This is a genomic window from Methanogenium sp. MK-MG, assembly GCF_009914725.1.
Lineage (GTDB): Archaea > Halobacteriota > Methanomicrobia > Methanomicrobiales > Methanomicrobiaceae > Methanogenium.
In genome coordinates this window covers 1-57,671 of record NZ_JAAAWJ010000002.1, presented here as the reverse complement: position 1 = coordinate 57,671, position 57,671 = coordinate 1, and the positions used below count along the sequence as shown (strand labels likewise).

55 protein-coding genes and 2 tRNA genes are annotated in these 57,671 nt (G+C 51.8%); 16 read left to right on the top strand and 41 right to left on the bottom strand.

Translation table 11 applies throughout. The annotated features are described in order from the left end of the window. Positions 1-49: 49 nt before the first annotated feature. Together thsA and MKMG_RS00650 are read right to left on the bottom strand one after the other, a co-directional pair. Positions 50-1,714: a thermosome subunit alpha gene (gene thsA / locus MKMG_RS00655; protein ID WP_165074410.1), complete on the bottom strand. Its 1,665-nt coding sequence runs from the start codon at positions 1,712-1,714 to the stop codon at positions 50-52. Positions 1,715-1,767: 53 nt separating this feature from the next. Then, positions 1,768-2,679, bottom strand: coding sequence for a transcriptional regulator (locus MKMG_RS00650; RefSeq protein ID WP_165074422.1), 912 nt, complete (start codon positions 2,677-2,679; stop codon positions 1,768-1,770). A gap of 49 nt (positions 2,680-2,728) precedes the next feature. On the opposite strand from MKMG_RS00650, the gene MKMG_RS00645 reads away from it, so the two are divergent. The 5 genes from MKMG_RS00645 (at position 2,729) to MKMG_RS00625 (ending at position 7,323) form a co-directional block, all read left to right on the top strand. Continuing rightward, positions 2,729-3,949, top strand: a complete 1,221-nt coding sequence (locus MKMG_RS00645; RefSeq protein ID WP_165074408.1) for a tRNA(Ile)(2)-agmatinylcytidine synthase — start codon at positions 2,729-2,731, stop codon at positions 3,947-3,949. Positions 3,950-4,123: 174 nt separating this feature from the next. Further along, the gene (locus tag MKMG_RS00640; RefSeq protein ID WP_165074406.1) at positions 4,124-5,077 is read left to right on the top strand and encodes a deoxyhypusine synthase; all 954 of its coding nucleotides are present in this window, start codon (positions 4,124-4,126) and stop codon (positions 5,075-5,077) included. Next, on the top strand, positions 5,070-5,705 hold the full coding sequence (gene pyrF / locus MKMG_RS00635) for an orotidine-5'-phosphate decarboxylase (RefSeq protein WP_165074404.1): 636 nt from the start codon (positions 5,070-5,072) through the stop codon (positions 5,703-5,705). The genes MKMG_RS00640 and pyrF overlap by 8 nt, the downstream gene beginning before the upstream one ends. Before the next feature lie 281 nt (positions 5,706-5,986). After that, positions 5,987-6,349 (top strand): anaerobic ribonucleoside-triphosphate reductase, encoded by a 363-nt coding sequence (gene nrdD / locus MKMG_RS00630; RefSeq protein ID WP_165074402.1) that lies wholly within the window; start codon positions 5,987-5,989, stop codon positions 6,347-6,349. 68 nt (positions 6,350-6,417) lie between these two features. Further along, on the top strand, positions 6,418-7,323 hold the full coding sequence (locus MKMG_RS00625) for a cysteine-rich small domain-containing protein (protein WP_165074399.1): 906 nt from the start codon (positions 6,418-6,420) through the stop codon (positions 7,321-7,323). 7 nt (positions 7,324-7,330) lie between these two features. Here MKMG_RS00625 and MKMG_RS00620 read toward each other — a convergent pair whose 3' ends face one another. Beyond that, positions 7,331-7,522: a DUF1858 domain-containing protein gene (locus MKMG_RS00620; RefSeq protein ID WP_165074397.1), complete on the bottom strand. Its 192-nt coding sequence runs from the start codon at positions 7,520-7,522 to the stop codon at positions 7,331-7,333. A 182-nt stretch (positions 7,523-7,704) separates the two neighbouring features. Between MKMG_RS00620 and MKMG_RS00615 the strand changes: the two genes are divergently transcribed. Further along, positions 7,705-9,669, top strand: a complete 1,965-nt coding sequence (locus MKMG_RS00615; protein ID WP_165074395.1) for a hypothetical protein — start codon at positions 7,705-7,707, stop codon at positions 9,667-9,669. After that, entirely contained in the window at positions 9,666-10,244 is a 579-nt protein-coding gene (locus MKMG_RS00610) for a nucleic acid-binding protein (protein ID WP_165074393.1), read from the top strand. The genes MKMG_RS00615 and MKMG_RS00610 overlap by 4 nt, the downstream gene beginning before the upstream one ends. Before the next feature lie 127 nt (positions 10,245-10,371). Here the strand turns inward: MKMG_RS00610 and MKMG_RS00605 are convergent, their stop codons facing one another. The 4 genes from MKMG_RS00605 to MKMG_RS00590 all read right to left on the bottom strand — a co-directional run bounded on the left by MKMG_RS00605 (position 10,372) and on the right by MKMG_RS00590 (position 14,015). After that, positions 10,372-10,767, bottom strand: coding sequence for a helix-turn-helix domain-containing protein (locus tag MKMG_RS00605; protein WP_165074391.1), 396 nt, complete (start codon positions 10,765-10,767; stop codon positions 10,372-10,374). A gap of 395 nt (positions 10,768-11,162) precedes the next feature. Then, positions 11,163-12,275 carry an IS200/IS605 family element RNA-guided endonuclease TnpB gene (tnpB, locus tag MKMG_RS00600; protein WP_165074389.1) on the bottom strand — a complete coding sequence of 371 codons (1,113 nt, stop codon included), beginning with the start codon at positions 12,273-12,275 and terminating at the stop codon, positions 11,163-11,165. Between the two features lie 139 nt (positions 12,276-12,414). Next, positions 12,415-13,527: a cation:proton antiporter gene (locus tag MKMG_RS00595; protein WP_165074387.1), complete on the bottom strand. Its 1,113-nt coding sequence runs from the start codon at positions 13,525-13,527 to the stop codon at positions 12,415-12,417. A gap of 5 nt (positions 13,528-13,532) precedes the next feature. Next, a complete protein-coding gene (locus MKMG_RS00590) occupies positions 13,533-14,015 on the bottom strand; it encodes a cation:proton antiporter regulatory subunit (RefSeq protein ID WP_165074385.1) in 483 nt (160 codons plus the stop codon). A 101-nt stretch (positions 14,016-14,116) separates the two neighbouring features. On the opposite strand from MKMG_RS00590, the gene MKMG_RS00585 reads away from it, so the two are divergent. Continuing rightward, positions 14,117-14,800, top strand: a complete 684-nt coding sequence (locus MKMG_RS00585; RefSeq protein WP_165074383.1) for a hypothetical protein — start codon at positions 14,117-14,119, stop codon at positions 14,798-14,800. A gap of 98 nt (positions 14,801-14,898) precedes the next feature. Here MKMG_RS00585 and MKMG_RS00580 read toward each other — a convergent pair whose 3' ends face one another. From MKMG_RS00580 to htpX, 5 genes are all read right to left on the bottom strand, one after another. After that, entirely contained in the window at positions 14,899-20,658 is a 5,760-nt protein-coding gene (locus tag MKMG_RS00580; protein ID WP_165074381.1) for a hypothetical protein, read from the bottom strand. A gap of 419 nt (positions 20,659-21,077) precedes the next feature. Further along, positions 21,078-21,151, bottom strand: a tRNA-Val gene (locus MKMG_RS00575). A gap of 122 nt (positions 21,152-21,273) precedes the next feature. Then, positions 21,274-22,239: a cache domain-containing protein gene (locus MKMG_RS00570; protein WP_165074379.1), complete on the bottom strand. Its 966-nt coding sequence runs from the start codon at positions 22,237-22,239 to the stop codon at positions 21,274-21,276. Between the two features lie 141 nt (positions 22,240-22,380). After that, positions 22,381-22,451, bottom strand: a tRNA-Gly gene (locus tag MKMG_RS00565). A 74-nt stretch (positions 22,452-22,525) separates the two neighbouring features. After that, positions 22,526-23,410 carry a zinc metalloprotease HtpX gene (gene htpX, locus MKMG_RS00560; RefSeq protein ID WP_165074377.1) on the bottom strand — a complete coding sequence of 295 codons (885 nt, stop codon included), beginning with the start codon at positions 23,408-23,410 and terminating at the stop codon, positions 22,526-22,528. 114 nt (positions 23,411-23,524) lie between these two features. On the opposite strand from htpX, the gene MKMG_RS00555 reads away from it, so the two are divergent. After that, entirely contained in the window at positions 23,525-24,295 is a 771-nt protein-coding gene (locus MKMG_RS00555; RefSeq protein ID WP_165074375.1) for a sulfide-dependent adenosine diphosphate thiazole synthase, read from the top strand. A 63-nt stretch (positions 24,296-24,358) separates the two neighbouring features. Further along, positions 24,359-25,006 carry a putative phosphothreonine lyase domain-containg protein gene (locus tag MKMG_RS00550; protein WP_165074373.1) on the top strand — a complete coding sequence of 216 codons (648 nt, stop codon included), beginning with the start codon at positions 24,359-24,361 and terminating at the stop codon, positions 25,004-25,006. A gap of 44 nt (positions 25,007-25,050) precedes the next feature. On the opposite strand, the gene MKMG_RS00545 is transcribed toward MKMG_RS00550, so the two are convergent. The 10 genes from MKMG_RS00545 to MKMG_RS00500 form a co-directional block, all read right to left on the bottom strand. Further along, positions 25,051-25,197: a 50S ribosomal protein L40e gene (locus tag MKMG_RS00545; protein WP_165074371.1), complete on the bottom strand. Its 147-nt coding sequence runs from the start codon at positions 25,195-25,197 to the stop codon at positions 25,051-25,053. Positions 25,198-25,283: 86 nt separating this feature from the next. After that, a complete protein-coding gene (gene rdgB / locus MKMG_RS00540) occupies positions 25,284-25,829 on the bottom strand; it encodes an RdgB/HAM1 family non-canonical purine NTP pyrophosphatase (RefSeq protein ID WP_165074369.1) in 546 nt (181 codons plus the stop codon). After that, a complete protein-coding gene (locus MKMG_RS00535; protein WP_165074367.1) occupies positions 25,826-27,406 on the bottom strand; it encodes a bifunctional N(6)-L-threonylcarbamoyladenine synthase/serine/threonine protein kinase in 1,581 nt (526 codons plus the stop codon). The genes rdgB and MKMG_RS00535 overlap by 4 nt, the downstream gene beginning before the upstream one ends. A gap of 3 nt (positions 27,407-27,409) precedes the next feature. Further along, positions 27,410-27,565, bottom strand: coding sequence for a 30S ribosomal protein S27ae (locus MKMG_RS00530; RefSeq protein WP_165074365.1), 156 nt, complete (start codon positions 27,563-27,565; stop codon positions 27,410-27,412). A gap of 1 nt (position 27,566) precedes the next feature. Beyond that, on the bottom strand, positions 27,567-27,869 hold the full coding sequence (locus tag MKMG_RS00525) for a 30S ribosomal protein S24e (RefSeq protein ID WP_165074363.1): 303 nt from the start codon (positions 27,867-27,869) through the stop codon (positions 27,567-27,569). Between the two features lie 64 nt (positions 27,870-27,933). Further along, entirely contained in the window at positions 27,934-28,422 is a 489-nt protein-coding gene (locus MKMG_RS00520) for a GTP-dependent dephospho-CoA kinase family protein (protein ID WP_165074361.1), read from the bottom strand. Next, a complete protein-coding gene (gene spt4, locus MKMG_RS00515) occupies positions 28,422-28,619 on the bottom strand; it encodes a transcription elongation factor subunit Spt4 (RefSeq protein WP_165074359.1) in 198 nt (65 codons plus the stop codon). The genes MKMG_RS00520 and spt4 overlap by 1 nt, the downstream gene beginning before the upstream one ends. Then, the gene (locus MKMG_RS00510) at positions 28,609-29,220 is read right to left on the bottom strand and encodes a DNA-directed RNA polymerase (RefSeq protein WP_165074357.1); all 612 of its coding nucleotides are present in this window, start codon (positions 29,218-29,220) and stop codon (positions 28,609-28,611) included. Before MKMG_RS00510 ends, spt4 begins: the two co-directional genes overlap by 11 nt. Before the next feature lie 12 nt (positions 29,221-29,232). Further along, positions 29,233-29,613, bottom strand: a complete 381-nt coding sequence (locus MKMG_RS00505; RefSeq protein WP_254059030.1) for a PIN domain-containing protein — start codon at positions 29,611-29,613, stop codon at positions 29,233-29,235. Continuing rightward, positions 29,613-30,842: a translation initiation factor IF-2 subunit gamma gene (locus MKMG_RS00500; RefSeq protein ID WP_165074356.1), complete on the bottom strand. Its 1,230-nt coding sequence runs from the start codon at positions 30,840-30,842 to the stop codon at positions 29,613-29,615. The genes MKMG_RS00505 and MKMG_RS00500 overlap by 1 nt, the downstream gene beginning before the upstream one ends. A 217-nt stretch (positions 30,843-31,059) precedes the next feature. On the opposite strand from MKMG_RS00500, the gene nikR reads away from it, so the two are divergent. Beyond that, positions 31,060-31,482 carry a nickel-responsive transcriptional regulator NikR gene (nikR, locus tag MKMG_RS00495; RefSeq protein WP_165074354.1) on the top strand — a complete coding sequence of 141 codons (423 nt, stop codon included), beginning with the start codon at positions 31,060-31,062 and terminating at the stop codon, positions 31,480-31,482. Between the two features lie 15 nt (positions 31,483-31,497). Here nikR and MKMG_RS00490 read toward each other — a convergent pair whose 3' ends face one another. Continuing rightward, positions 31,498-31,788: a DUF2098 domain-containing protein gene (locus MKMG_RS00490; RefSeq protein WP_165074352.1), complete on the bottom strand. Its 291-nt coding sequence runs from the start codon at positions 31,786-31,788 to the stop codon at positions 31,498-31,500. Between the two features lie 46 nt (positions 31,789-31,834). Between MKMG_RS00490 and MKMG_RS00485 the strand changes: the two genes are divergently transcribed. Continuing rightward, positions 31,835-33,028, top strand: a complete 1,194-nt coding sequence (locus tag MKMG_RS00485) for a YcaO-like family protein (RefSeq protein WP_165074350.1) — start codon at positions 31,835-31,837, stop codon at positions 33,026-33,028. A gap of 22 nt (positions 33,029-33,050) precedes the next feature. Here MKMG_RS00485 and MKMG_RS00480 read toward each other — a convergent pair whose 3' ends face one another. Together MKMG_RS00480 and MKMG_RS00475 are read right to left on the bottom strand one after the other, a co-directional pair. Further along, positions 33,051-35,516, bottom strand: a complete 2,466-nt coding sequence (locus tag MKMG_RS00480) for an oligosaccharyl transferase, archaeosortase A system-associated (RefSeq protein WP_165074348.1) — start codon at positions 35,514-35,516, stop codon at positions 33,051-33,053. A gap of 148 nt (positions 35,517-35,664) precedes the next feature. Then, the gene (locus MKMG_RS00475) at positions 35,665-36,672 is read right to left on the bottom strand and encodes a glycosyltransferase (protein WP_254059029.1); all 1,008 of its coding nucleotides are present in this window, start codon (positions 36,670-36,672) and stop codon (positions 35,665-35,667) included. A gap of 218 nt (positions 36,673-36,890) precedes the next feature. Here MKMG_RS00475 and MKMG_RS00470 point away from each other — a divergent pair, with 218 nt between their 5' ends. After that, positions 36,891-38,237 carry a nucleotide sugar dehydrogenase gene (locus tag MKMG_RS00470; protein WP_165074344.1) on the top strand — a complete coding sequence of 449 codons (1,347 nt, stop codon included), beginning with the start codon at positions 36,891-36,893 and terminating at the stop codon, positions 38,235-38,237. A 47-nt stretch (positions 38,238-38,284) separates the two neighbouring features. Here MKMG_RS00470 and glmS read toward each other — a convergent pair whose 3' ends face one another. The 8 genes from glmS to MKMG_RS00430 are packed head-to-tail and all read right to left on the bottom strand — an operon-like array spanning position 38,285 to position 46,772. Next, entirely contained in the window at positions 38,285-40,027 is a 1,743-nt protein-coding gene (gene glmS / locus MKMG_RS00465; RefSeq protein ID WP_165074342.1) for a glutamine--fructose-6-phosphate transaminase (isomerizing), read from the bottom strand. Next, positions 40,028-41,188 carry a sugar phosphate nucleotidyltransferase gene (locus MKMG_RS00460; RefSeq protein WP_165074340.1) on the bottom strand — a complete coding sequence of 387 codons (1,161 nt, stop codon included), beginning with the start codon at positions 41,186-41,188 and terminating at the stop codon, positions 40,028-40,030. It lies immediately after the preceding gene. 6 nt (positions 41,189-41,194) lie between these two features. Further along, a complete protein-coding gene (gene glmU / locus MKMG_RS00455; RefSeq protein WP_165074338.1) occupies positions 41,195-42,400 on the bottom strand; it encodes a bifunctional sugar-1-phosphate nucleotidylyltransferase/acetyltransferase in 1,206 nt (401 codons plus the stop codon). Between the two features lie 27 nt (positions 42,401-42,427). Next, entirely contained in the window at positions 42,428-43,681 is a 1,254-nt protein-coding gene (locus tag MKMG_RS00450) for a phosphopentomutase/phosphoglucosamine mutase (RefSeq protein ID WP_165074336.1), read from the bottom strand. A 49-nt stretch (positions 43,682-43,730) separates the two neighbouring features. Continuing rightward, the gene (locus MKMG_RS00445) at positions 43,731-44,336 is read right to left on the bottom strand and encodes a hypothetical protein (RefSeq protein WP_165074334.1); all 606 of its coding nucleotides are present in this window, start codon (positions 44,334-44,336) and stop codon (positions 43,731-43,733) included. Next, positions 44,333-44,941: a cyclase family protein gene (locus tag MKMG_RS00440; protein WP_165074332.1), complete on the bottom strand. Its 609-nt coding sequence runs from the start codon at positions 44,939-44,941 to the stop codon at positions 44,333-44,335. Before MKMG_RS00440 ends, MKMG_RS00445 begins: the two co-directional genes overlap by 4 nt. A 5-nt stretch (positions 44,942-44,946) precedes the next feature. After that, positions 44,947-46,056 carry a SufD family Fe-S cluster assembly protein gene (locus MKMG_RS00435; protein ID WP_165074330.1) on the bottom strand — a complete coding sequence of 370 codons (1,110 nt, stop codon included), beginning with the start codon at positions 46,054-46,056 and terminating at the stop codon, positions 44,947-44,949. Then, on the bottom strand, positions 46,041-46,772 hold the full coding sequence (locus MKMG_RS00430) for an ABC transporter ATP-binding protein (RefSeq protein WP_165074328.1): 732 nt from the start codon (positions 46,770-46,772) through the stop codon (positions 46,041-46,043). Before MKMG_RS00430 ends, MKMG_RS00435 begins: the two co-directional genes overlap by 16 nt. A gap of 160 nt (positions 46,773-46,932) precedes the next feature. Here MKMG_RS00430 and MKMG_RS00425 point away from each other — a divergent pair, with 160 nt between their 5' ends. Continuing rightward, positions 46,933-47,091, top strand: a complete 159-nt coding sequence (locus MKMG_RS00425) for a hypothetical protein (RefSeq protein ID WP_165074326.1) — start codon at positions 46,933-46,935, stop codon at positions 47,089-47,091. 36 nt (positions 47,092-47,127) lie between these two features. On the opposite strand, the gene MKMG_RS00420 is transcribed toward MKMG_RS00425, so the two are convergent. Genes MKMG_RS00420 through MKMG_RS00410 form a run of 3 tightly spaced genes read right to left on the bottom strand, consistent with a single transcriptional unit; the run spans position 47,128 to position 51,074 of the window. After that, on the bottom strand, positions 47,128-48,258 hold the full coding sequence (locus tag MKMG_RS00420; RefSeq protein ID WP_165074324.1) for a hypothetical protein: 1,131 nt from the start codon (positions 48,256-48,258) through the stop codon (positions 47,128-47,130). A 56-nt stretch (positions 48,259-48,314) separates the two neighbouring features. Then, the gene (locus MKMG_RS00415) at positions 48,315-49,301 is read right to left on the bottom strand and encodes a phosphoribulokinase (RefSeq protein ID WP_165074322.1); all 987 of its coding nucleotides are present in this window, start codon (positions 49,299-49,301) and stop codon (positions 48,315-48,317) included. Positions 49,302-49,319: 18 nt separating this feature from the next. Further along, positions 49,320-51,074, bottom strand: a complete 1,755-nt coding sequence (locus MKMG_RS00410) for a DUF2070 family protein (RefSeq protein ID WP_165074320.1) — start codon at positions 51,072-51,074, stop codon at positions 49,320-49,322. Between the two features lie 121 nt (positions 51,075-51,195). Between MKMG_RS00410 and MKMG_RS00405 the strand changes: the two genes are divergently transcribed. Both MKMG_RS00405 and MKMG_RS00400 read left to right on the top strand, forming a co-directional pair. Further along, on the top strand, positions 51,196-51,372 hold the full coding sequence (locus tag MKMG_RS00405) for a hypothetical protein (RefSeq protein ID WP_165074318.1): 177 nt from the start codon (positions 51,196-51,198) through the stop codon (positions 51,370-51,372). Positions 51,373-51,389: 17 nt separating this feature from the next. After that, entirely contained in the window at positions 51,390-51,578 is a 189-nt protein-coding gene (locus MKMG_RS00400) for a hypothetical protein (RefSeq protein WP_165074316.1), read from the top strand. 90 nt (positions 51,579-51,668) lie between these two features. Here the strand turns inward: MKMG_RS00400 and MKMG_RS00395 are convergent, their stop codons facing one another. The 5 genes from MKMG_RS00395 to prf1 form a co-directional block, all read right to left on the bottom strand. Beyond that, positions 51,669-52,313, bottom strand: coding sequence for a TMEM175 family protein (locus MKMG_RS00395; RefSeq protein WP_165074314.1), 645 nt, complete (start codon positions 52,311-52,313; stop codon positions 51,669-51,671). 350 nt (positions 52,314-52,663) lie between these two features. After that, the gene (sepS, locus tag MKMG_RS00390; protein ID WP_165074312.1) at positions 52,664-54,247 is read right to left on the bottom strand and encodes an O-phosphoserine--tRNA ligase; all 1,584 of its coding nucleotides are present in this window, start codon (positions 54,245-54,247) and stop codon (positions 52,664-52,666) included. A gap of 5 nt (positions 54,248-54,252) precedes the next feature. After that, complete coding sequence (twy1, locus tag MKMG_RS00385; RefSeq protein ID WP_165074310.1) at positions 54,253-55,152, bottom strand: 4-demethylwyosine synthase TYW1; 900 nt, start codon at positions 55,150-55,152, stop codon at positions 54,253-54,255. Further along, complete coding sequence (gene argS / locus MKMG_RS00380; protein WP_165074309.1) at positions 55,133-56,797, bottom strand: arginine--tRNA ligase; 1,665 nt, start codon at positions 56,795-56,797, stop codon at positions 55,133-55,135. Before argS ends, twy1 begins: the two co-directional genes overlap by 20 nt. Further along, a partial coding sequence (gene prf1 / locus MKMG_RS00375; RefSeq protein ID WP_165074307.1) for a peptide chain release factor aRF-1 occupies positions 56,797-57,671 on the bottom strand: 875 nt, incomplete at its 5' end. The genes argS and prf1, both read right to left, overlap by 1 nt.

Here is a 57,671-nt window from a genome sequence, read left to right as displayed (position 1 = left end):
CCGGAACGGGAACGGTAAAAAAAAGATATGGGTTTTTACGGGATGGTGATTACATCATGCCAGGCGGCATTCCGCCCATTCCGCCCATGCCACCCATTCCGCCCATGGCAGCCATCTCTTCAGGTGAAGGTCCGGCGCCGGCTCCGGAGGATGCAATGACATCGTCAATGCGCAGGATCATCACAGCAGCCTCAGCTGCGGATGAAATAGCCTGTGTCTTTACCCGCATTGGCTCGATGACACCTGCAGCCAGCATGTCAACGGCCTTTGCCTCAAAGACATCAAGACCTGCGGTCTTGCGGCCTGCTTCGTGCTCAGAGCGGAGCTCAACGAGCATGTCAATGGGGTCAAGACCTGCATTCTCTGCAAGGGTGCGGGGGATGATCTCCAGTGCTGTTGCAAATGCCTCAATCGCCAGCTGTGCACGACCGCCGACGGTTGCTGCGTACTCACGGAGACGCAGGGACAGCTCAACTTCCGGTGCACCGCCGCCAGCGACGAACTTCTTGTCTTCCACTGCAACAGAGACCACACGGAGTGCGTCTTCCAGTGCACGGTCAAGTTCATCGACAACGTGTTCTGTGCCACCGCGGACAATGAGGGTCACTGCCTTCGGGTTGATGCTCTCGGTCACAAAGATCATCTCCTCTCCGGAGACCTTCTTCTCCTCGACACGGCCTGCTGCACCGAGTTCAGACTCCATGATTGCGTCAATGGAAGAGACGACAGATGCACCGGTTGCACGGGAGAGCTTTGTCATGTCAGACTTCTTGACACGGCGAATTGCAAGCACACCTGACTTTGCAAGGTAGTGCTGTGCGATGTCATCGATGCCCTTCTGGCAGATGAGAACATTTGCACCGGAGTTGATGACCTTGTCGACTATTGCCCTGATCATCTTCTCTTCTTCGTCCAGGAACATCTGGAGCTGGTCCGGGCTGGTGATGGAGATCTCTGCGTCAACTTCAGTCTTCTTGTACTCGACCGGAGCATTGAGAAGCAGAATCTTTGCGTTCTCGACAAGCTTTGGCATGCCGGGGTGGACACGCTCTTTGTCGATAACAACACCCTCGATGATCTCAGAGTCATCAATTGTGCCGCCGACCTTCTTCTCAACCTTGATGAAGTCCATGTCAACGGTGTTGTCTTCCTCAGCGACCATGGTGACAGCGCGAACGACGAGTTCACAGAGCTTTTCCTTTGCAGCCTCTGCTCCTTTGCCGGTCATTGCGGTGTCGGCGATCTTTCTGAGCATCTCAACATCGTCAGCTCTCACATCAATTGCAATCTCTTTGATCAGTTCCTGTGCCTTGTCTGCTGCGAGGCGGTATCCGTGTGCAATGACAGTTGGGTGGACATCCTGCTCGAGGAGATCCTCTGCCCGCTTCAGGAGTTCACCTGCAACAACAACTGCGGTTGTTGTTCCGTCGCCGACCTCATCGTCCTGGGTCTTTGCGACTTCGACCATCATCTTTGCTGCCGGGTGCTCGATGTCCATCTCTTTAAGGATGGTCACACCATCGTTGGTGATGACGACATCACCGATAGTGTCAACAAGCATTTTGTCCATGCCCTTCGGACCGAGAGTGGTCCGGACGGCACCTGCAACGGCTTTTGCGGCTGCGATGTTAGAGCTCTGAGCATCGCGGCCACGGGTTCTCTGGCTGCCTTCTTTCAGAATGAAAATCGGCTGGCCTCCAAGATTTGCTGCCATAATAATTACCAAATGCGATACAAAAATAGGTTTGTAGTTCTATATATAGATTGTCAATCGTCGATCAGATGTATGAGGTCGGATCCTGATTCAAGGGACTTAAATTTTGACTCACCGATAATCAGAGCAATACCGATCCTCTTTTGCTTATTGTAGCCTTTTATCACGCACACCGCACGTGAATTGGTGATGTTTGAAAGATTCGCGATAAGGGCCGCACGCCGCATCACTTTCTGCGCAGGACCGTAACAGGTGAGAATGGTATCATCACCATAGAACGCAAGGCCCTCAAAGGGTGCATTCCGGGTACTGAAGTATTCCACACCAATCCGGCTGAAACCGGGAGACTGTTCCTTAGAACGCTCCCTTATCCCGTCCTCAAACGGATTTGAGTGAGAGAGGAGATCGATAGCCTCCACAAGTGCTGCATCAAAGATCTCTTCCATCCGACAGGCAATATCAAGGGTCGTGCCCATCCCGCTTTCGTACTTTGATATGGTCCGCCGCGAGACACCAAGAGCAGAGGCAAGATCACCCAGTGACATCTGTGAATCTTCCCGCAGCGTTCGGAGAAGGCCGCCATTGATATTTACATACAGGCCGCCCGGCTGTGCGTAGACAAGCGGAGGTATCTCTTCGACGAATAAGTCATAGAGCGTCATGGCACTGGTGGAGACAATACCGTACCTCAGGTATACCGCACCCCGTTCAAGTTCGGCATCCCGGGCCTTTTCACCGACAACCAGTGGTTTTCCCTTGAGGAAGTGTGCAATCGCCGCCAGTTCATGGGCAATCTCCTCGCTCATGCTGTCGATGTGCACCACTGCCTTGATGACAAGTAGTTCGTCATCCCTCCGCGCAATCAGATCAAAACTTCGCGGACGCATTCCACATCGTTCGGATACGGCATATCCTGCCATAATGAGAACACTTGTGACTCTCTGGAGTAACCGTTCATATGACATCTGGCTATAAACTGTTATAGCAGCGAACTCCATATAAAGAGTGGCTTTTATGCGTATCGGCATTGATGACACTGACTCTCCGGCAGGCATGTGCACTACATATCTCGGAGCTGTGCTTATACACCGGCTCAGAGAGGCAGGAATAAGGGTAACCGGGCAGCGCATCGTCCGCCTGAATCCTAATGTAATATATAAGACACGAGGAAACGCAGCCATCTGTATTGAGGCAGAGGGAGACGCAGACGAGGCATTCCGGATTGCATCGGCATGTATCGAAGAGCTGGCAGAATTTGATGAGGAAAAGACAAATCCCGGCCTTGTTGTAGCTGAAAAAAAGCTACCTGTCTCGTTTTACCTGCAGGCGGTCACCGGATTCTGCACCATCGAAGAGGCAGAAGCCGTCTGCCATGCGGCAGGGGCCAGGGTCAAAAAATGGAAGAACGGGAGGGGCATCATCGGGGCGACTGCCGGTATTGCAGCAGAACAGGCAGATATGACCTGGGAACTGCTCACATACCGCAGTCATACGGACAAAGGGGAGCGAACCGTTGAAACAGAAAGTCTCTTTCGCGCAGAAGAGGAGACCTTCCCTCATACCTGGGACACGGTGGATACAGAAAACAACTGCATCGTCTGTTTCCCTCACACCCCCGATCCGGTCATCTTCGGCATTCGCGGAGAATCCCCGGAATGGGTGACGAGAGCTCGCGGATACGTGCACTCTCAGAAACCGGTGATGGAGGTCATCTACCATACCAACCAGGGGACAGATGCCCACCTGCTGGATGGAACCATCGCATCACTTGTCGATGGATGTTCATACCGCCTCACCGGAGTCGTTGCAGATACACCAGTGACAGGACGCGGGGGGCATGTCTCATTTCTTCTCAGTGACACGTCCGGGAAAGTTCGGTGTATGGCATACGAACCCACCAAAGGATTCCGTGACATCATCCGCAGCCTTGCACCGGGTGATGAAATACTCATATGCGGCAGTTACAAAAACGAGAGCATCAACCTGGAAAAGATCCGGGTGATCACCTGCCCGGAGATTGTCAGGCAGCGCCCGCCTCTCTGCCCCTCCTGCGGGAAGAGAATGAAGAGCGACGGCGTAGATAAAGGATGGAAATGCCGCCGGTGTAAAACACGGGCAGAGGAACCGGAGACTATCCATGAACCCCGGACGGTATCGCCCGGCTGGTATGAAGTCCCGCCGTCCGCACGCCGCCACCTGGCAAAACCTCTCTGCCGGGGCATACCACCTGCATAACCTCATGCAGGATATACTCCCTGTGGCTGCCGGAAAAATCTAACCGGAGAAAGACAGGGTTTCTGTCTTACGACAATTCCCGGTACCAGGAGAATACGCCTCCTCCCGAACCAGCATTTTTTCCGGTGCCCGTTCGTTTTAATGCAGTATCCTACCAATACTGCTACTGGTTATATGGACGGCGAAAAGGGTAAGACTGTCTGCACCAGCCCGGTCGTACAGGCGCGGGTCAGGGCAGGCATGACGGTGGCTGAACTGGTGGAAGAACTGGGAAAGGCCGGAGCATATAATGGTGGATATCTCGCGCGGGCGACAGATATCTGCACTGAGATGTTCACAGATACGGAGACAACACGGTTTCTGGGCCTTGCGGGAGCAATGGTTCCCGGCGGAATGGGGGGAATTGTGGAAGACCTCATTCGTGACGGCTACGTCGATGTGCTGGTCTCAACCGGCGCCAACCTCACTCATGACATCATCGAGGCCATCGGGTGCCATCACTACCACGGCACCGAGATCTGTGATGACGATGAACTCTACGAAGAAGAGATCAACCGGATTTATGACATTTACCTGCCATCGGACGCATTCATATCGTTTGAGGAGTTCATGCAGGAGACTCTCGGAGAACTGACAGACGGAACCACCCTCTCAATATCCGGTCTTCTGCGCCACATCGGAGAACACCTTGACACAGGTATTCTTGCAGCAGCAGCAGAAGCAGATATTCCAATATACTGTCCTGCCATCCAGGACTCAATGATCGGCCTGCAGTACTGGCTCTTCGGCCAGACACGAAAAGTAACAATTGACGCGTTTGCCGATATGAACGGGCTGATGGACACCTGTTTCACGGCAAAAAAGGCAGGCGCATTTCTTATCGGCGGCGGCGTGCCGAAGAACTATATCTTCCAGAGTATGCTCATGACACCAAATGGCTTTGATTACGCCGTTCAGCTCACCGGTGACCGGCCTGACCTCGGCGGACTCTCCGGGGCGACGCTGGATGAAGCAAAGTCATGGGGCAAGGTGACAGGCGAGGCACGTGCCCAGACGGTCTATGGGGACGCGACCATCAACCTGCCGCTGATCATTGCCGCCGTGCGGGAGAGAATCGAGCATGCCTGAACTGATTCTCGCCCTGGATGTCCTCAGCCGTAGTGAGGCGCTCAGCGTGGCAGAGGCCGCTGCCCCCCACCTGGATGCCATCAAGATTGGCTACCCGCTGGTGCTTGCAGCAGGGCTTGATATTGCAGGGCCCCTAAGCGAATTCGGCATCCCTCTCATCGCCGACTTCAAGGTGGCTGATATTCCGAACACCAACCGGCTCATTGCAGAACAGGTCTTTGCAGCCGGATTCTCTGCGATCATCTGCCAGGGATTCTGCGGGAGTGACTCTGTCGCCGCCTGTGTGGAGACAGCGGACGACGCCGGAGGGGAATGCTATGTCGTCACCGAGATGAGCCATCCCGGCGCCCTTGAATTTCTGAGCGGGAAGAATGCCGAACTCCTGGCACAGATGGCCGTCGATGCCGGTGCCCACGGCATCATTGCACCTGCCACCCGCCCCGAACGTGTGCAGGCCCTGCGCACAATCATTGGGGATAAAAAGATTCTCTCCCCTGGTGTCGGCGCACAGGGCGGCGACCCGGCGGTTATTGCCCCGCTGATTGACGGCATGATCGTGGGGAGAGCCATCTACACCGCAGCAGATCCGGCAGAGGCAGCACGTGCCTATGCCGCGTTCCGCCGATGATGAGTGACCGATTCTGATGCAGGCCACCGCGGCCCGCAGGTGATGAACCCTATGAGTCACCTGAGGCACATTCATTTTTATGCCACTTTTTTCTCCCACCGTCCCGCATCCCGGAAGAATTAAATGGACCATTTCTGCCTTCACTGCACATCGCGGCACAAACCGGAATAGAGCGCATAAATGCCGGGAAAAGAGCGCATTGCCATATTGCCATGCAAATCAGAGATTTTCCGGATGGCTATACCAATCATTTTATCTGTCCGGTCGCTGAAAATATTTCCATGAACTGGACACCAGAACAACTCAGCCTTAAAAAAAAATACCCCACTCTTGAAGATATTCCGGTTGAAGAGCGCAGGTACAAATGCCACACCTGCCACCACGTTGTCGATGAACATCCGTGCCCCTGCTGCGGTGAGACAGAACTTGAAATCATGTGCCCGCTCGACCACTGTCACTGTAGTCACAATATCACTGAGACTATCGAATACTGTCCCCTATGCGGCAAGCCCGTCTGCCCGGAATGCGGCAGTCATGATGTATCCCAGGTTTCCCGTGTGACAGGCTACCTTGCAGATGTATCCGGATGGAACCAGGGCAAACAGCAGGAACTCAAAGACCGCTCCCGCTACACTGTTGCCTGATATTTCCGACAAATATCTTTTTTCAATTCGCATTGTTTTTCCATATCGGATACAATATATACTCAGATATGCGGTATTTTCTCAGAGACAGAGCACTTTTTATCCGCGGTGCATTCACTGCAGTCATGTCGGGCACACAGGATACTGACAGAGATGGCAGAATCACCCACATATCAACAATCATCGCCACCCATCTGCCCCGGACCAATACAAAAGAGGATACTGACTTTGTTATTGGGAGTCTCCTCAGGAAAAGCGGATATGTTGCTGACGCAGTCAGTCTGCCGGTCCCCGTCACCATAGACCGGCTCTGCATCTTTGCGTTCGATGGCATCATGGTATTTATTCTTGCACGGCCGGATCAGCCGGGAGAGCGTCCCGATCCGGTTACCATCATTGTCTGCTGCCGTGAACCAGTCCCCGAGTCGGGCCTCAGAACACTTCTGGCGACCGCTGAAGAGGCAATACACCAGGCATTCATCTCGGCCGGATACCCTGCCGCCGAACCTGAAACAGATTCTGTTCTCATCTGTTGCGAAGAAACGAAAGAATCCCCGGATGTTCATGAACGTCTGGCACGGGCACAGGCACTTGTGTCCGGGACAATCGCATATGGCCTCCCCGAGACATGGACTGTCAGCGAGATGCAGTTCCAGAGAAAACCAGCATTCTATATCCACAGTTCCATCGGCGGCGATTGCTGGTCACGATGGAATCCCGACGGATGCCCGTATTATCCCTGCCATCCGTCCTGCGAAGGCCAGCGCTGTGATTTCTGCTACTGCCCTCTCTACCCTTGTGGTGATGAATCACAGGGGAAATGGCTGGAACGCGAAAATGGAGGACGGATATGGTCATGTGAAGGGTGCATACTTGTCCATACCCCCACCGTTGCAGACTACCTGACCCGGCACCCCGAGGCATCCCTCGAAGAACTCAAAAATGTACTGAAAAAAGAAAAGAATAACGAATAATATATCTTTATTCTTCCATGCCCAGAGCTTCAAGAAGCTCATCCAGGGGAATCCCATGACCAAGTGCTGCCTGCCTCAGAGACTCCCCGTTTGCAAGAGCACAGCCGATACATCCCATCCCAAATCTGAAAAGGACATCCACTGCTTCCGGCTTCTCTTTTAATATCTCTGCTATAGTGCTATCTGCGGTAACAGCCATGGCCTGCTTGTTTGACATCCAGAGTATTTATTGATATATCTCAGTCCCTGACACCGGCATTACTTTCGCTCCGCATGGACAGGTATTAATGACCAGTCACGGATACAGATACCAAACCAATCAGGTATTATGTATCGCATGATGAACACTAAATAATCAGAAAAAAACCACGGAGATGTATAATGGATAAGATAACCGAAACAGCAGAAAGAATCTCCAGAACAATTGAAGAACGGGGAGGAACGCAGGATACGGAAAAGATTGAGGCAAAACTTCGTCTCCTCATCAATGAATTTTTCCTCACGGCAGAAGATGCCGAACGTCAGGTGACAAATGAGGTGATGCGCGAACAGCAGATCCCGGTACAGCGTGACGCAGAAGATAAAAAGCAGATCGCAGAGCTTCAGCCAAATGACTGGGCCACCATTGAAGGAAAAGTGGTCATGATTGCCGCCGGAGGAAACCCTGCAATCGCACAGCGGGGAATCATTGCAGATGAAACCGGTGCAGTAGAATTCGTTATCTGGGATAAAGCGCAGCTCACACCTCTCGAAGAGAATGCATGGTACAGGATAGAATCCTGTGTTGCGGATGAATACAAAGAAAAACTCAGCATCAAACTGCACTCCGGCACAAATGTTGTCCCGGTTCCGGGGATGAGCAGGATTGTCAGCCAGGACTGGCACCAGATTGCAGAAAAAATGGCAGGGACATCCAAAGATACACCCAAACTGAAAACCATCGCATCACTGAAACCCGATGAATGGACGACCATTGAAGGAAAGGTGACAAAGGTGTCAGAAGGTGGGAGTCCCGCAATTTCACAGCGGGGGATCATTGCAGATGCAACAGATGCCATTGAATTTGTCATATGGAGTAAAGCAGAGCTTTCCCCTCTCGAAGAAGGGAACTGGTACAGGATCGAATCTGCTGTTGCGGACATATATAAGGAAAAACTAAACCTGAAATTCCATTCGGGTACGAAAATAACCACGATTTCTGATACAGGAACAACAGTTTCACCAGCAGCAGATGAGATGGGGGCGACACTGAAAACCGTTTCAGGCAATCCGGATGAAGTCAGCGAAATCGCATCCGCAAAGCCGAATGACTGGGTGACAGTGGAAGGAAAGATTGTCGCCCTTCAGCCATCACCCAGCCCTGCAATTGCACAGAAAGGCATCATTGCAGACGGAAGCGGTGCAATGGAGTTTGTTGTCTGGGAAAAAGCCGGGGCAGAACCACTTGAAGAACACAAATGGTACAGGATTGAGAAGGCAACCATCGATGAATACCGTGGTGCACCAAGCATGAATATTCAATCCGGCACAGTGATTTCCTCCATTACTGAAGACCGCTCTTTAATGCCGGTCATCACCACCATTGCAGACCTCGCCCCGGGTGTTGCCTGTGTCCGGGTGAAGATGCTTGACAACTGGGAAGTGCGTTCTGATCGGATGTTCCAGACAGGCCTTGTCGGTGATGAAACCGGCCGGATGAAATTTGTTGTCTGGAAGAACCGTGACGAAGAGACACAGGAAACCTCACTTGAAGAGGATAAGGTCTATAGCATCTATTATGCAGGCGTTGATGAGTACAACGAACGATATTCCCTCAATCTCTCCGGGGCGACCATCTTTGAAGAGGAAGGAGCGGATATTGATATCGGAAGTGACGGACGCGACGAGACAATATCCGGCGTTGTTATCCATATGAGCGCAGGATCCGGCCTGATAAAACGCTGCAGGGCGGAAGGCTGCAACCGGGCCCTTTCCCGCCAGAATTTCTGCCCGGTGCATGAAATGCAGCAGGAGTTCCGGTATGATCTCAGGATAACCGGTGTCATCGATGATGGCATCACTGCAAAGAACGTCATCATGCAACGGGATGCTGTCGAGAAAGCAACCGGCCTCACCCTTGAAAAGGCAATTGAAATTGCAGAGGTCTCACCGCTCGGACCGGATGATGTCTTTATGCAGTTCCACGACCGCCTGATGGGAAGATACATCACCTGCAATGGTCTGGACATTGATGGCACCATTATTGTCCGTGATGCTGATTCTGTGAACCTTATTACTTATGACCAGGGAGAACACGCGATGCTGATAAACCGGGCCGAAGGCCTGAAAGGAGGTGATCTCTCATGAACACACCAAAAGAGAGCCAGCGCCGCTACATACGTGAACCCGCCCGGAGAGCATTCGCAGCAGAAGTGCGGGAAGTTCGTCTCACCTTCAAAGACGGAGAAGACGAGAAGAGCCCGGTGTATGTCATGCTCCCCAGCGGAATACGCTGTAACCGCCTCTTCTTCTGTGGCCAGGTGACACGAAAAGAACTGAAAGGAGAAGAGAATACGTTTTATTCTGTGCGGGTGCAGGATCCGACCGGGATATTCTTTGTCAGTGCCGGCATGTACCAGCCTGAGGCAAAGCAGCAGATTTCACGTATTGATGAGAGTGCATGGGTAGCAGTCGTTGGAAAAGCACAGGTACGTGACACCCCTGATGGCGCAACCTTTGTATCAATCCGGGCAGAATCAGTTGCAGAAATTGATGAGGATACCTACCGGAAATGGGTGGACGAAACAGCGGGCCAGACGCTTGACCGTGCTGATGCCTTCGACCAGACTGAAGACAGCAAAAAGGCACATGAGTTCTATGCAAACGACCCGGAAACCTACCGCCAGATGGCACTCCAGGCACTCCAGCGGATAACATTCTAAAACCTTTTTTTCACCAGTGCAGCATACTGAATGATATGTGAGAGAAACGGGCAGCACGGAAAGCAATATCAGAGCAGGTCCGGATCATCGCGTGGGAATCCACCATCTGTTTTGAAAATATTCTGATTTATTTTCCCGGTGAAACAGGCCCCTTCCATTTACCTTTCAGTTCGGGATAATTACGAAGAATTTTGCTCACTGTGCTTCGGGAAACACTGAAGATACGGCACACTTCACCAATTGTCTTTCCTGACCGCCGTGCTGCCAGAAGGTCGGACACCCCCTTCTCATCCAGGGCCTGCGGACGTCCCGGCCGGCGGCTGGAGACAGTAATGCTTTTTTTCCCCTGTTTTCCCTTTGAATGCCAGGCTGAAAACTGATCCAGATAACGGGAAAAGGCAATAACCGCTTCCCGCCGTTCATCGGAATCATACCCGCCTGAAATAAAATCACCCTGGGCCCAGTATGGGATATACCCGCTTTTCAGGATCATAGAGAGGTCACTGATGAATGTATCAGGCATTTTTAGCGTGACAGCCAGATCATGGAATATAATATTGGAGATCCCATTGTCTTCACAATAATCCAGCATTTCAATAAATTTCATGCGATTTGAGGCAGGAATAGCAGGATACTGATTATCATAAAAAATTCGGTCGATATCAAACCGGTATTTACAGAAATTTTCAATATCATTCTTTTGTTTCTCAAAATCAGCGGGTTTGCGGCTGTTAAGATATACCACTGACTGTTGTTTCATTGCATCACATCACATCAAAGACTGGATACGAGATATTCTTCGACAAACATGTGAACTACCTCTGGGCTAAAGACCCAGAGGCTTCCTGCTTCATTCCCCGGACTTATGTCCGTGAGTCCACAGGCCCAACCCCTCGTTCCGAAGGTGTTAATTTCCTATCAAATTCCAATTAGATTTTGTTTATCAAGTGCGAATTTCCTGATATTAATTGCAGCATTAATGTCCCTATCATGGGTTGAACCACAATCAGGACATACCCAATCTCTGTCAGCCAGTGTTAATCCCCTATTGTAGTAACCACAATTACTGCATATTCTGGTAGAAGGTTCAAACTGACCGATGCGCAGGATGGTTTTTCCCTGTCGCTGTGCTTTATACTTTAATTGAGTAACAAACGAACTCCACGATGCATCAGCAATATGCTGTGCTAATTTGTGATTTTTTAACATCCCCGCAACATTCAGTGTTTCCAGCGCAATTGCCTGGTTCTCGCATACTAATCTAAAAGAAAGTTTATGCTGGAAATCATTTCTTTGGTTGTGGATCTTTTCGTGAAGTTTCGCCACTGCTTTTTTTGCTTTATTTCTGTTATTGGAACCTTTTTGCTTTCTGCTTAACCGTCTTTGTAATACCTTCATTCGCAGAAGATATGCTTTCAGATGCCTCGGATTATCAATTTTTTCCCCATTGGACAAAACTGCAAAATCTTTGATGCCGACATCAATACCAATGGTCGTGTTTTCATCAAACTGTTGCGCCTCTGGTTGTTCCAACCCATCGTCCACCAGAATACTAATGTAAAACTGACCAGTTGGAGTTAACGACACTGTTGTGGTTTTACCCACACCCTCATATCCCCGGTGCAGTTTCGTTTTAACCCACCCGATTTTAGGCAACCGAATCTTATGGGTTTCAAAATTTACAGCATATCCCTGTGGGACGGAGAATGATTGTACCGGATGTTTCCGCGATTTGAATGTTGGAAAACCGTTTTTCTCTCTGAAGAAACGGGTGAACGCATTTTCGAGATTTAATGTAGCACCCTGTAAAGACTGAGAATTGATATTTTTTAACCAGACATGTTCTGACTTTAAATCAGGAAGCATTTTGTTCAGAGTAAATCTCGATACGGGTTTATTTTCCGATTCATATGCCCTAATCTTATTTTCCAAAGCCCAATTGTAAACAAACCTACAAGCTCCGAAATGTTGAAAGAACAATTTTTTTTGTTCTTTGTTGGGATACATTCGATACCTGCAGGCTTTCAACATGCACACCCATTCATGATTTAATATAATATAGGTGTTGTGATAGTATAGACCTAAAATGACCACGCTTACATCCCCTTGGCTAAAGACCAAGGGGATTTACGCTTTATTTATAAATAAATTTGGTTGCAGTGAACTGACATTATTTCCCTGCGATGATGCGTCCACACCACCGCCGGATATGTATGCTGAATTTACCCGTAAATGAACCAAAGCACGACGTTACAACAACCATTGCAGCAACGACCGGGACAACAGCAGGGGACCCGTATAACAGTGCCAGAAGGATCGAAAATTCACCACGGGATGCGGTATCTGTCCATATATCAATTCCGGAGAGAACTCTTCCATGAACGGCCTTACCTATGACCAGAGCTGAGACGAGTTTGGTGATAATTGCAAGAACGATCACTGACGCGAGGATGAGAAGAGAGGGTACACCGGAAAAACTGACAGATATCCCGAAAAATACGAAAAATATGACGAGAAATACCTCCCTGAACGGACGGGCAACCGCTTCGGCACGGTCAGCTGCTGCAAGGGAGACGGCTGAACCGAGAATGATGACAAACAGGCTGTCAGGGACACCTGTCACTTCTGAGACCGCGACTGCCACTACAACAGCCAGAAACACGGCAAGTATCGGGAGTTCGTCTTCCCGTGCAAAGAACTGCCGGAGGCGTCCCTGGAATTTCCACACACAGGCAAAGGCTGCTATCGCCACACAAAGGATAATCCCAATGATGCGGAACGGTGAGACCTCCTGTGCCGTAAACAGGATCAGCAGTGCCACAAGCATAATATCCTCAAAGACCATCAGCCAGATCACCGTATCAGATTCACGAAACCCAAGTTTCCGGTTGTCAATCAGTGATGAGAGCGCGATGGCTGAACTTGAAATATAAAATGCTCCGGCGAGCACCACTGCATCATAAAGGGGCAGTCCGATGCAGAATGCCACCGCAAATCCGGCGGCGAAGTTGACACAGAGATCAATAATCCCGGCGATGAGAAATGAGCCACGCCGTTTTGCCACTTCACCCGGGTGGAGATGAAGGCCCATTGTAAAGAGGAGAAACAACAGGCCCATATGGGCAATCCATTCAGAAACATCAGACGTCTCTACAATGCCAAGGCCCGCAGTCCCCAGGAGCAGGCCGGTGATGATATAGAACGGGATGGGCGGAACGGCATACCGCCGGCAGATGAGTGCCACTCCCACACATGCTGCCAGTGCGATGGCGATTCCTTCCATTCCGTCTACTCCATGAATTCCTGCTCAAATGTCCTGATCTGATCTGATTCGCCGATGACAACAACGGCATCTCCTGCCATAAACCTGAAATCAGGACGGGGATTAACGGTATTTTTTCCATCACGGGAAACCGCGAGAACCGTTACTCCGGTACGGGACCGGATATTGAGATCAGTAATTGATTTTCCGGAAAGCTGTTCACGGATGATATAGGTGTGCACCACAATCCTGAGGTCTGCAAGAGCAGAGAATGCAATCTCCACCCCTTCCTCCTCTGCCTCCATGATGGCGCCGGTGAGAACATTGCCCAGCCTCCGTGTCTCCATCGGATTCAGGTCTGCTGCATAACACTCCGGACATTGTGCCGGCTGGGTGTACAGCTGGACTCTGCCATTTGGCATGAAGATGACAGAGATGAGATCTCCGCTCTCTGTCTCCAGTTCATATTTCGTCCCGATGCCGGGAAGCACCTGGTGAAAGAACCCCATACCTCAGAATATGGGACGAGAGCATTAATGTATACCGGTAAAGAAATAATCAACGTGAAACCTGAGTCGTTCTGTGCGCCGCACACAGGAGGTAAATATCAATGAAACCACCAGCCGGGAAAAGACTGAAGACAGCAGATATCGCAGAGATGACAGGCATCCCGGAAGAAGGCATACGTGATATTGCCAGGCGCCACGGTAACCGGATTCCTTCGCAGAAGGTGGGCCGGATTCAGATTTATGATGAAAAGGCAGCCGGTATATTTACTGCAATTGCAGATGAAGAAGGCGGAGAACAGAGATCCCCGTCCCCGAGTAAGGAAGAGGGGGCCGGACCGGCAGTGGAGGAAAAGGGGAAAAACGTTGCTTTGTCCCGCCTCAGCAGTATTTCAAAAACACGCGAAGAGAAAGAGAAGACGGCGAAGGCCACAACCGGTCAGACATATCCTGCAGGCCGTCTGCCGACTCAGCTCATCAATACCGTAGCAATGCAGGGCCAGCAGTTCTCCCGGTTTGCAGACAGGCTCACTGCACTGGAAGTGGCAGCGACTGCTGACCGGGAAGCATCCAAAGAACGAATAGAACGACTTGAGCGTCAGGTCGCTGCACTCCAGGAACAGATGGAAGCAGTGGACTCCTGGATTGAGCATGTTGACCACAGACTGGATGCAGGAGACATACGAACAAAAGAGCTTGCAGAAGATACACAGACCTGGACGGAATATGTCAGGCACGAGCTTGCATACCTCAGGCTGTCCTGGTGGAAACGAAGACAGCAAAAATAATTCTTTTTTCTGAAATGCGTCCGTATCCGACTCAGTAAATGTTACATTTACATTGCCGGTGATACTGATCTCTCTGGCTAAAAAAATAAAAAAAAAGATTATCTCTTCTTCATTGCCGCATATCCGGCAACACCGAAGACTGCACAGATGAGTGCAAGTGTTGTGAAGATACTGCCTGATGCAGGCGTCTCTTCTGTAGCAGTACTGCCTCCTGTTGTGGCTGTGGGTGCAGGTGTCATCGTTGCACCGGTCTCTTTTGCACTGACCGCAACGAGACCATAGCCATCATAGAGAACAGAGGATTCTGCTGTGAATGTGCCATCATCTGCTGCTGTCGGCAGGAGAACAGCAGTGCCGTCAGACCGGTAACCGGCAATGACAACATTGTCCACACCGCCGCTGCTCTCTATCCAGAGGGCAGGTGCGGTCAGGGTAACTGTTGCACTGCTGGCGGATACATCAGAGACGGTGAGCGGCATAATAAACGCCACATCACCGGCTGTCTTTCCGGCAGACAGTGCTGCCTGCTTCAGTCCGTTTTCAACAGTTACCGGAACGGTGCCGGTAAGGGATACTGCAATGTCAGATTCAGATGCGGGAACTCCAGGGAAGTCAATCGTGACTGCACCCTGCACGGCACCAATGCCGCTGATAGTGGCAGTTACGGAATCTCCTTCATAGAAGACACGGGTGACTTCACCAGTGATGAGATTCCCGTCCTCAGTGACCCCGGCAGTCAGGACATGAAGAATGCCGCCGGGCATTCGGACCTGAATATCTGTTCCGGTGATGACAATCACTGCATCATTGACCTCTGCGACAAGACGGTCGATTTTAACCGTCCTGGTTCCGTCAGCAGTGCTGAAGGTCACCGCAGAGGAGACAATGGTGTATGATTTACCTGTGTCAGGTTCTGTGACAGCAGGGGTCGGAGTAGCTGTTGGAGTCCAGTCAGGAGCATCATTGTCACCGTCACCGGAAACCGATGGGGATGACACTGCTGCCATACCAAAGAGAGAGAGTCCGTTTGGTGAGAGTGCCTCAAAGATCATCAGGCCCTCTGCATCATAGCCGGTGAAGGTGGTCTCAAGAACTTCAGTGACGCCCTCTTCACCGTGGCGGATGATCTGAATTTCAGGAATACCACCATGTGTGGAAACCCATGCAGGCGTTACTGCCATTCTGATGACTGCACTGGTGATGTCCTCACCGTTTGCGATGCCGGTTTTCTGGATGTTAAGCGTGTAAGCCACATCCCGGATGCCGACACCCTCTTCTGCTGCAGCAATCTGGAAGTATGTGAGCATCTCAGAGGAGGGTTCCTTTGCAATCATTGATCTGATGGTTGCATTCTCTCCCGGCATGCCGGTCAGATTAACCATAAATCCTGCGGTGACATTTCCGACTTCAGGAACCATGCCTGATGCAGGAACACCTGTTGCAATGACACCGGTAACACTACCGGTTGCAGCGGTTGCATTCTCTGTTACACCCGTTGTTCCGATGAGCATGCTTTCCCAGCCATTGCCGGCAGGGAAGATTGCAATGTTTGAACCGTCCACATCTACATTACCACCGGTAAGGTTGACGCAGACATTATCACCGTCGGTCATCACACAGGGTGGAACACCATCACAGTCCTCTTCACCGACCGGCAGGCTGCCGATTGGGAAGGTCAGGTCAAGTGTCTCAGTCTGTGCACCCAGGAATACCGGGTGCTGGAGTGCCTCAACACCGTTCACGATGAAGGTTACCGGTTCGCCATAGAGATACTGGCTACCGGTGATGGCAAAGGGTGCGTCAGCGGTTGCATATACATTGGTATCAGCCGTCACACCCTCTCCTGCGGCAACATCACCGATGAATGCCCGGACCGGGACTCCTGCCCCAATGTCTCCCCACTCGGCGGTGACAGCGCCGGAATACTGATCCGGTGCATACGGAAGGTCAAGGATGACCTTTACAACGTTCTTCACGCCCTTCACGCCATCATATTTGGCTGTGACATTCGGACCGACCAGGCACAGTGGCCAGCCGGTTCCATCCTCCGGCCGCATCAGCTGGCCATTGAGCGTGTTTGCAAGTATGTAGTTGTTGTTTGTGATTGTGTTGCGGCTGTCAATTACCGTCTCAAAGCCGTCTTCAGCGATGATATGAATATCATAGCCCTGTTCAGCGAGAGTCTGGTTGTAGGATTTACCCACGTGTGGGTTGGCATCATCAACAAATCCGCAGATCAGCCAGAGTGGCATGCCTGCCCATTCATTACCGGACGCGTCCGTGTAGATGGCCTTGTGATTCCCGGACATGGTACATCCCATCGCACCCTCAAAGAATCCTTTCGAAAGTTCAGCCGGTATGGCACCGAGAGTTGTCAGATTCCATGTCGGATCTGCATAGGTAGTGAGTTCAATCCGTGTCAGCATCTTGGCAGAGAGGCCGGCACAGGACGGAAGACCTGAGTTATAGTGCCAGTACTGGAACGGAATACCTTCAAACATATCCCGCTGGCCGAAGATGTGATCATCGGTTGCAAAGAACAGGCGGAATCCATCGCCGTAATCAGGCATCGCACCGCCCCGGCCTCCACTGTACCATGCAAGGACCGGTTCTCCGATACAGTCTGCCGGTTCGTAGATGACATCATACGAGAATTTGCTTCTCCAGCCGTCTGTTGCAATGAACGTGATCTCAGTGCCGGAATCCATGCCGCCTGCGAGGTCACATAGTTCACGAACAGACGTGCCTTTTATGGCTTCGATGATCTTGAATCCACTGGGATAGGTTTCTGCCATGTCCCACGGGTCTTCCGGCGGGAAACAGAGACCTTCAAACTTGTATTCAGTCACACCATCGCCATAAACCGGCAGGTTGTCTGCCATCCAGTCCCAGGTAAACGTCACGTTGGAAAGTTCTGTGACTCCGTCACTGGCGTACTTCACGATGGTCAGTGGCAGTGAGCCTTCCGGTTTACAGAAGTCGGTCAGTTCAATCTTCGCGAGGTTGCCTACGCTATAGCTTGCCTCCGGCAGGTCAGGGCCAACCAGACGCAGCGGGAAACTGTCCTCAAGGGCTGAACCATTCAGGGTGTTTGCGACAATGAGCCCGTTGTTGCGGGCAACGAGAGCACTCGGGAGGCTCTTGGAATATCCGTCTTCTGCGGTGACAATCACGGTGTAGCCGGCAAGTGCGACTGCATCATTGAAGCCGTCAGCACCATGCGGTGTGCGGTCGTCCACCCATCCGGCGAGGACCCAGAGCGGAATGCCGCCCCACTGTTCACCGGTCTCTTCATTTGTCCAGGTCTGCTGGTGGTGGCATTCAAGTGCCTCTTCAAAGAATGCCTCAGTAATGACACTGGTGATGATTCCCTTCGTGAGAAGGTTGTAGGAACCCTCGGCAGGTTCAGGCGGAATCAGTTCAACCAGATCAATGGTGGTGATATTTGCAATCGCCGAGCCGGTGAATTTACCTTCTGCATCATTCCAGACTGCCGGTCCCACAAGCCGCAGGGGGTAGGGTGCCTTGTCACCTTCGCTTGATAGTGGTTCACCGTTGCAGATGCTTGCAATGATGTAGTCATCCGAGCGTGCCATATCCGCACTGGCAAATTCACGGGAGAATCCGTCACCTGCGATGATCCGGACGGTGTATCCGTCTGCTGCCGCGGTGTCATCGAATGTCCAGTGAGTTGTGGACTCATAGTTGTCAGAAACAGAGGCCATGATCCAGAGCGGGACACCTTCCCAGACATCGCCGTTGCCGTCTGTCCAGGTGACATCGTGCATGCAGAAGTCATTGAACTCTGCTTCGGTCACCACATCGGATATGAGACCGTTTACTGCAAGTTCCCAGCCTGCTGAAGGTTCTGGGACACCGATGAGTTCAATGGTGACAATGTCGCCAACAAGTTTGCCTGCAGACACCTCTGAACCAGACATTCTGAGCGGCCAGCAGGGCTTGTTCTTGTCGCCGATGACCGCAGGAAGTTCAGCGCCGTTGAGGGTATTTGCTAAAAAGATATTCGCATTATCTGCAATATCTGCGGATTCAAAGTTGATTGAATACCCGTCTCCTGAGGTCACTTCAACAGAATATCCCTGCGCTGCAAGGTCACGGTTGAAGGCGCCAGCACCGTGCGTGTTATCGTCATCGACGAGTCCCGCAAGGAAGTAGAGCGGCATGCCGGCCCATGTGCCATCCACATCAGTGTATGATGCAGAGTGACCGCAGCCAACGCCTGACTCAAAGTAGGCCTTGTCGACCGTGAACTCACGGTTACCGTTCTTTACCAGAACAGTCCAGTCTTCACCGGGTGTCGGACCGCTGCCAAAGGTTACATCAATCGTAATGATTGCAACCGCATTGTCGGTTGTCTGGTCATCCTTCGGGCCGAAGTAATACGTAATCACATCCCCGTCTGCAAGGCCTTCGAAATTCGAGATGCCGGTTTCAGTTGAGTAGTAGTCCTGACAGACACCGTTCAGCTGGTAATTCCAGCCAACTCCGTCAGCCTTACTAAATTTGTACCAGGTATCATCTGCGAAGATATCATTCAGAAGAGCAGTGTTTTTATCATCTTTCCAGCCTGCCACATACGTAAATCCACCGTCTGTTGCAGCAGCCTCAAGCGCACCGTGTGGTGTCCACCAGTTGATGTCATAGGCATCTCCATAGGAATCAGTCCAGGAGAAGGTTTCGTCGGCAAGGTTCACGCTGCCGTCATAGATAGACACAGCACCACTGCCAAAGGTTACGTCAATCGTGATGATTGCAACCGCATTGTCGGTTGTCTGGTCATCCTTCGGGCCGAAGTAATACGTGATCACATCCCCGTCTGCAAGGCCTTCGAAATTCGAGATGCCGGTTTCAGTTGAGTAGTAGTCCTGACAGACACCGTTCAGCTGGTAATTCCAGCCAACTCCGTCAGCCTTACTAAATTTGTACCAGGTATCATCTGCGAAGATATCATTCAGAAGAGCAGTGTTTTTATCATCTTTCCAGCCTGCCACATACGTAAATCCACCGTCTGTTGCAGCAGCATCGAGTGCACCGTGTGGTGTCTGCCAGTTGATGTCATAGGCATCTCCATAGGAATCAGTCCAGGAGAAGGTTTCATCGGCAAGAGTCACTGTGCCGTCGAAAATGCTCACAGGTGCTACGGGTACCGGGTCGTCCGTGAGGATCTTAATCTGGTTGATGTTCTGCACACCCAGACCTGTTGTTGCAGGATATACGCCAGAGAAATAGTGCCAGTAATCTTCCGGCATAGTCTCATGCATATCCCAGTTTCCATAGACGTGGGCTCCTTCCGGATTGGTGGTGGTGTCAGCAAAGAAGACATTGCGCATACCATCTGAGTAAGAATCACCAGTCACGGAATTGCCATCTTTCTCCCAGGTTAGCACAATCGAACCCTGACGAGGTTGTGGATTATAGACATTCTCATAGGGGAATGATTTTGAGAATCCATCTGCCGCACGGAGAACAATCACATCTCCGCTTTCGGCACCATCGACAAGTTCACAGAGGTCTTTAATGTCAGTACCTCTGACCGCACCCATGTCCTTACCTTCCCAGTTTATCGTCTCTGTTTCATCCCAGAGAGGATTCGGGTCAAAGGATGGGCCCTGTGCGTAGTAGTGCGTTGTTCCGTCTCCCATCACGGGGAGATTTGCTTCCATCCATGTGGCACTGACAGTCTGTTCATCAAGGACTGTCGTACCGTCTGCTGCAATCTTCTGCACCGTCACTTCTGTTGAAGCAGCACACACCGGTACAGTACATACCACTGCCACCAGAAGCAGGGCAAAAAAGAGGGGCAGACCTCTTTTGTTAATCAAATCAACTAAACTCATATTTATCATTACTCCTGAAATATACCACTTTTATCAGGTAGAATAGTCTCATCACCTGACAGATAAATAAGTTACCAAAACGATGTAAGTTAACTAAAATTTATTAACCATATGTTGTGCAGGATTTTTTCAGACAGTCCCGTATAAATATTCCTCTTGCACTTTTTCAAAAATTTATAAACATCATTCCCGGCTGGTTGCAGGGGCATGACTGTGGACAGTGACAGGAATGGGGAATGACCCCAATCCCGATATGCAGGCAAATACCAAACCGGTGAGAAGGATGGGGAGAAAAAGAGCACAGAGACCGAAAAAGAGAGGTGGCGGCATGCTCCCGTTCAATATCTGTTTCGGTTGATCACACTACCGCATCATACGACATTAAGCAATCCAAAAACCACAACAGAAAAGAAAATGCATGGGCCCGCTGAGATTCGAACTCAGGACCTCCGCCGTGTGAAGGCGACGTCATAACCAACTAGACCACGAGCCCTTTAACCTGCATAGTTAGGCTGTCCAGATGGATAAGGGTTTTGAAAAAATGAAAAAAATGTGGCCAAAATCAGCGAAAATTCGCAGACAAAGCCATTAGAAAAATCAATGACGTCCGGTGCATCACCGGACAAACAGGGCAGAATCCTCTCCTGTGATCTCACTCAGATAGGTGCCTGACCCCAGCCACCATTCATCATTCACCGGCAGCACATAGCCAATCTTCAGTTCATCCAGATTGCCATTGTCAGGGTTTGGCCAGACAAAGACCACAAACCCGCCGCCGTCTGCCGCTGTTTCAGTGAGTGCACGGATATTCTCCATCCCAAACGGACCTTTCCGGTCCATCAGGTTGTCACCCACACGGTCACCCAGATAGGGATGCGCAAGCAGAGTGCCATTATAATCATAGGCATACAGATGGTGACCGTCTGCGTCCACAAACTGACCTGATGCATTTCCTATCGCAGCAAGCGCTGCATCCGTGCCTTCTGCCTGTGCATATCCGGCACCTGCCTCCACGAGTGAGATCATACCAGAGACTGCGGCGGGGCATGCTCCTTCACCCTCAACCGTGAGATCACCAAAGTACATCCCCGAACCGACCCACAGGTCTGCTCCTGCAGGGTATGCATAGCCGATCTTCGGTTCATAGGTCTCACCCGCCGATTCGTTGATGATGCCGCCTGTTGGTGCCGGATAGAGATAGGCAATATATCCGCCGCCGTTTGCTGCGGTCTCCTGTGCGATACGGATCACCGGAAGGCCACGGACATCCGTCCAGTTACCACGGCAGGTCCCGACCACATCCCGTTCATACGGATGTGCACGCAGAATACCGCTATAATCGTAGGCATAGATATACCAGTCACCCTGCGTAAACCGGCCGTCTTTTGCGTCAAACTCTTCCAGCGCCGCCTCAACACCAACCGTCTGCACATACCCGGCTGCATCCTGCACATACGCTTCAAGATCAGCCATCGATGATTGATCATAGACATTCTTCTCCTGCTGTGATGTACATCCGGCAAACGTGACTGCCAGTAGCACGCACAGGCAGATAACAAAGACAACGACCCCCTTCTGCATAGTCTGTGAATTACACCTGAAATCAGAAAAATACACCGGGATCTGCTGAACGACATCATAAGAAAATCAAACAAGACATGAGTGGTATGCAAACATCAAAAAATGATAAAAAACACGGAAAACAAGACACCAAAATTCAGATGCACCGACCGGGAATTGAACCCGGGCTATTGGCTTGGAAGGCCAAAGTCATACCACTAGACCATCGGTGCGCACATCATATCCCTGTGCCTGACAACATTGTCTCTGATTCGTAATAAAGACATATTATCTGAAAAGGGAGAGATCAGGAGAAACCCTTCATCTCCTGTTCAATCTTCTCAAGTGCCGCGAGGCGTTTTTCAAATGGTGGATGGGTGGCAAAGAGTTCCTTGAAACCCTTTCCGGAGAGGGCGGGTAAGATATAGAACATATTTGCGCCGGCCATCTCCTCTTTCTTCTTCACAGGCACCTGATCCATTCTGCCGCTGATCTTAGTGAGGGCAGACCGGAGTGCCGCCGGGTTTCCGGTGATATAAGCACTGCCGCGGTCTGCTGCATACTCACGGTAGCGTGAGAGACTCATCATGAGAATGGTCGCAGCCAGCCAGACAGCAACGGAGACAATTCCCGCAATAATCCATGCACCACCGCCCTCCCGGTTGTCAAATATTGAGTAGAATATCGCATTCTGCATGATCATGGATGCAAGCATCGCAACGAAGGACGCCACCGTCATCGTGAGGATGTCACGGTTCTTCACATGCGAGAGTTCATGGGCAAGCACTGCCTCAAGCTCTTCTCTGTTCAGTGTCCGCATAATGGAGTCAGTCACCGCAACCACTGCATTTTTGGGATTTCGCCCGGTCGCAAAGGCATTTGGTACAGGCGATGGCATCACCGCAATCTTTGGCATCGGAAGGTCTGCCTCCTGGCAGAGTTTTCCTATCATCTGATGAAGTTCAGGATATTCATCTTCTCCCACCACCCGCGCATGGGTGGTCATCAGCACCAGCTTTGCGGAGAAGAAGTACTGTACTAATCCAAATACGACGACAAATGCCAGCAACATCCCAAACGAATTGGGAAGAACCATGTTAAGGAACCCAAGGAAGAACAGGTACACCAACAGGAGCAATGCCCAGGTCATAAAGACACGACCGGTAAGTCCCCAGTCTTTCTTCCATTTCATAATCTTTAATATTTCATCGCCGATCAGATATATCTATTCAGTGTGACAATCTCCGATAATTCCCCTCCATATCGCCCTCTTCATATATCCACAGATCAAATAATGAACTCAAGTATGATACGAAAGGAACTCGATGAAGTGGTAATCAGCCGTGCGATTCTCGCAGAGCAAAACTCTGTCATGATGGACTACCTTGACCTGGATTGCGCAGTCGTCGGGGCAGGCCCTGCAGGACTCACCGCCGCAGCATATCTTGCAGAGGCAGGGGTGAAGACAGGAGTTATTGAGAAGAAACTCTCCGTCGGCGGCGGCATGTGGGGTGGCGGCATGATGTTCCCCCGGATTGTTGTCCAGGACGAGGCACGCCCCATACTCGACAAATTCGGCATCACATACAAAGAGTACCAGGAGAACTACTATGTCGCATCATCTGTTGAGGCAGTCTCCCACCTGACCGCGGCAGCCTGTGACGCGGGAGCGGAATTTTTCAATGTCACCATGGTGGAGGATGTCGTTGTCAAGGGTGACGGACGTGTCTCGGGCCTTGTCATCAACTGGACCGCAGTCGAGATGGCCCACCTCCACGTTGACCCCCTGACCCTCAGGACAAAATATACCATCGATGCCACCGGCCACGATTCAACAGTCGCCCGCCAGGTAAAGAACAAGGGAGGAGACCTTCCCATCGCAGGGGAAGGGTTCATGTGGGCCGACCGTGCCGAGGCAAACATCATCGAACACACAAAGGAAGTATTCCCGGGCCTCATCGTCGCAGGTATGGCGGCAAATGCTGTCGCCGGTGAGACCCGCATGGGTCCCATATTCGGGGGCATGCTCCTTTCTGGAAGACGTGCGGCAGAACTTGTGATTAAAAATCTCTCCTGACCTTTTTTTGGTTCCACGATAAAATCGAGTGCTATAAATATACTGGCTCAAAACCCAGATAGCATGGATACCAAAGGGGAGGCACTTGCAGACGTTGCCTACGGGCTCTTTGAGGTTTTCCTGAACAAAGAGCTACGCAAACAGGGACTCCAGTTATTTGAACTGGTTGAAAACAGCACTGATTTTTCTGGAGAGTTCACCGAGAATTTCGCATTGTTTTCCACCGACTATCCCCTCCTGGCCGATGCACTGACGGGTGAATACGGGTCGGCTGATGCCATCTACCGCCTCTTCACCGAAGGAGAGGGAGTCATTCCCACAAAGACGACAAAGATATTCTGGATTTTTCTTGATGCACCAGGCTACGACCCCGGATGTGTCAGTGCGGAGAAAGCAGGCAAATGGCTCATATTTCTGGAACCCGGCCATACAGATGCAATCTGGAAAAAGATTCGCGATGCAACCGCAGCGGGAGAACTCGGCATATCAACAAAGGTATCAACGGCAAAACAGAATCCGGAGTCACGGGACGATCGGATGGACATCTATGTCTATACCAGAGACTGGGAAGATGAAGAGGACGTCATGCGTATCCGTGAAGTGCTCAGGGACCTCGGCGTCACCGACAGAATCGGCTATAAGCGTAACATCGAGACGTTTCAGGGAGAATACAGCGAAAAAGGAAAAAAGGTCACATATTATACGGCGTGACCATGCCATAAACGGGGTTTTGCAGGCAAATACCCCAGAAAGGACTATCCTTTACGTTCCTTGTTTTTCGGACGGAGATTCTTATATCCACACTTGCGGCACATCGTTGCCCGCGGTGCATTGCGTGCATTGCAGCGCATGCAAATTTTTTTATCAAGGAGGCGTGCCTCTGCTTCTGGAAAACGTGCCATAATTGCTCTAACCCTCGTAATGTTCAGTTCTCTATACGTTGCATTTTGGAGTATTAAGAGTTTGGTTCTGATGGCCCCACCGGAAACTACTCATCCGACACCAAAAATTTGCGCAGTTCCGCAAGGGCACGCCCACGATGAGACATCGTCGCCTTCTCCGCAAGCGTCCGCTCGGCAAACGTCCTGCCGTCCACTGAGAAGATAGGATCATAGCCAAACCCTGCCTCCCCGCGGGGGGAGACGATACTACCATCCACCACACCACGGAACACCCGGATAACACCCTCAGTGTCTGCATAGGCAATCGCAGTCTCAAAGTACGCAGACCGGTCCTCTGCCCCCTCAAGGAGACGAAGAATGCCCTCCATGCCGATTGTATCCAGCACATATGCAGCATAGGGGCCGGGGAACCCGTTCAGTGCGGAGACAAAGAACCCGGTATCATCGACAATAAGGGGGCAGTGAAGAGCATTCCAGGCATACCGTGCCTTCTCCTCTGCAATAACTCCCACATCATTGTCCCGGTACTCGGGGATCTCAAGAAAGATATGTGCGACCTCAGCCACACCCGCAAAGAAGGCCGCCACTTCCTTTACCTTGTTTTCATTGCTGGTAACTACAGTAAATGTCATAAATATCTCCCACGCTGGCGAATTTCATCCACCCGTTTGATTACGTCTGCTGCCCCGGAGAAGGTCACACGGTAGCCCTGCAGAAATTCTTCTTTCAGACGCTCTGCATTGCATGACGTGCTATCAAGCGTCTGGAAGAGCACATGGATATCCACACCCTGTGATTCTGTTTCGTCAGACCGGTAGGAGAGCCCAAAGTCAATGAAGACCGGCACACCGTCTGAGATGATGATGTTGCTGGTGGTCAGATCCCCGTGGATGATCCCAGCCCCATGCAGGCGCCCCACACAGACACCTGCATCATAGATCAGCTCCGGCGTGAGCAGATGTTTCAGAAGCATCCCTTCGATGCGCTCCATCCGGATGGTATCAGCCGTCACATCGCGAATAACCGGCGTCCGGACCCCTGCTCCACGGGCGGCAGAGATCATCCGTGCCTCAGCACGGGTCCGTTCAGAGATCAACCTGTGATCCAGCGACGGGGTTCGATAACCCTTCGGAAGGCGCCGTTTCAGGACATCACTCCCCACCGGTGTGACAACGGCCTCGGCACCGCGTGCACCTCCGCCACCCATCACATCAGCCAGGGCATAGACAGCATCGGCACCGGCATCCCGCCAGCCCACCATCACTTCATCGGACCGGTATCCCGGCCTGACCGCCGATTCAGCGAGCGTAAGTGTCTGACCTGCCGCAAGCATCAGTGCCCCGGTGTAGGCGATCATCGCGCCATTGTCGCCGATAAACCGCCGCTCAGGCACATAAAACGTCGCGCCGCGCTCTGCACACATCGTCTTAAGCATCTCCTGCAGACGGCCGTTTGCACCGACACCGCCCACGAGAAGCACCTCATCCTTGCCAGAGTGCGCCAGGGCACGCTCGGTCACCTCCACGCACATGGAAAAGGCAGTCTCCTGCAGACCGGCACAGACATCCTCCAGTGGTGCCTGAGCCTCCTGAGCGGCACTCACAATACCTGAGAAGGCAAGGTCCATCCCTTTGACCGTATAGGGCAGAGATATTGGAGTCCCCTCACGTGCAAGTGCCTCTATCTGCGGTCCACCGGGATGGGCCATACCCTTCGCCCGCGCAAACTTATCAAGGCCATTGCCCAGGCCGATGTCCAGTGTCTCGCCAAAGATCCGGTAGCGGCTGCCCAGATACCCGAGAACCTGCGTGTTGGCACCGCTTGCATAGAGGACAATCGGGTCATCACACCCGCAGGCCCAGCGGCCAATTTCCACATGCGCCACACAGTGATTCACCCCGATCAGGGGCACCCCCAGAGAGACCGCAATCGCACGCGCTGCGGTTGCCACCGTCCGGAGACAGGGACCAAGGCCCGGTCCCTGTGAAAATGCAACGGCCTGAATCGCTGACGGGTCGGTGAGCACCTCTGAAATAACTGCCTTCATCTCACCTGCATGATGTTGTGCCGCCTCGCGTGGATGAATCCCGCCGGAGGGTGGCCTGTATGGAGATGAGTGAAGCGCGATGACCTGGTCATCGCCAAAAACAGCGGCACTGAGGTTCCATGCAGTCCCCTCAATCCCAAGAATATGCCTAGAGTCAGGCATCGTCTATTGTTTAAATTCTGTATATCCGCACTTGCCGCACGAAACACGGTCCTTGTGCTCTGCCATAAAGACACCCTTCCCACAGCGCGGACATGCCTTGCGCTGGGGGACTGCAATGTTTCCTTCAATGGTATAGTATTCAGAGCGTTTTACAGCCATTTTATGCCTCCTCTGCCTCTTCGCTCTCTGGAGCACTGCTGCGCTCAACAAGATAATTTGGTTCGGTTGCCTTCAGAGTCTCCGCATCTTCGTAAATACGTGCATACCCATTCAGATCCTGCTTTCCAAAGCTTGTCTTGAGCGAATCAAGCACCACACGATCCTCAGGAACGTTCTGCAGAGCGCAGAGTTTCCCGAGAATCTGGCGGCGTGAGGGGGTTGCCCCCTCAAATGCGAGGAGGAATTCAAGTTCTCTCCTCTTTAACAGCCCGTTATATTCATCACGTGCAAATTCAAAATCCATCGATATCCCTACAATATTGTCAACTAATTTACTTAATAGTCGTGATCAAAAATTCTGCATCCATTCATTCTGCCACAAAGAGACGAAAGAGCGTATCAGCCTTATCCCGGGCATTCTTGTCCACGGTTATGACAACCACCCCTTCCCCGGGCTGCCCGTAGAGCACACAGGCACCGTCCGGTGCTGCACGTACGGCCGGAATCACTGCCAGGTCCTCTTCACCATCCACGCGGATCAGACATGGCCCCGCATTCATTGCATCCTCTATCGCCCGGATGAGCGCGCCGGTTAGCATTCCTGCAGGGTTTGACACCCCCACTTCCGGCACCGGAAGATCCACCACATGGTCGCAGGGTTCGCGCATCGTACTGCCGTCAATCACCGCAACGTCCGGCAGAATACCTGCAGTCACAAGATTATATGTGACAACATCCCCGACTGCAATGATCATACAATCCGCAAACACACTCCCTGCAGTGGCAATATCAGGAAAAAGAGGGCCAAATGGATCCCGGAAATATTTCCGGCATTCATCGGGGAGAGTATAATCCATTACCGGACCTTCAGTGCCACCCGTCCGGGGGTATCTACATCCATCTTTTTTGCAATATCAGAATGCTTTGGATCAATAATGACCAGATATCCTGCCCAGTCCGTTGTGAGATTGGAAGAGCCGCACATCACACATGACTCGCCGTCCACCACACGGTGACAGCCACGACATACATTCGGTTGTTTTTTAGGCGCCATGTTCTGCCTGCTCTGCTTCAAAGTCTTCATCAAGCCAGGTCGTTGTTCCCAGACCTGACTGACGCATGGTAAGGCCGATCTTTGATTCGCGGGGTTCACGCTCAGAGAGGGACAGTGCTACAACCCGTCCGCGCAGTCCGTCGCCGGCCCGTATCTGGCGTTTCGTATCCTGGCAGATCAGCATGCCATTCTTCTCATCATAATTGATGTAATCATCAGAGATCTGGCTCACATGCAACATCGCATCAATCGGACCAAGAGAGACAAACGCACCGAAACTGGTGGTCTCCACCACAACACCCTCAATGACCTCCTGATGTGCCAGACGCAGGACAATTGCCTCGAATGTCACAGAGTAATACACGCCACCATCACCGGGGATGATGTCCCCTTCGCCAACTTCACAGATCTTTGTCACGGCGATAAAGATACCAATCGCCTTGTCGATGCTCCCCTCAAGCTGTTCCTGCAGTACATCCAGAACAACGACTTTAATATGATCAAGATAATCCAGATTATCCTGTTCAGTTTTTATCTCTTTATCCCAAAGACGGCTGGGAGGTACCCGCACCTTGTCTTCAAGCGTCATTTTATAAAACATGTAATCACCCGTCTATCCCCGAATAATTTCGAGCCTCTTTTTCTCACGCAGATATATCACATCAATATGCCGGCTGAGCAGTTCTTCCCGGAGGCGCCTGTCATTCGTCACCACTACACAACGGTGCTCTTCGGCATACCGGATAATCCGGTCATCCACCATCAGATTCTGGTGCGGGCTTCTCACCACACGGCACCGTGCAGCGAGCGTGACCCCCACCCGGGCCGCAGCCGCATCACGGCCACGACCACGGGAGAGCCCGGTAAGCTCATCTGTCACATCCTCCAGCGTCACCGGTTCAAAGGCACCGACAAGTTCCTCCACCCCGGTGAAGATATCCACACCGAACTGAACCGGAACCATCAGTGCATTTGCATCGAAGAGAACGAGCACTAAATCAGTGTCCCCATCCCAATCAGCCGCCAGCGGCCACCAACCTGACGCGATATTGCAATCTGTGATCCAACAGCTGCACATACCTGACGTTTCAGGACAACTTCCACCACGTCTTTCTTCGTATTTACGACCACACCAACCGTCACTGCGGTACCAACCGAAAGCATCAGAGGTTCTTTGTGACGAAGCGGTTCAATAGTGAATTCATCATCTGAACCGACAACCCGCTCCATCAGCTTTACCGTAAATGCCAGTTTGTCCCACACCGGAGGAAGATGACCGATGTGGCCTGCTACCTGTCCGGAGAGGGCGTCGCTCTTTGTCAGTGCCGGATCCAGTTTTGTACCCACGCCAAGCAGGCCGCCAGGAGTTGCCTCCTGCACGCGTTTGGAACCGGCATTGATTGCGGCCACTTTTGTCTGAATGGGTTCCCATACTGTCTGGTTCTCTACCTGCAGCTTCAGCCCGGGACGGATTTCGATCTCATCACCATCGTGGAAGAGACCCTGCGTCAGAGATCCTCCGATCACCCCTCCCTTTACATCACGCCAGCTGCACCCTGGTTTATTGATGTCAAAGGAACGGGCAATCAGAAGAAGCGGTGCTTCATCCGGGTTACGGCCCGGTTCAGGTATATACTCATTGAGTGCCTGGACAAGTGCCCCAAAATTTATTTTTTTCTGTGCAGAAACCGGGATCACCGGTGCGTTTTCAGCAATGGTTCCCTTTACGAACTCGCGAATCTGCCGATAATTCTTCATTGCATCGGCCTGCGAGACGACATCGATCTTATTCTGGACAATCACGATGTTTTTGATACCCACAAGCTCCAGCGCCATCAGGTGCTCTTTTGTCTGGGGCTGCGGGCACCGTTCATTTGCTGCAATAACAAGCATTGCACCGTCCATCAGGGCAGACCCCGAGAGCATGGTTGCCATCAGTGTCTCATGTCCGGGTGCATCCACAAACGATATGGTACGGACAGGCTCACCTTTTGCACCACAAACACATTTCTGTGATGTGGAATATGCCTCAGAACCTTCACACGACGGACACCGGTATAAAGTGGCATCCGCATATCCAAGCCTGATGGAGATCCCACGTTTGATCTCCTCACTGTGCCGGTCCGTCCATAGGCCGGTAAGCGCTGAGACAAGCGTGGTCTTGCCATGGTCAACATGTCCGACTACACCGATGTTGACACTGGGAATCAATGGATCACTCAATGAACTTCAAACCTCACTATTAGTATACAACCGCCCTACTTATACCTACTCGGTGTGCAGTTCCGGTGTCTCCCGGATACCTGAACAGAACCTGTCACTGACCTGATCACCGCATTACCTGACACCAGCAGGGATTAATAACACAGAGTAAGAGGAATATTAACCTTTGTAGTTAATAAGTACAACAGAGAATACCAGATATTTTTGAGGAACAGACATGTCACACGAATCAGACCTTTCACGAATCGGAATTTCCCTTCCAAAAAATCTTCTTGACAAATTTGATGAAATACTGGAATGTCGAGGGTATTCATCACGTTCAGAGGGGATACGCGATGCCATCCGGAATTATATCACGTATTATAAATGGATGTCAGATGTAACCGGTGAACGACAGGGAATAATAACGATGGTCTATGATCATGAACACCGTGGCCTGCTGCAGGTTCTCACCGAAATCCAGCATGACTATCTCGACGTGATCCAGTCATCCCTCCACTCCCATGTCAGCCATGACAGATGCGTGGAGATCATTCTCCTTCGCGGGGATGGTAAGGTAATCAAGGATATCGCGGAACGTCTGATGTCACAGAAAGGGGTGGAATCCGTGAAACTTACCACCATCCCGATTGAAGAGTGACATCACTCTCCCCGGTTACCCGGCACCGACGCCGGTAACCTGATCATATTTATCCTGCATATCATCTGATGATTCAGTCTCCCTGAGACGCTCATAATCTGTAATATCAGATGATGTGCGCACTTTTTTCGGTTCTTCAACCTCCCCTTCAATGGGGACCAGCTGATCTGTCCTGTAGAAAAGTCCTGTTGTATCCATCTCAGCAAATGTGTTGCCGCGTATCTCCTCAATTCGTACAACAGTGCCTGCCGTACCGGTGCGCGGGTAGCGTACCCGCATCCCCGTACGTATGGCCACGTCATCCATACACAAAAGAAAGGACGGGCCAAGATATAAAAAAACTGGATCGCAAATGGTAGAGACAATGAACCGGTTCGAAGTCAGCCGCCATGAATACGTCGCCACATCCGGGGTCCCGCGCACCCGTACAGCCGAAGAGACGTATGACACTGCAGTTTCACTTACAGGAGAGACAGGGATTACAGACTTCCTGGAAATTACCCAAAAAGACCGCCTCGGGATACCGGTCTGGTGTAGCATACGCCCGAGGGAACGACGGGGAAAAGTGACTGCAGGTGCAGGGATCACAGTGGCAGACGCCAGGTGCGCTGCGATGATGGGAACAATAGAACGTTGCAGTTCAACATATTCCGGGGGTTCCATGGATCTCGCATCGTATGAAGAAGTGGGACTGACACGCGCTGTTGACCCGGAAGAACTGATACTCCCCCGTAAACCTGAGATGGGAGAGAAATTCCATTGGGTGCCGGGACGGGATATTCTCTACGACGAACAGGTATATATCCCGGCAAATGCCGTGTATCATCCCTACGACCCTATTGGCATGGCAAACCAGCTCTTTCGCAGTGATCCAAATGGTATGGGAGCGGGGAATGTCCCGGAGGAGGCAGTTATCCATGGCATCTACGAAATCATCGAACGGGACGCACTGAGCCGTGGGGAGAAGAATAAATCTCTGGGGAGACGCCTTCTCCCGGAACCGGGAACACCAGCGGAAACGCTCATGGAGATCTTTGCTGCTGAAGGCATTGAGATCACCATGTGGCTCTTAAATGACGCATATGGCATCCCCACTGTTGCAGCTGTTGCTGATGACACTGTAACGCAGGATCCCTTCATGATCATGATGGCCGCGTCCACGCATCCGGATCCCGGTGTGGCGGCTGTATGCACACTGCTGAAACTGGCACGAAACCGCGCTTCACAAATTTTCACCGAAGAAATCGGCATCCATTCCGGACGTTCAGCAATGGTGGAAAAGGCCGGGTATGAACGCTACAAACGAATCAACCATATCTGGTTTGCAGATGCCCCCGTATTATCCGCAGCAGATATCCCGGCAACGCAATACTCTGCAACGGATGAAGAACTCCATGCAGCAATTGCGGCTGTTGCCCCCCATACTGACCGCATCTGTGTGGTTGATCTTACCCGAACCCCCCTGCCTGTCTGGCGGGTTGTCATCCCCGGGTTTGAGGTTTCATATATTGACCCGTCACGAACAAAAAAGAGAAGACTGTCCTGAAAGGACAGCACCATATTTTTATCTAAATCTGTTTTCCTGACTGAATGTCAGACTCGGTGACGGTGAATGTCTGTTCGGTTCCGGTAATAGTATACGGCCCGAGGGTGGTGATGCCGGGCACTGACCCGTCCGTGGGATAAGGCACGACAAACGTGCCATTCACGCTCTCCTGACGATAGGTGAACTCACGGCCCGTATTGGTCTTCAGTGGAAGTTCAATGATACCGTCTCCTTTGATTACTGCTCCGGGGACATACTCAAAGATCTTGACATACTTCAGGTTGCCAATCGCCTTATTTCCAAAGACATTGGTATCTGATTCATGAACCAGCCGGTAATGCTGCAGGGCGGCCACCGGCTCCACCGGGGACAGAACCAGATAGCTGTATGTCTTTCCATTATTTTCAAAGATGTAATTCTCATCCGGTACTGCCATTGACCCGTCGAAATTATGCAGACGCGAGACCATGGTATTGAAATACTCATCTGCATATATGTAGCCCTGATTTCCGCTCTGGTCACTGTATGCGCTCATATACGGGGTACCACCCACATCAGGGTCGTACCAGGTGGCCATTGCCCAGAATTTACCGGTGTCCATCTCAATATCAGTGATGATATACCGTGTGCCGACATTGTCCAGTATGGTGTCTGCATTCGCTTCATTGTCCTGCAAAAAGAACGCAGCAGCACCGTTCGGCCCGGCTACACCGTGCTGGAACGGATTGGCATTGGGAATCCGTTTTGAAACAAAGGTGATGTAATGCCCGTAATCCCACCACGACATCACACCATATGATTCAGGCGGGTAGGTGAAGGTCTCTTTGTCATATATCGCATAGTAGTCAACTCCTGTGTCAGGAGAGTTTTCCCCGAACCATTCAAGAGATGAGTACCAGTCCGGCTGCATGCCGCCGTATGCCATCCCATTTCCGATTTCAAGGTCGGTTGCAACTGAGGATGATATAAAGAGCAGGGAGAAGATTACACCGACTGCAAACGGGATGATAACGACGGGTGACGAGGCCCCCTGTTTTGTCTCTTTCACATCTTTCTTTGCATCATTTCGTTTTCCTTTCTTCACCTTTTCAGCAGGGGACGGAGCATCTTCTGCTGTTTCGGCTTCTCCGGCTCTGCCGATACCTGTCATCTCCAGAAGCCGGCCCTGCGCTGCCCCCAGGGTCCAGTACATGAAGTATGCCGAGAGGAGCGCAATATTTACTGCAATATAGTATTCATACCGCACATGCTGGATGGTCGAGAAGAGAATAATTGCAGACCATACCACCACAAAGAGATGTTCTGCACGTCCTTTCCGGATAAACTGCCAGATCAGTGCTGCAAACCCGCCGAACATCAGGATAAGGCCAAAACCGAATGAACTCCATGCATTTGCCGCTTCCCACGGGCGGGCTTCCTGAACGGTCATTACCGTCGCTGACTGCCCGAAGAAGGCGAAGAAGTTTCCAATCAGCATCCCATACAAGTCAGGTGCAATAACATACAGGAGAACTGATATGACAGCACCTGCCCCGGCAAGAATACCTGGATAATAATACCACGGTTTTCCGCGCAGAGCACGGGAAATATACCAGAGCAGAGCTGTGGCAACGATAAGTGCGAGATAGGCAACAACCTGTGCCGGAGAATACCGGTTCATTGAAAGGCCCATCGTGTTAAACCCGATTAAGAAAATACCAATCGCCGCAGAGAGAAAGACAATGGTGTTTACCAGAAGAAGACCATCATCAGATTGCTGTTTCCAGAAATCATAGAGATACTGAAAAAGGGTGTACACGGCAACGATCATTGCAAAGAGAATCATTGTCGGCATCACAGCAAGCCCTAATATGTAGGCAATGCCTGTTCCCAGAGCAAATACTGCCGGCCGCTTAAGCGTTTCAATATCAGAAAAACGAACCGGATTATTTCGGATTTCAATTAATGTGATGATGTAACAAAGGCAGAAGAGCGTCCCGAATAGAGTCTCTGCAATATGGTGATCTACAAATCCAAAGAGCGACCTATAAAAATACTGTCCTGAAACAACCGCCCCAAATAATGCAGCAAAAATACCGCATTTCCAGTCACCTATCTTTTCTCCTGCCAGATACAGGAGCGGAACCACAAGCATTCCCATCAGTGGCGGCACCCAGGAGGCAACATACATGATCTCCGGCCGGGTCGCTGCACCTACAAGGATGCTCAGTCCGGCAATGATCTGAATGAACAGCGGCCCCCAGTGAATAACATTTCCTGACGGATATTCTGTCATCGGGTCAAACCAGAGATAGGACGGGAAATTTTCTACCATTGACTCTGCCTGACGGAGATTATACCAGGGATCATTTCCCAAAAGATTAACTCCCTCCTCAGTCACAAGCCCTGCTGCCGGCAGCAGACGGAGCCAGAGCCCGGTTATGGAGAGAAGGACAAGGATGCCAATTATAATATATGGGCGGTATTTTGATATAGACTCAGAATTCATTGAACCTCAATAGAACAATGCTACATTTGTCATTAAATACCTTTCAGAAAAGTCCTGTTGTTCCGACAAATGAATTGATTTCATTGGCGGAATAATCTTACAATTTCTTCCATTATATCATATCTATGACCAAAATATAGGTGTTGTCTCATTTTTTGGATGTGCTCTCCCAGACACTCACATCAGTGCCAAGACGCAGGAGTCCTCGAAGCAGATAATACTGATTTACAGCAAAACTCTGAGCAAACCTGCTGACACCCAGAACAACAAGAATGGCAACAATAGCAATTCCCAGATAGATATTCAGAAGTGAAGAGATGAGAAGTCCAACACACAGTATACCTGTCCCCAAGAAGAATAGGAGAGGTGAGATAGTGACCATCATTATTCGCAAGGGGAAAAAAATCCGGGAAAAGGGACGAGACATCCTGAGGACGTCAAGATTTGATAGTGTTGCTTCGATCAAACGTGTAGCCCGACGAATTTTTTGTCGGGACTGATCTTTAAGATTTACAGGAATATCTTCAAAGACAATCGCAGAAGTTTCATAATATGCCCGAAAACCCCTTCGAATCGCTTCAAAAGCAGTGTTTGCATCATCAGCACCCTTCCCTTCACAGATCTCAGAAAAAATATCTCTTTTAAAGGCAACAAGACCTCCGTTGAAGTTATACGTAGAATCGTTTGCGCTCTCCCATCCACACATCCTTCCATATACTGATCGATACTTTTGTTCATACTTCCCAGTACGGTTTATCTCAGAGGAATGCAGGGGGAACATATCAGAACATGCCGCAGCAATGTTATCATCGGAAACCAGACGAGAAACAAGATTCTTCAGGGAATCTTTTTCAAAGAATACATCAGCATCAGTCGTGACAATTAGATCATAAGAAGCACTCTTCAGTCCACGATTATACGAACGATTTGTGCCGCGCCGGTCTTCATTTCGGATTATTTTAAAGGATATATCAGCATCAGCAAGAGCCTTTTCTGCTATTACGAAGGTATTATCATCAGAACAATCATCAATGAAAATCACCTCATACTTTTCTTTCGGGTATGAGGAGGAAGCAATATTATCCACCCGGCGTTGAATGACATTTGCTTCATTATAGGCAGAGATAATTATTGAGATGGGGGGAAATTTATTCAATTTTGGCGGCACCCCTCCTTTTTTACCAAAAATAATACCAAATCCATATACCAGATATGGAAATGCTGAAACAGCAAGGAAAATACACCCCAAAAGTATTAACATTACTCAGATATTGGTGGAAATGCCATAATATATCCTTCTCTTGATCGTGAACAATCAATAAATCACATTAGAAAAGAATTTGGACTTTCCTGAAATAATACTTGAAAACAGACATGAAAGAAAAAACAACAGAACTTCTACAAAAGATCCACTCAGGAACTGCAACGATTGGAATTATCGGGTTAGGATATGTGGGTCTCCCTCTTGCAGTTGCCTTTGCCAGCAAACTGAAAGTTATTGGTTTTGACACAAATGATGACACCGTTTGTACTCTGAACTCGGGACATTCACATATCCTTGATGTCTCAGACAAAGAGATTCAAGAAATAATATCATCAGGAATGCTGTCAGTAACCACTGAATCACAGAATATAGGGAAATGTGATGCTATTATCATCTGTGTGCCCACTCCTCTTACTGCCAGCAAAATACCTGATCTCTCATATGTGAAAAATTCCTGCATGACTGTCTGTGCCAATCTCAAAAGAGGGCAGCTGGTAATTCTTGAAAGTACCACATATCCGGGCACAACGGAAGAAATCGTTGTTCCAATACTTGAAAAATCAGGATTATCTGCAGGAATTGATTTTGGGGTTGCATATTCTCCGGAACGAATAGACCCTGGCAATAAACACTACACTGTTTCAGAAATTCCAAAAGTAATTGGAGGCATTACACAAGAGAATACAGAGGCTGCAGTTTCACTATACAACGTAATCATTAAAGATACTATTCCGGTTGTTGATACGCGCACTGCAGAAGCAGTCAAAATGATCGAAAATATCTATCGGAATGTCAATATTGCTCTTGCAAATGAACTTGCCCTGATATTTGAGCATATGGGAGTTGATGCATGGCAGGCAATCGATGCTGCAGCGACCAAACCATACGGATTCATGCCATTTTACCCTGGGCCAGGAATCGGAGGACACTGCATACCACTTGACCCATATTATTTGTCATACCAAGCTAAGCGACATGGATTTATTCCCCGTTTCATTGAAACATCAGGAGAAATTAACACATTTATGCAAATGCATGTCGTAAACCTCATTGATGAGGGACTGAAAAATGCAGGAATTTCAATGAGTGATGCCTGTATTTCCATATTTGGTCTTGCATACAAAAAAAATATTGATGATACACGTGAATCTCCTGCAATTCCAATAATCGAAGAACTCCTTAGAAGAGGAGTGGATCTAAAACTCTATGATCCATATGTATCAGAGATCTCTGCAGATGGACATATCATCATTTCTGAGACAGAAATCACAGCTACATTAAACAGTTCAGAATGTGCCGTTTTTCTGACAGACCATGACCTGTTCAAAACACCCGAGACCCTCAGCCGGATAGAATCATCATCAGTTCAGGTAGTAATCGATTGCCGAAACATATTCACCAAAGCACCGGCAGGTAAAGTGTATCTGGGAATAGGTAAACCTCACAACCTGAAATAAACAGCAAATTATAGAATGATTTAAAAAATATTTTTTTTTATCTATCATCATTCAACCGTCACACTCTTCGCAAGGTTCCGGGGTTTGTCAATATCCTGCCCAAGGGCAAGCGCCGTATAATATGCAATCCGCTGCATGATGACCGTCACCGCAGCCACCTGCGCATATGCATCCCCCTTGGGGACCGGGATGCAGACATCGGCCACATCCTGCAGGTCAATGTCATCCCCATAGCCAATGCCAATGAGAGGTGTGCCCCGTGCCTTCATCTCCCGGAGATTCCCCAGCATCGACTGGTATCCGTCCCCGGGCATGCAGACGGCGACAGCAGGCGTCTCTTCTGAAAGGAGTGCAAAGGGTCCGTGTTTTATCTCACCCGCTGCATAACCCTCCGCATGGATATAGGAGATCTCCTTCATCTTGAGTGCCCCTTCCAAAGCAACCGGATAAAATATTCCCCTGCCAACATAGAAGATAGTTGATGCCTTGGCACAGAGACTGACCGCCTCACTCACATCTGTGAGAAGGGACTCCTCAATGACCTGCCGGACAGAGCGTTCCACAGCAGACATATCAGAACAGTTCATCCCGGCAAGCAGGCCGACAAAGGCTGCAAACTGGCCCATATACGACTTTGTGGCAGCCACACTGATCTCGGGCCCGGCCCCGGTATAAATAGTATGATCTGCTGCACGGGTAATGGAACTCCCCTGCACATTGGTAATTGCAATGGTCGGACAGCTGGAAGCCACCGCCTTTTTCAGGGCCGACAGGGTGTCAGCAGTCTCTCCCGACTGGGAGACCGCAATCACAATCTCATCATCCGGTGTGGAAAGATACCGGTACTCTGAGGCCAGGTCCACCCGGACGGGCACACCACACTCCTTCTCGGCAAAATACCGAAAGAGCAGAGCAGCATTATACGAGGTTCCGCAGGCGATCACAGAAACACCACGTGCACGGCTGAGGAGCATGCTGATGCCCTGATGTGTACATGCCAGCCGGAATGACTGCTGGAAGACATCAGGCTGCTCAAAGATCTCCTTGAGCATGAAGTGTTCAAACCCGCCTTTCCGGGACGCTTCAATGTCATAGTCAATGTACGTCGTTTCACGAACGACTGTCTCCCCACCATTCTCCACCGCAACAGCACCCCGTCGCATCACTACCAGATCCCCGTCTTCAAGGACCATAATATTCCGTGTATACTCAACGATGGGAGTTGAATCAGAGCAGGCAAAAAATTCATCGTCACCGAGACCTATCACAAGCGGGCTGCGTTCCCGTGCGGCAATGACCTCGTCGGAACCTGCACATACAGCAAGAATCGCGTATGAACCTTCCAGAAGCGGGAGGACGGCACGGACCGCCGCGGCAAAATCGCCTTCCCATGCCTCCTCAATGAGATGGGCAATCACTTCACTGTCCGTATCAGAAGTAAACCGATGGCAACGACCCTCCAGCCCCCGCCTGAGTTCAGCATAGTTTTCAATAATACCATTGTGGACGATGGCAAACTGTCCGGTACAGTCGGTGTGCGGATGGGCATTGCGGTCATCGGGCAGACCATGGGTCGCCCACCGGGTATGGCCAATCCCGCGGGTGCCATGGCAGCCTGATACACAGTCTGCCTGTTCTGAGATGCGTCCTTTCCGTTTGGCCACCATGATGCTGTCCGTCCCGGTGGCAACCCCGAATGAGTCATATCCACGGTACTCAAGACTTTTCAGGCCTCCGACAAGCACGGGCGCAGCCTCACGCCAGCCGATGTATCCGACAATCCCGCACACCTACATCACCACCGTCTGATCCGGAATAAACCCGGTAATAGTCCGGCCACCCGTCTCAACAGCCACATTATTACCGACAACAGCATTCTTCAGCACAGTAAAGGGCGCTGTCTTTACCCTGTCTCCCATAATCGTGCCAAAATGTCCTGAGACACACCGCCCCCGGACGTTTGTTGTAAACTCTCCACAGGCGGATACGGTATGGTCCGCAAGACTGCAGCCCTCCCCTATAACACTCTCCCTGACACTGGAATGCGACCCGACGGTTACATCATCCATCAGAATACTGCGGGAGATATGTGAGAAGGGCCCTACCGTAACACCCGACCCGATTGCAGTTCCGGCTGAAATACAGGCATTCGGGCCAATGATGCAGTTAGCACCGATGGCCGTGGGTCCGGTGATCACTGTGCCCGGGAGAATCTGTGTACCGCGACCGATTGAGACCCGCCCATCAACCGTGGCATGCCGTGAAATCGTCCCTGCCGAGAGGGAGACCGTCTTCTTCAGCAGTAACCTGTTCAGGGTGAGAAGATCCCATGCAAAGACCGCATCAGACCAGCCCTCTGTGATACGGTGCGACCGGATACCGATGCCATCGGCGATCATCCGGTTGATCATGCCCGGGAGTTCCAGCCCGGGTTCATAATAGCTGAATACCGAAGGATCCAGTGAGAAGACACCGGTTGAAACCGTAAATGATTCAGCCACAACCGGCTTTTCCGTTATTTCCTGTACAAATCCCCAGTGGGCCTGTACCACCCCGAAATCCGTCGGTTGGGAATGCGTTGTTGTGAGGAGGGCAGGACCGCCTTCACAGAGGGGACGGAGCGCCGCAGCCCTGATGACATTGTCACCGGGAAGAAGGAGGAACCTGCCGGAGATATGATCCTCTGCCGCCTTGAGGGCATCTGCCACCCCCAGTTGTTTCTCCTGTACGACAACATTCACCGGCACCGGAAGGTTTGCGAGACAGTGGATGACCTGCTCTTTGCGGTAGCCGACGACAACAGTGATGTCCCTCACCCCTACATCAGTCAGCGCTTCGATAACATACTCGATGATTGGCCGGTTTGCCACCGGAATCAATGCCTTCGGGCGGTTGCGGGTCAGTGGGCGCAGCCGTGACCCTTCCCCTCCTGCAAGAACAACTGCCTGCATGGTATATCAGTTACTCCCGATAATGGATTCATCTGCAATCGTACCGCTGACCACAGTATGCGGGCCGACGCGGACGTCTCTTCCTATAGAAGCCCCCACATTAATCGAGCAGTTGATGCCAAAGAGGACGTTATCACCAATAACGGCCCCAAACTTCTTGCGTCCGGTGGAGACACCACCCACCTTCACATGCTCCTTGTCATGGCGGAGGTTTGCCACCTTTGTGCCGGCGCCGAAATTACAGCCAAACCCGATGACACTGTCACCGATATAGGTGAAGTGCGGAATCTTTGTCCGGGGAAAGATCACTGAATTTTTTAGTTCACTGGCATGGCCGATGTGGCAGTCGTTCCCGATGACAGTACTGCCCCTGATATAAACATGCGGGCCAATGGTGCACCCTGCCCCGATCATACAGGGCCCTTCAATATAGGTGCCTGACCGGATGACGCTGCCCTCTGCAAGCACCACCGCGCCTTTCAGGGTGACACCATCCTCCACTTCCCCACGGATATCAGTGGCTATATCAGAGAGGGCATCTTCATTCGCCTCTAAAAGATTCCACGGGGCGCCGATATCACACCAGGACACAAGCGGCACCGCATGCAGTTCACCGCGGGATATGGAGGAGGAGAGTGCATCGGTCAGTTCATATTCCCCCCGGGGCGAGGGGACGAGGCGATCCGCCTCGGCAAAGATATCATCATCAAAGAGGTAAATCCCCGCATTGATCAGGTTTCCCGGCGGATTCGGGGATTTTTCATATATGCCGGTGACCTTCCCGTCGGTCTCGGTAATAACACCATATTGTTCCGGGTTCTCACTCTCAACGACACCGACCGCCGGTGCGGGAGAGGCACAGATACGCCTGATATCGTCAGCAGTCACGATCATATCACCGTTCATGAGCAGGAACTGTCCCTTCACCAGTCCCTTTGCTGCCCGGAGGGCGTCACCGGTGCCGCTCTGGGTTCTCTGAACCGTATAGCGAATCGAGACATCCCATCTCTCACCATCGCCAAAATAGTCCCGTATCTCCTTCTCGCGGTAGCCGACAACGATAATAAATGAATCAATTCCTGCATCACGCACTGCACAGATCAGGTGTTCAATCATCGGCCGGTTTGCCACGGGAAGCATCACTTTCGGGCGGGTTGCGGTGAGAGGAGCCATCCGTTTTCCTTCACCCGCTGCAAGCAGGACACAGAGCATAGTAAATCAAATGATGTTTGCCCTGTATTAATGTATAGGTTCTCCCAGACTGATGAGAGCTTCACCTTTCTGTGCCATTTTTTCCGCGGTCTCTGCATCACGCCCTTCGGCGGTGATGCGGATCTTTGGTTCCGTGCCGCTTGCACGGATCAGACACCAGCCATTCTCCTCTTCGATACGGATGCCATCTGTCGGATTATCTGCACCCAGCGCCAGAAGCAGTGCACGCCCGTCTTCGCGGCGGAATGAACGGCGTATGATGGGATATTGAGGGTATTCTGCTACCTTCTCTGCGACATCCCACTCCGCTGCCATCGCACAGTAGAGGGCAGCTGCATACGGCCCGTCCGGGCAGAGGGAATGGGCAGGGAAGATCCAGCTTCCGGATGGTTCACCACCGAAATCTCCACCTGATACCAGCGCTTCAGAGACAAACGAATCGCCGACCGGTGTTCTTTTGACTGTCGCCACCTCTTCAATGGCCATTGATGCGTCCACGGTTGTCACCACACTTGCTGCACCGGTCCATTCGGCAAAGAGCATGAGGAGATGGTCACCGCTGATATAGTTCCCCTGATTGTCAAATGCCATGAACCGGTCAGCATCGCCGTCATGAATAAGGGCCCCTGCGGCACCGGCCTGCCTCACCATTGCCGGGATGTAGGGGAGGTGCTCTTCCAGAGGTTCAGACGGGCGTGCAAAAAAGCCCTGCACCGTGCAGTTAATGCCCGTATATTGTATTCCAGCACGCCGGAGAAGAGCCGGTGTGACGCGTGATGCCGCCCCGTTTCCGCAGTCAAGGACGACATGCAGACCTTCCGGGAGAGGGACCGCGTCCTGTATCGCATCCAGATACGACCGGATGATATCTGCTTCAGCTGTCTCCCCCTGCTGTTTCCAGTCTGTAATATGCGGCAGGGTATGGGTATCCTCAATCTCCTGCTGGCGTGCCAAAGAGAAGGCGGAACCGTCAGGATTCACCAGTTTGAGCCCGTTGTATTCCTCCGGGTTGTGTGAAGCGGTGATCATACAGCCGGCATCATGATGCCGTGCGGCATATGCAACAGCAGGGGTAGGGGCAACACCCCCGGAGACCACCCGGCATCCGGCCGCAGCGGCGCCGGCGGTAAACGCTGCTTCCAGCAGGGGACCTGTCGTGCGTGCGTCACGACCGGTGACGATGGAAGAACAGGAGGCGCCGACACAACCGCCGACATCCAGTGCAGTCATTATCAGTTCAGGGCCGAACGGACGGCGTATTCCCGAAGAACCAAAGAGCATACAGGTACCATGAAAAAGAGGAGTATTCAATCTATCTGTTTGCTGCCGTTCACCGTGCGAAGGGGCACCAGTGTTCTTCATTCAGGAAGGTGGCAACACCTGCGGTGGAAGGACCTACAAAGACCATCTGTTTTTTGCCCCTGTAGTGGTCTGTTACTGCAAGACAGTCAGCAGAGAAGAGGCCGTCACCGCCCACCACAATCACATCCGCTTCTTCCGGTGAGGAGACAGTTCTCTTCCCGAGGAGGCGGATAAGGTCGGGGAGGGCGCCATTCACATATATTTTCTTACCATCAAAGACGGAACAGAAATTCAGGAAACACCGTTCATGGTCTTCGGGGCCACACGCCTGTGCCCTCCGGCAGAGACAGAGGAATCGTGCCACCACACCCATTATTCCACAGGCAGCGGTTCGCTGTTCCGGTGATTCAAGTGGCGCACCGAACATAAACGGGATCCGGGTGGTCGTCTCTAACGGGTAGTGCGTGACCACATCCGATGCCGCACCGCCAAACCCGACCTTCAGGTTGACGCCCCGCTCATACCGGCACGCCGGTGCATCCGGCTGGCGTTCAATCTTCACATTACAGTCGTGGCAACCAGTGCCCCGGGTTAACTCTTCCATCTTCTCTACTGCTTCGGTGACACAACTCATACGTCCTCCTCCTTTTGCACGATGACACGGGCCGGTGCCCCGTCACCATCGGTAATCTTCAGTGGCAGGGCAATCATATAATACTCTCCCTCACTGACCCCACTGAGGTTCAGGTATTCAATAACCGGGATGCCCGCCCCCAGAATCCGGCGGTGCACATCGCCTGTCCCCTCATATGCTTCGATGGACGGGGTATCAATGCCAATGACCCTGATACCTGATGCGGCGACAAGGTCCGCGGCATCCTCATCAAGAGAGGCATATTCAGGGTCAAATGACGTTTTTTCTGAATACCCGGTCTTAATAATGAGCCGCTCGGCATCCATCCAGGGACGAATATCCTCAGGGCGGATGGCTGACCGCCTGACACCCAGGTCAACGATTGTCACCGGGCCGATAAAAGTCTCGGGCGGGATGCGGTCAATGGTCAGCCCGTCTTCGATATAATGGGCAGGCGAGTCGATGTGAGTCCCGCTGTGGCTGCCTGCAACCACTACTGAGACACGGTAGCCGTCCCTCTGAAACCTGCGGCATTCCGGGACAAAGTCGCCGGGATACGTGCAGGCGGGTTCAGGAAAGGAACGGGTGAGATCAATAAAGACCATGTCCCTCAGAACCCATCTTCTGCAGCGTCAATGGCAGCATCGATCTGCCGCTGGAGTGAATCCGGCAGGCCCTGTATCTTCACGTCAAGGAACCCGCGGATGATGGTTGCCGTTGCCTCTTCCTCATCCAGACCCCGGGCCATCAGGTATTCAATCTCATCGCGGGCTATTTTTCCCACTGCCGCCTCATGCGAAAGTGAAGTGTTTGTGAGGCGTCCCTCGATCTCCGGGATTGCGTGGATTATGCCATCCTCAAGAATGAGACCCTTGCACTCAATATGGCCGCGAGTCTCCTCTGCCCCGCCGACGATGTGGGATCTGGACACCACAGTACCTCCACGGGTGATCACCCGGGAGATCAGTTCGGCACTCGTACCCTTCGCTTCCAGAATAGCACGCTGGCCAAGGTCAAGTTCTGAACCCTCCGGTGCAAGCACGACAGAACTGAACCGGGCCACAGAATTTTCACCGGTTAACCAGGCTTCAGGATACATCTGGACACGCTTCACCGGTTTCATACTGATATAATTGGAGAGGAATGTACTGTTCTGTTCCAGTTTTGCTGCACTCCGCGGGACGACTGTTACATCCTCGCCCCAGGTATGGATCATCGTTGTGCTGATGAGGGCATCCTTACCCACATAAAACTCAGTGATTCCATAGTGCGAACCATGGCCGACAGAGTGGCTGGAGACGCACCCGGTTATAAGGTGCAGTTCAGCCCCTTCCTCGGCAATGATAATATTATGGACAGTCTGGATATCATCCGTTGCCATAAAAAGGCAGGTCTGGAGAGGGAAGATATTTTTGCTGCCCTTCTTTGCGATGATGGTATATCCGCGTGGCTCCTGGTCTGCAACATACCGGGTGTATTCATCCTTGTCCTTATCAACAAGATTCCAGTAATAATCCTTGAGCCAGTCGTATTTTTTGAGCGCTTCTGCTGTCGGAAGCATCTCAATCCCTTCATATGTACAGGACGTATGCCTGACATCCTGATCTGCCTGGAAGAAACTTCCGCATCTGTTCTCAGAGGAAAGCATCATCCCGGATTGTTCAAGACGCTCCTTATCCTCAGGTGAGAGGTCCTCAAATCCTTCTACAGCTTTGTGCATTCAATACACTCCTGATATCCGTGTTCCTGAATAACCTTCAGTATTTCCCGCGGGTTGCCACGGCACCGGATCTCACCATTACAGAGCATGTGTCCGGCATCTGCCTCCAGATAATCCATGATAAACCCGGTGTGGGTAATGATAAGACCGGATTTATGACGGTTTATGATATGACGGTCCTTATCGACAAGCCGGGCAATCGCTTTTCCGATGAGGGCGATATTTTCGAGATCCACGCCGCTCTCCGGTTCATCAAGCATGACAAAATCAGGCTGCTGGACCATCAGCTGAAGCACTTCACTGCGTTTGATCTCACCGCCGGAGAAGTTTGCATTCAGGTCACGGTCCAGAAACGAACTCATGTTCATCATTTCAGCGTATTCGTATGCCTTCGCAGGGGAACCACCGGCCATCACATCCAGGAGTTTGCCAAGTTTGAGGCCGGAAATGGTCGGCGGACGCTGAAACATCAGGCCCATGCCATAACGTGCCCGTTCGTAGAGCGGCAGTTCGGTGACATCATGTCCACGGAAGATGATCCGTCCTTCGGTCACCGTGTAATTACTAAATCCCATTATAGAACGCAGAAGGGTGGTCTTCCCGGACCCGTTCGGTCCCATCAGGACATGGGTCTCTCCTTCCGGGATCTGGAGGTCAACTCCGTGGATTACCTCTTTCCCCCCCACTTCAACGTGAAGATTCTCAACATTCAGCATATCATCAACTACTATCTATATCTGACCGGATTTCATATAGGGATGTCGTCATTAGCAAAAGAGAAACGGATGCGGGCGATACTTCATACCAGGAATACATAGTTCACTTTCACCCTGCACACGGGTCAGCACCATATATACCCTGATGCAATTCTGGAGTATGTCACAGACATTTCAGTTCATCGCAGCACGGGCAAAAGAACACCCGCAGATCATCCGGAAAAATCAGATGTCCAAACAGGCATTCATCTCCAGCAGGACAAACGGGGAGGAGAGAAGGGAATATATCCATACATCAACTCCCCGGACGTTTCTCTAATCTCTGCCTGACGGGGACACATACGGAAAAAATGGGTCAGGCCGGTCCATCTTCCCAGGCAGTGACTGCCTCCGAGAGTCCGGGACGGTCATAGAGATGGGTTGCCACATAATTGGCAAATTCAACATCGGTGAGATAGGCTGCATAGCGGGTGCGGTATTCTGCCAGCACCTGATTGTAGTCTGTAACATGAAGGTTGTAGTCTGAAACCGCAGCATCATACCCGGAGATATCACCGGAATTCTTCTGGTGGGAGAGGGCGGCATTCTCTTCGTTCAGTTCCTGCTTCAGCATTTCCAGATCCTCTTCCATCGCAATAAGGGAAACCTTCTCTTCCTCTGCACGGGCCCGTGCTTCGGCCGCTGCCCGGTCAATCCGCCGTGTCTCATCTGCCTTTCCATATCCCATCGTGCCATTCCCGACAGGAATGACGAAGAGTTCTGATGTGAGCGTTACACCGTTATCAAATATCTCTGTGGGGATGCCAATCAGGCTCACATTGGTTGTTTCAATAAAGAGATACCCGCTGTCACGGTATCCGGGTTCATCTGTTGCAATCCCCACCGCCATGTGCGAATCGTCGGGGAAGTAAAAGAGTGAGACATTGTAGCCTTCCCTTGAGAGGAGACCTGCCAGAAGAATGCTCTTGTCATCGCAGTCACCCGCCTTCTCAATAACAGTCTCAACCGGGAATTTTGGTCCTGCTTCATCCGGGCTGGTATTGTATGCCAGTGACTGCACATACACAGTCAGAAATTCAGGATATTCATCACTGCTCTCTTCCTTACCGGATGCACCTGCCCTCAGGGCATCAGCAGTGGCAGAGTACACCAGTTCCATCTGCGGATCCGTAAGATAAGAGAGATAATATCCTGTGGTCCAGTCGTCACCTTCCTCCCATTCACCCAGAAGAACAGCCCGTTTGTCAGCATCTGATGCCGCCTCGTACAGACCCTGCGGCACCGTCACCGATACCGATACGGTTCTCTCCTGAAAGGGAAATATCACGGATGATGTAGCAAGTCTGCCGTCATCCTCATATGGACCGACCTCAGGATAGTCTGCCGAAGGTTCGGGATTGAAGAGATCTGTGATGCATCCACATGCAGCAACAGAGATACCAAGGACTGCCACAGCAAGCAGACAATGCCAGTGAACCTGTTTCATCGGTATCGATTCTGTCAGACGTGCAGAAAAAGTTCACCCTCCTGTCCACCATCGGTTCACTTCACCGGCACGCATCCACCACCCTCCATCCGGCACTCTATAAAGATACGGCGGTTGATGATGCGCCACGCAAGGATCAGTTCCATTGCCTCAGTAGCGGTCACATACTCCTGTCCCATATATATGGAGACAGGCCCCACCCCTGTCTCCTCCTCCACTGCCTCCTCAAGCCGGCGAATCACCTCATAGCGGAAATCACCATCAAACCTGACGGCACCCATTGTTCTTCCGTATATCTCTTCAGACTGGAACCCGATGAGAAAATCCCGTTCTGCAAGGGAAGTCATGGCAAAAAGATCCAGGGGGATGACAATGTTTTTGACAGTATTTTCAAACCGTTCCTGCAGGAGGCTGACCGCATACATGCCCCGTGACCCGGATGCGTCAAAGACCGAAGGCGTGATCCTGAGTATGGCATCGGCATACTGTCTCTGTGGGGCCACATATGCTTCATAATCCGGTTTACGTGCACGAATTTCTGCTGCCACCTGATCACGGGAATATCCTCTGTCCCCGACATCACGGGCCATCTTCCAGGCATACTTCACCTCTTCGGCAGGGTCCACATAACAGGTAAAATCAAATGATCGGCGCAGTTTTTCTGTTGAAAACGGGTGCAGACCTTCCACAATAACGATCTTTTTGGGGGAAAACGGGGCTGGTGCGTCAAAGCTACCGGTCGTATGGTTATAGGAGGGCTTTGGTATGGTCTGTCCCTGCTTCAGGAGAGAGAGATGTTCTTCAAAGAGAGAGAGATTGTTTGCATCCGGGTGCAGGGGAGTGATGCCCCGCTCTGCACGGGCATCCCTGTCAAGTAAATGGTAATCATCCATCGAAAATGTACAGACCATGTCAGGCCCGAAGAGTGCACGAAAGGCCCGGGTAAAGGTGGTCTTCCCCGACCCTGAATCTCCTGCGACACCGATGGTATAAATGCAGTCCGATGCCCGTATTGTATCCCTGAAGTTCTTTATATTCGCCATATCTGCCATTCCCGTTGTTCAGCTCAGCAAAAAGTATACCACACCGGTTGAGAGGAACGCAAAGAGTATGATTATCAGGGCCACCGGCCAGACAATCCCGACACTTCCGGTGACGATGCCTGCAAGCTGGGTGATACGCTGGGACCCAAAGACCACTATATCTGCACAGCGTGCGGTCCCACCGGCACTCTCTGCGGGGGCTGCATCCTCACGTGCAGAGTCCACCGCCTCACGGACAAATGGCAGAAAGAGCGCAAGCGGCACCTTCCACCCGACCGGATTTTTGCCGGACGCCATATTGACCACATGGGTGTCGCTGGTGCTTATTTCACACTCCGTGCACTCCTGCAAAAGGAGATCTCTGAGTTCCTCACGGAGACCGACATGGAGGTTGTTGCCGTCAAAGACGAGCCATATCGTTTCTCTGTCATCCACCATGATTACCATCGCCATCACCCCGAGATCACCGAAACCCTCTTCATGCGTGAAGGGCACATCCAGCTGGGAAAATCCGATGGAATAGGGATACTGCGGCTCGCCTGCAAGCGCCTCACAGGCAAGAGCTGCTGCCTCCCGGTAGTCCTCTCCGATGCGACTTCCGAGGAGGACAGGCGGAGGAAGATCAATGAAGCTGTTATGGGCATCTGCGATGATGACATGCCGGAACCAGCGTTTGCCTTCCTCAATGATGGCAAGACCGACCGCATACTCCACGTCATCGGTGATATCCGGTGACCGTGTTGCGGCAATGAAGATGGTATCGCCAAATGCCTGGGCAAGGACCGATACCGACCCGGCCTGATACCGTCGTGCATGGGTGGCGGTTGCATGCCAGTCCGGATGTCCCTGCTGCACATCACGGATGGATGCTGCAATCGTCTCCACTTCAGATGCAGAGACCGGGTTAAAGTCATGGGTGGCCATCCCGTGGAATACCAGCGCCTGACCTTTCAGACTCTCGGTAAGCAGCCGGGGAAGGGCTGAACCCCCGATCTCCCCAAGCGGCCCGGGGTGCAGGTTGGGGGCAGTCACGGTCATGGCATCACGCCCCTTCCGCCGAAAGATCAGTGTCCCGAAGATGACGATCACAGGATCACCCATCTGCCGGAAGAAATCCTCCAGAGCGGTTGAACCATAGATCATATGGGCCATAAACGCATTGGCGAATCCAAGGGGGGATAGGCCGAGTGCCTGTTTCATCGGCCGTTCCAGAATCCAGATGAAGGCCCAGGCAGCCAGGCCAAAGAAGATATGCAGGGGGATCACAAACAGGGCGAATGCGTCCCCCAGAAGCAGGTAACCAAAGAGGGAGGCAACCGCCGTCTGCGTCAGGGCGGGAGCCAGAATATGCCGGAGGTGATGGTCAACAATCGCCCCTAAGAGGAGAATCCTGAAGAAAAAGACGATCCCCAGTGATGCGGCAAAAAAGAGGATAAAAAAGTCAGTTGCAAGGAGCAGTACTGGGGAGAAGGTGATGAGGATTGTCACAATGCAACTGCCCAGCGCAATGAGGGCAGACCAGTCCAGGGTGATATCATTCCCGCTTCTTCGTACAAGGGGACCAGTCATCACAGTGGCAATGAGAGCAGGAACCGTGAATACAAGAATACCTGCGTAGGCAACCAGGTCAGAATGCCTGATGCCTGCAAGGAGAAGCATCAACTCAATGACACCGCCAAGAAGAAGGATGATACAAACAGACCGGCGCCATGATGGAGCCTGCATAATCAGTGCAGAGAGCCCCTCAAGCTGGGAAGATGAGTCAGCAACCATAGAAGTACGCGAACGTAGCGGTTATACCGACAAATAGGTTTCGAATCATATACAAAGTAAAGGTTTAGAAAAAGCACACATACCATTAAGTGTCGTCAACGATATCATCTGCATGATATCCATGGATGGGCTATGGGCGTATCTGGGAATAGCGGTTGTGTGCATTGCAATCGGCTGGGCAGGGGGGTATTATGGCATCTCATTCCACTTTCAGAGACGGTTTCTTACCGTGGCAGATGAATGCAGTGACGCCGATTCAATCGAACCCCTCATCGATGAGCTGGAACGGCGGAGCTGAACGGAGGGACAAAAGAGATGGTTGAATTATTTAGTGCAGCGCTTCTCGGGATAGTGTCACTCTCTTTCGGCCTCCTTGCAGGCATCCGGACTGCACATACTCATTACTTCCGGCGGCTGACAAAACTCGCGAAACGCAGCATCTATTCAAAGACGATTGCACCGGTACTCGTTGCAGCGAAAGAGAGCCGTGCCACAGATAAATAGAGGCGTTCGAGCGACAATATTTACGAAAAAAAGAGGCAATCCGGATACTCGTTGCAGGGGAAACCGGTCAGAATCTGCTGAAAAAAGGGACTATTTTGAATAAATATCCATTTCCGGATTCTTGATAAAGAACCCAATGACAAAGATCAGGATATAAAATGATGTCGCCCACTCCGATGCGATGAAGTATGCTGCACCGATAACGACAAGGGATACTACAGAAGTCAGCAGGCCGCGGCGAATCCCGTTCCGTATTGCTGCGTCAGGTATATCAGCGGCAACCAGCCGGTGTCCCCGTGTGGCATAACACCAGCTGATGGTATACGTAAGGCTGATCACCATGATATTTGCAGCATAGACGGCGACTGCCAGGGGATATTCGGAAAAATCAGAGTTCAGGTTTGTCGTGAACGGAACAAGGGTGATGAAAAAGAGGCTCACCATGTTCAGCCAGATATAGATACTATCAACATGCGAAATGCTGTTCATCTGCCGGTGGTGTACAATCCAGAAGATGGAGAGCAGAAAAAACGAGAGCGCATAATTGAATAGCTGGGGTATGGCTTCATTGAGGGCAGGGTAAAATGCGCTGCTCTCAACAGACCCCGAATAGAGCCCGGTTCCGATCATCAGGACGGAAAGTGTGAGAACAATCGCATATATGCCATCTGTAAGGGCTTCAATCCGGTTTTTCTCGAGAAGATTGGTGAGTTTGCCGATTCCCGGTCTCTTCATACTTTGATCCCCTTCTCCCCTCGTATGCCATTCTGTTTTATCCTGCATGATAAGAAATGTGACGGTTCAGCACCGGGACATCTGACTATATACTGCACCCATCTTTGGACAGACAAGCAGGGCAGGGTGAGGAGAGGCAGATGCCAGGCTGCCGGAGGTAAAACGGCTCTATTACCACTCATATATTGTCACAGCAGAACGCCGCGGAGGCACTGTCGTACTCTGCGACCCCCTCAGAGAAGAGAGGGTATTCCACTATCCGCCGGACCATTGCTGAAGGATCCTGACAAGTCTTAACGTATCCTTACGGTTCAAAAAAAGATGAGATCAGATGTTGAATCTGACATGGGTTATCTGTCCAGTACACTCCGGACCGTAACAAAGACCGGACCGCGGACATCGGTCTTCTTGTTGTTGTCAGTGATTGTACGCATCACGTAGTTCTCAATTTTGAGATTCACGTCAGACGGGATCTTTGCCATCTTGACCTGCACCCGGGTGCCTTCCCCGGCACAGGCCGCTTCCTCGATGCGTGCGGCGGCAAGGTTTGCCACCGCTTCAAGATAAGAGATGCCGGCAGCAGCCCCATTGGCCCTCACCCTGGCAAATTTTTTGTTGTCAGGCACACCGAGGATCTTGCCATCTTCGACATAGATATCATTGAAGACTGCCGGACCGCAGAGGCGTGAATTCTCTTCATCTTCCTCTACAAAGACACGGATCTTTGTCCCGCAGCACTCACCGTCCCATGCCTCAAATGAACAGGGACTCTCCTCCTGTGCATGAACGGTTGCGGCCTTCTGGATTGCCTCTGCCATGAGAATGCCGGGTGTCGTCTGCGGGGTTTCCCGCAGGCCGATACCCGCTGCGAGCTCTGTATCGGAAAAGACCGGCGGGAAGAACTGCGGGTGGGTGAGCTGGCGGATGTCATCTGCCTGATACTCAATCATCGCGAGGCGTTCCACACCGAGGCCAAGGTTCATCACCGGGACACCGACACCGTATTCTGCAAGAGCAGAGGGTGAGTACATGCCAAAGGTGGCGACCTCAACCCAGCCATGCACGGGATGACGGGCATACACTTCGGTCTGGGTGTCAGGAATATAATACTTGGAGCGTTTCTCATCCGGCCGGAACTCAAAGTCCTCAAATCCGAATGCTCCCAGCAGGGCTGCCGCCACCGCTTTGCCGTCCTCCACGGTCACATGCTCGCCTGCGACGATACATGAGGCGGAGTGATAGGTCATCAGGCGGGTCGGCCCCTCCTCCTGTTCCCGCCTAAAACAGCGGTCAATGGAGAACTGGCGGATGGGAAGGGGCATACGATCCCACATCGCCCCTAAAGAAAGGAACCAGCCGGAGGTCATGTGCGAGCGCAGGGTGGTCCGTGAGGACTCGGGTGCCAGTGCACGGAACTCAGGGAAGACCTCGTCCATCATACGCACGACAAGGGCATCGTCACAGCCGAGCACCTTTGCAATTTCATAGGTGAGTTCGTCACCGTCCACCTCTGCCTTCTTGTAGGCATGCAGGGTTTCACGAAGGTGCTCTTCCCCCTCTTCACCCAGACTTTTACCGAGGATCGCCTCAATCTGGAGAATCCGTTCTTTGCCGATGCCCACGTTCGGACGCGGCAGACCGCCGAGATAGAAGACCCGGTCGAGGACCGCAGATGCCTCGGGTCCAAACTGGCGGTAGACATCTTTTTCATCGATAAAAAGCGGTACCCGTGCCTCGTCAAACCCGATTGAGAGATAGGCTTCCCGCAGGCGTGCGGTGGTCTCTGCAATGGGATGGCGACGGGCGGATTTGTATCTGTAGCGCGGGTATTTGCTGCCTGCCCCGACCGGATCGACTACCTCCGATCCTTTGTTCCAGGCATGTTCAAAGTCAGTACGTGCTAATTCCCGGTATTCATCTGTATTAAATTTCATTTCAATCAATCGCCGCGTGTGAGACAGACCACCCGGGATACCGGGCTATCATCGTGGACTTCGTAATCACAGTATTTCGTAATTTCGTTTGCAAACGCCGCCACATACTCGTGGGACGGCATATGCGCACGGGTAAGACGATTGCGTGAGTAGCCAAGATACATGTATCCTTTCACCTCAACATAAAGGGGCCCTGCATCCTGAATCAGGCGGGCATACCCCTCCGGGCTCATGTCATTGAGCCCTTTTACCACGGTTATACGTATCGCAGAACGCCTGCTCCCCAGAATGGAGAGACTCTCTTTCACCTGTTCCCATGAGTCCTCCATCGGCCGGCAGACACGCCGGTAGGTCTCCTCGTCCGGTCCGTCCAGTGAGACATAGGTCTGATACGGGCTGCATTTCCGGACCATGTCAGGCCGGGTACCGTTTGTCACCAGAAATGTCGTAAAACCGGCATCGTTCAGGAGATCAAACAGGCGCGGCAACTGCGAGTAGAGCGTGGGTTCACCGGAGAGGGAGACTGCCGCCATGTCAGGCGCGAGGGCCTCTTCCCAGAGTTTCGGCTCAACCACACTGTTTGCAACCGGATTATATCCGGCAAGAGCCTTCTTCTGGAGAGGGTGCAGACGGTCCATGATGACCTCCGGCGGGCACTCCTCCTCTTCGACCACCTCATACTCCATTGACCGCCAGCAGAAGAGACAGCGCTGGTTGCACTTCAGGGTCGGGGTCATCTGGACACAGCGGTGGCTGCTGATGCCATAGAACTGGGCCTTGTAACACATATCCCCGCCGCGGAGGGTCCGTTTATTCCACATACACGGCTTGAGGGCCGCTGACGAACGGGGGGAGAAAAACTGATAGCCCTGTTTTATCAGGGCCTTACATGCTTCTGATTGCATCAATACCAAGGGTTTCGAGCACTTCGCTCAGGGTATTCTGTGCCGCCCGGACAAGGGTCAGCCGGGCATCCCGCACCCCCGCCTCTGCCTTGAGGACCGGGTCAGTGTGGTAAAACGTATTGAAGAGATCGGCAAGGTCACGGGCATATATCGCGAGGTGATGCGGACGGAGTTCATTCACCACGGTCCGCAGCACCACCGGGAAGAGGCCGATCTGCTTTGCAAGTGCTATCTCTGATTCTGTAGTGAACTCATACGCCGGGGTAAACTCCCCCGCCTTCTCCAGGATAGAGCAGGCCCTTGCATGGGAATACTGAATATACGGGGCACTCTGGCGTTCAAAGTCAAGTGCCTGCCGCCAGTCAAAGACCGTACTCTTCTCCTGCGAGACACGCACGATATCATAGCGGACCGCCCCGATGGCAACCGATACGGCAATGGCCCGGCGTTCCTCCTCGGGAAGTTCAGGCCGCCGGATGGTCACCTCATCAAACGCCTTCTTCGTCACCTCATCGATGAGTTCATCAGCAGAGATGAACTTACCGGCACGGGTGCTCATCGAGCCTTCCGGAAGGCTCACAAACTCAAAGAAGACGATCTCCGGCACCTTCTCACCCAGAAGTTTCATCGTCGCCTGCAACTGGGCACCGATGAGCTTGTGGTCTGCCCCCAGCACATTGATGAGGCGGTCAAAGTGTTCGCCCTTCCAGACATGGTAGGCAAGGTCACGGGCGGCATACACACTCGTCCCGTCTGAACGCCGCAGCACGTACTCCTTCTCAAACCCGAATGCCGTGAGGTCAACTGCAAGGATATCATCGTGGGACGACTCGGGGAGGGCCTCCACCCGGTCGAGAATCTCCACCATCGAACCATCCTGGACAAATCCTGACTCCCAGACAAACCGGTCATGGGGAGCACCGAGGCGGTTGAGTGTGACCTTTATGCCCTCTGCACAGAGGGAAACTGCCCGGCGGAACTTCTCCACCGTCTCGGGATCTCCCTGTTCAATGAGGCCCATGCGCCGGTCGATCTCCTCTTTTATTGAGGGGTCTGCCTTGAGGGCATGATTTGCCGCCACATAGACACGGGCAACATAATGGTCGTCCTTCTCGTCTTCATTCTGCGGAATATCGAGATGGTCAAATCCCCAGGAGACGATGGCGATCTGACGGCCCATATCGTTCAGGTAATACTGGACATCAATGTCATACCCTGCCTTCCGGAAGACCCGGGAGAGGGTATCGCCAATGACAGAGTTTCTGATATGGCCCACGTGCAGCGGCCCGTTGGGGTTTGCCGAGGTGTGTTCAATACAGACACGGCCCGGCACCGCAGCCAGACATCCATAGCCCGGCCGGGAGGCTGCTTTCACCACACCTGCGACGTACGCAGGCCCGAAGATAAAGTTGATGTATGGGCCGGTTGTGGAGACCGTGATACCGGCAGCAGCCAGCGTATCCGTTATTGCTGCCGTAATCTCCCCTGCAATCAGCACAGGGCTCTTCTTTTCGGTCTTTGCGAGGGCAAAGGCAATCGTTGACGCAAGGTCGGCATGCTCGCCGCCATCACCGAGGAGCACATCTGTTGCTCCTGTTGCGTCTTTCAGGACTGTTTCAACAGCCCGGTATGCTTCCTGATACATTAGTATCCTGTCCTGTATCGCAGTATTGCGGCAATCCCGCCAAAGGCATTGTAGAGGATTGATCCTTCTTCAAAATCATCGGATACGATCATCACCTTAGTCGAGGTTGCATCGGCAAGTTCGGTCAGTTCATCGATGATGTCGGTCTCTTCTTCAAGGTAAAGCGGCGCGGTGCAGTCCGGACAATTCCCGAGGGGAATATCCCCTACAGACTTGCCTGGATCCACCTGCACGGTCTCTTCCTTTTCATAATCACAGCTCTGACACCGGATACAAAGTCGTGATTTACGGAGGGTTTCTGAGAGCAGAAGGGTATCAACCGCACCAATTTCGAGGTTCTTACGCACCGATTCCTCTCCGTATGCAGAGGCACTCTCGTCTTTGATCAGTTCCTTTAAGAACCGATCCATCACCGACTTCTCCTTCATCACCTCTACGCCGCGAAGGGCTTCCTGTGCATTGTCCACCAGTTCACTCAGGCCCGATTCATTCGTGTATGACACATCAAAGAGACCAATGATTCGTTTCTGCAGTTCGTGGTGGAGATATTCACCACTGGCAAACTCATCTTTTGTGGGCGTGGGCCCGCCGATAAGAACTCCCTTGAACCGGTTATAGAAATCCGGTTCCGCCATGAAGACATCGGTTGCCCGGTCAGCAACCTTCTTGTAAAATTCATTGATGGCAATCAGGCGGAGTCGCTGAAAACGCATCGCTGACTGTCCACCCTTTCGCTGTTTTCCGGGGACAGTGGAGGTCACACCCGAGACCGGCTCGATGCGGTTTCCCCGCAGAAATCCGACATATGATTCACGGCGGTCGAGTACCAGAAGCCCGTAGACTTCCTTCTCCACCAGCATCTGCTCCATCGGCT

Coding starts and splice junctions, on each gene's coding strand:
- thsA (WP_165074410.1), bottom strand. CDS start 1,714: ATGGCAGCAAATCTTGGAGGCCAGCCGATTTTCATTCTGAAAGAAGGC.
- MKMG_RS00650 (WP_165074422.1), bottom strand. CDS start 2,679: ATGTCATATGAACGGTTACTCCAGAGAGTCACAAGTGTTCTCATTATG.
- MKMG_RS00645 (WP_165074408.1), top strand. CDS start 2,729: ATGCGTATCGGCATTGATGACACTGACTCTCCGGCAGGCATGTGCACT.
- MKMG_RS00640 (WP_165074406.1), top strand. CDS start 4,124: ATGGACGGCGAAAAGGGTAAGACTGTCTGCACCAGCCCGGTCGTACAG.
- pyrF (WP_165074404.1), top strand. CDS start 5,070: ATGCCTGAACTGATTCTCGCCCTGGATGTCCTCAGCCGTAGTGAGGCG.
- nrdD (WP_165074402.1), top strand. CDS start 5,987: ATGAACTGGACACCAGAACAACTCAGCCTTAAAAAAAAATACCCCACT.
- MKMG_RS00625 (WP_165074399.1), top strand. CDS start 6,418: ATGCGGTATTTTCTCAGAGACAGAGCACTTTTTATCCGCGGTGCATTC.
- MKMG_RS00620 (WP_165074397.1), bottom strand. CDS start 7,522: ATGGCTGTTACCGCAGATAGCACTATAGCAGAGATATTAAAAGAGAAG.
- MKMG_RS00615 (WP_165074395.1), top strand. CDS start 7,705: ATGGATAAGATAACCGAAACAGCAGAAAGAATCTCCAGAACAATTGAA.
- MKMG_RS00610 (WP_165074393.1), top strand. CDS start 9,666: ATGAACACACCAAAAGAGAGCCAGCGCCGCTACATACGTGAACCCGCC.
- MKMG_RS00605 (WP_165074391.1), bottom strand. CDS start 10,767: ATGCCTGATACATTCATCAGTGACCTCTCTATGATCCTGAAAAGCGGG.
- tnpB (WP_165074389.1), bottom strand. CDS start 12,275: ATGTTGAAAGCCTGCAGGTATCGAATGTATCCCAACAAAGAACAAAAA.
- MKMG_RS00595 (WP_165074387.1), bottom strand. CDS start 13,527: ATGGAAGGAATCGCCATCGCACTGGCAGCATGTGTGGGAGTGGCACTC.
- MKMG_RS00590 (WP_165074385.1), bottom strand. CDS start 14,015: ATGGGGTTCTTTCACCAGGTGCTTCCCGGCATCGGGACGAAATATGAA.
- MKMG_RS00585 (WP_165074383.1), top strand. CDS start 14,117: ATGAAACCACCAGCCGGGAAAAGACTGAAGACAGCAGATATCGCAGAG.
- MKMG_RS00580 (WP_165074381.1), bottom strand. CDS start 20,658: ATGAGTTTAGTTGATTTGATTAACAAAAGAGGTCTGCCCCTCTTTTTT.
- MKMG_RS00570 (WP_165074379.1), bottom strand. CDS start 22,239: ATGCAGAAGGGGGTCGTTGTCTTTGTTATCTGCCTGTGCGTGCTACTG.
- htpX (WP_165074377.1), bottom strand. CDS start 23,410: ATGAAATGGAAGAAAGACTGGGGACTTACCGGTCGTGTCTTTATGACC.
- MKMG_RS00555 (WP_165074375.1), top strand. CDS start 23,525: ATGATACGAAAGGAACTCGATGAAGTGGTAATCAGCCGTGCGATTCTC.
- MKMG_RS00550 (WP_165074373.1), top strand. CDS start 24,359: ATGGATACCAAAGGGGAGGCACTTGCAGACGTTGCCTACGGGCTCTTT.
- MKMG_RS00545 (WP_165074371.1), bottom strand. CDS start 25,197: ATGGCACGTTTTCCAGAAGCAGAGGCACGCCTCCTTGATAAAAAAATT.
- rdgB (WP_165074369.1), bottom strand. CDS start 25,829: ATGACATTTACTGTAGTTACCAGCAATGAAAACAAGGTAAAGGAAGTG.
- MKMG_RS00535 (WP_165074367.1), bottom strand. CDS start 27,406: ATGCCTGACTCTAGGCATATTCTTGGGATTGAGGGGACTGCATGGAAC.
- MKMG_RS00530 (WP_165074365.1), bottom strand. CDS start 27,565: ATGGCTGTAAAACGCTCTGAATACTATACCATTGAAGGAAACATTGCA.
- MKMG_RS00525 (WP_165074363.1), bottom strand. CDS start 27,869: ATGGATTTTGAATTTGCACGTGATGAATATAACGGGCTGTTAAAGAGG.
- MKMG_RS00520 (WP_165074361.1), bottom strand. CDS start 28,422: ATGGATTATACTCTCCCCGATGAATGCCGGAAATATTTCCGGGATCCA.
- spt4 (WP_165074359.1), bottom strand. CDS start 28,619: ATGGCGCCTAAAAAACAACCGAATGTATGTCGTGGCTGTCACCGTGTG.
- MKMG_RS00510 (WP_165074357.1), bottom strand. CDS start 29,220: ATGTTTTATAAAATGACGCTTGAAGACAAGGTGCGGGTACCTCCCAGC.
- nikR (WP_165074354.1), top strand. CDS start 31,060: ATGTCACACGAATCAGACCTTTCACGAATCGGAATTTCCCTTCCAAAA.
- MKMG_RS00490 (WP_165074352.1), bottom strand. CDS start 31,788: ATGGATGACGTGGCCATACGTACGGGGATGCGGGTACGCTACCCGCGC.
- MKMG_RS00485 (WP_165074350.1), top strand. CDS start 31,835: ATGGTAGAGACAATGAACCGGTTCGAAGTCAGCCGCCATGAATACGTC.
- MKMG_RS00480 (WP_165074348.1), bottom strand. CDS start 35,516: ATGAATTCTGAGTCTATATCAAAATACCGCCCATATATTATAATTGGC.
- MKMG_RS00470 (WP_165074344.1), top strand. CDS start 36,891: ATGAAAGAAAAAACAACAGAACTTCTACAAAAGATCCACTCAGGAACT.
- MKMG_RS00460 (WP_165074340.1), bottom strand. CDS start 41,188: ATGCAGGCAGTTGTTCTTGCAGGAGGGGAAGGGTCACGGCTGCGCCCA.
- glmU (WP_165074338.1), bottom strand. CDS start 42,400: ATGCTCTGTGTCCTGCTTGCAGCGGGTGAAGGAAAACGGATGGCTCCT.
- MKMG_RS00450 (WP_165074336.1), bottom strand. CDS start 43,681: ATGCTCTTTGGTTCTTCGGGAATACGCCGTCCGTTCGGCCCTGAACTG.
- MKMG_RS00445 (WP_165074334.1), bottom strand. CDS start 44,336: ATGAGTTGTGTCACCGAAGCAGTAGAGAAGATGGAAGAGTTAACCCGG.
- MKMG_RS00440 (WP_165074332.1), bottom strand. CDS start 44,941: ATGGTCTTTATTGATCTCACCCGTTCCTTTCCTGAACCCGCCTGCACG.
- MKMG_RS00435 (WP_165074330.1), bottom strand. CDS start 46,056: ATGCACAAAGCTGTAGAAGGATTTGAGGACCTCTCACCTGAGGATAAG.
- MKMG_RS00430 (WP_165074328.1), bottom strand. CDS start 46,772: ATGCTGAATGTTGAGAATCTTCACGTTGAAGTGGGGGGGAAAGAGGTA.
- MKMG_RS00425 (WP_165074326.1), top strand. CDS start 46,933: ATGTCACAGACATTTCAGTTCATCGCAGCACGGGCAAAAGAACACCCG.
- MKMG_RS00420 (WP_165074324.1), bottom strand. CDS start 48,258: ATGAAACAGGTTCACTGGCATTGTCTGCTTGCTGTGGCAGTCCTTGGT.
- MKMG_RS00415 (WP_165074322.1), bottom strand. CDS start 49,301: ATGGCGAATATAAAGAACTTCAGGGATACAATACGGGCATCGGACTGC.
- MKMG_RS00410 (WP_165074320.1), bottom strand. CDS start 51,074: ATGGTTGCTGACTCATCTTCCCAGCTTGAGGGGCTCTCTGCACTGATT.
- MKMG_RS00405 (WP_165074318.1), top strand. CDS start 51,196: ATGGATGGGCTATGGGCGTATCTGGGAATAGCGGTTGTGTGCATTGCA.
- MKMG_RS00400 (WP_165074316.1), top strand. CDS start 51,390: ATGGTTGAATTATTTAGTGCAGCGCTTCTCGGGATAGTGTCACTCTCT.
- MKMG_RS00395 (WP_165074314.1), bottom strand. CDS start 52,313: ATGAAGAGACCGGGAATCGGCAAACTCACCAATCTTCTCGAGAAAAAC.
- sepS (WP_165074312.1), bottom strand. CDS start 54,247: ATGAAATTTAATACAGATGAATACCGGGAATTAGCACGTACTGACTTT.
- twy1 (WP_165074310.1), bottom strand. CDS start 55,152: ATGCAATCAGAAGCATGTAAGGCCCTGATAAAACAGGGCTATCAGTTT.
- argS (WP_165074309.1), bottom strand. CDS start 56,797: ATGTATCAGGAAGCATACCGGGCTGTTGAAACAGTCCTGAAAGACGCA.